Below are 57,671 nucleotides of genomic sequence, written 5' to 3'. Positions count from 1 at the left end.
CTGCAGCCAACTAACCCACTTATTGGACCAAATAAAAATGAGTTAGGATCCCGCTTTCCGGATATGAGCCAGGTGTATGATGAAGATTTGGTAAGGGAAGCATTAGTAATTGCCGCTGATCATGCTATTTTGGTACAAACAGGGGTTTATGTAAGTGTGCCGGGGCCTATGCTCGAAACCAAGGCGGAGTATAAATATTTGTCTTTGATAGGGGCCGATGCTGTAGGCATGTCTACCGTGCCCGAAATTATTGCTGCCCGGCATATGGACTTGCCTTGTTTTGCCCTTTCCGTGATTACCGATATGTGTGTGCCGGGAAAAATAAAAAAAGTTGTACTGCTGGATATTTTAGAAGCGGCCGCAAAAGCCGAGCCGCATATGACCCTGCTGATGAAAGAACTTATTAAACGTCAGGGATAACAGTCCCGGTTTTCAAGGAATAAAATTAAAAAGTCCTGCTTCTCAAGAGCAGGACTTTTTAATTTTATTCCTTATTTTTTTTGTATTTTTAAAATTTTGACAGTGCAGATAAACAGTAAAAATGGTAAGTAGAAATAGCCAATACTGAAGATAAAGTTTATTAAATAATTATGAACTTACGTGAAATACAGATGGTTTAGTAAGTAATCACTGCAATAATTTTTGAATTTCATATTTTTTAAAAAAAGAAGTTCTATAAGCCCTAAATTTTGCCTAATGTTTAATTACGGTCAGTTCCTTGTAAAATATTTAATGTTTAGGTAGTTCTCTTACTCTTTTTAGGGGTGGTTTGGGAATTATTTTGGAATTAATATTATGAATTGTCGTATTTATTTAATACTTTGAAACTCCAAAACTGCAAGCACCCGGATTTTAGGTTGAATTGGTTCGAAAAAATGGGAAAATCTAACGAACAGGAAGCATAAAAGTTTTAGGAATTTATACAGAATCAGCCTTTTATTTTTGTAACAATATATAATAATGTCAGAACAAGAGAATTTGGGTTTATACCATCCTTCCTTCGAACATGACTCATGCGGTATCGGTTTTGTCGCTCACCTGAAGGGCCGTAAATCCCATGACATTGTAGAGGAGGCATTACATATGTTAGCCCGGATGGAACACCGGGGTGCATGTGGATGCGAGACTAATACCGGGGATGGTGCCGGTATCCTGATCCAGGTACCTCATGAGTTTTTTGTAGATGAATGCTTGAAGTTGGGTATTAAGTTACCGGCCTATGGCCAGTACGGGGTAGGGTTAGTGTTCTTTCCACAAGACGAGAAGTTACGGGAGGAGTGCCGGGATATTCTGAACCGGAATATTGAGAAGTTAGGCATGCAATTGCTGGGTTACCGCAAGCTGCCTACTTATAATGGTGAAATTGGACCAAGCGCTTTAAACGTGGAGCCCATTATGGAACACGTATTTATTAAGCGTCCGGACCATATTGCCAACCCAGATGAATTTGAGCGTAAGTTATTTGTATTACGTAACTATACCACTCGTTTAGTAAGAGAGTCGGTTGCGTTGCCTAATATTAACGATGCCTTCTACATTGCTACCTTGTCTTACAAAACAATTGTTTACAAAGGTCAGTTTACAACCGCGCAAGTACGTTCTTACTTCCCGGATTTACAGCATAAAAATGTTGTGTCGGCTTTGGCAGTAGTGCATTCGCGCTTCTCTACCAATACCTTCCCTTCTTTCCGGTTAGCCCAGCCATTCCGTTACATTGCCCATAACGGCGAAATCAATACTGTTAAAGGTAACATCAACTGGATTGGTGCAGCAGAAGCTGGTTTCTCTTCTGAATATTTCAGCCGCGAAGAATTAGATATGATTCTGCCGGTTTGCGACCCGACGGCTTCTGACTCGGCTAACTTAGATAACGTAGTAGAATTATTAACCCTGAGTGGTCGTTCGCTGCCGCACGTAATGATGATGCTTATCCCGGAAGCCTGGGATGGCAACACGCATATGAGCGAGAGCAAACGTGCCTTCTACGAATATCATGCCGCTTTAATGGAGCCCTGGGATGGTCCGGCTTCTATTTCCTTTACCGATGGCCGAATAGTAGGTGCTACCTTAGACCGTAATGGTTTACGTCCTTCCCGTTACCTGGTAACCAGCGACGATAAAGTTATTATGGCTTCTGAAGCGGGTGTTATTGAAGTAGATCCGGCTAAGATTGTGAAGAAAGGTCGTCTGCAACCAGGTAAAATGTTTGTAGCTGATCTGGAGCAAGGCCGTATTATTTCTGACGAAGAATTAAAGAATGATATCTGCACCCGTCAGCCTTATGCGGAATGGTTGAAAAATAAAATCAGCATCAAAGATTTACCTGAGCCGCTAGGTACTTTCCATCAGCCAAATGACGAGGCGTTGTTAAAGCACCAGCAAGCGTATGGTTATTCTTCGGAAGACCTGAAAGTAATTATTTCGGAGATGGCGGAAACCGGTAAAGAACCACTTGGTTCTATGGGTACCGATACGCCGCTGGCGATCCTGTCTGACCAGGCGCAGCATTTCTCCAGCTACTTTAAGCAATTATTTGCCCAGGTAACTAACCCGCCAATCGACCCAATCCGGGAGCGGATGGTTATGTCGTTAACCTCTTATGTAGGTGGAGGCTTAAACTTATTGGAAGAAAGTCCGCAGCACTGCCGCATGGTAGAATTACACCAGCCCGTGCTAACGAAACAAGAATTAGAGAAAATCCGGTTCTTAGATCAGGCGCACTTCCAAACCAAAACCATTTACACGTACTTCAAAGCCGACGGACAACCGGGCTCTATGGAGAAAGCGTTAAAACGTATCTGCCAGTATGCAGCAGATGCGGTGGAAGATGGATTCTCTATCATCTTATTATCTGACAGAAGCCTGGATAGCAGCCATGCGCCAATTCCTTCTTTGCTAGCTACTTCGGCGGTACACCACCACCTGATGCGTAAAGGTTTACGCGGTAAAGTAGGTTTGGTAGTAGAGGCCGGCGATGCTTGGGAGGTACACCATTTTGCTACCTTAATTAGCTTTGGTGCTTCTGCCATTAACCCCTATTTAGCTTTCGAAACTATTGCCGACCTGAAAAACAAAGGCGATATTAAATCGGATGCATCCGTAGAAAAGTTATTCTACAACTACGTGAAAGCGATCAACGATGGCTTGTTAAAGGTATTCTCTAAAATGGGTATCTCTACCATGCAATCGTACCAGGGCGCTCAGATTTTCGAAGCCTTAGGTATCAGCAAAAAAGTAATTGATCAGTATTTCACCCGCACAGTATCCCGTATTGGTGGTTTAGATTTAGATGGTATTGCCAAGGAAGCTTTAATTAAGCACAAGCTGGCCTTCCCGGATAAGTTTGTACCAAATCCAAAACTGGAAGTGGGCGGTATTTACCAATGGAAACGTCGGGGTGAGTTTCACTTATTCAACCCGCAAACAATACACTTACTGCAACACGCTACCAAAGCTAATGACTACAGCGTGTTTAAGAAGTACTCTAAACTAATTGATGACCAGAGTGCGAAAGCAGCTACTTTACGGGGATTGCTGCGTTTTAAGCCAAGTACATCAGTTCCGTTAGAAGAAGTAGAACCAATTGAAAGCATCTTCAAACGCTTTGCTACGGGTGCTATGTCGTTCGGATCTATTTCGCACGAAGCGCATACTACTTTAGCCATTGCCATGAACCGGATTGGTGGCAGAAGCAACAGCGGTGAAGGAGGAGAAGATGAAGTTCGTTTTGAGCGCAAGGAAAACGGCGACTGGGAACGTTCTGCTATTAAGCAGGTGGCTTCTGGCCGTTTTGGGGTAACCAGCTATTATTTAGCTAACGCCGACGAACTGCAGATTAAGATGGCCCAGGGCGCGAAACCAGGTGAAGGTGGACAGTTGCCAGGCCATAAAGTAGATGAGTGGATTGGAAAGGTACGTCACTCTACCCCAGGGGTAGGTTTGATTTCGCCGCCACCGCACCACGATATTTATTCTATTGAAGACTTAGCCCAGTTAATATTTGACCTGAAAAACTCTAATCCAAAAGCCCGTATCAACGTGAAGCTGGTATCGGAGGCTGGAGTAGGAACAGTAGCTGCCGGGGTGGCGAAAGCTTTCTCCGATGTGGTTCTGATTTCAGGTTACGATGGAGGTACCGGTGCTTCGCCAATCAGCTCAATTAAGCATGCTGGTTTACCTTGGGAACTTGGTTTAGCAGAGGCACACCAAACGTTAGTACGCAACAAACTGCGTAGCCGGATTACGGTACAAGCCGATGGTCAGATGAAAACTGGTCGTGACTTAGCCATTGCTGCTTTATTAGGTGCTGAAGAATGGGGTGTAGCTACAGCTGCACTGGTAACTACAGGTTGTATTATGATGCGTAAGTGTCATTTAAATACCTGCCCGGTAGGGGTAGCTACTCAAAATAAAGAGTTACGCGCCTTATTTACCGGTAAGCCTGAGCACGTAGTAAACCTGTTTACTTTCTTAGCCCAGGAGTTACGCGAAGTAATGGCAGAGCTTGGCTTCCGGACGGTAAACGAAATGGTTGGTCAGGTAGATCGTTTAGAAATGATTGACAACCTGCCAAACTGGAAACATCAGTCTATTGACCTTTCTGCGGTTCTTCATAAGGAACCAGCCGGACCAGAGGTTGGCATTTACAAGCAAGAAGAGCAAAATCACGCTTTGGAAGCAGTACTGGATCAGGATCTAATTAAAGCTGCGCAACCAGCTCTAACAAATGTGGAGTCAGTATTTGGTGAATATAAAATCACGAACATCGACCGGGCAACTGGTACCATGTTATCAAACGAAATATCGAAGAAATTTAAAGGGGTAGGTTTACCAGCTGGTACCATCCACTATAAATTCAACGGTTCTGCCGGACAAAGCTTTGGCGCGTTTGGTGCACCGGGTATTAAATTTGAACTGGAAGGCGAAGCCAATGACTACTTCGGTAAAGGCTTGTCTGGTGGTCAGTTAATTCTGTACCCGCCAAAAACAGCCACCTTTAAAGCCAGCGAAAACATTATTGTTGGTAACGTAGCATTTTATGGAGCAACTTCCGGTGAAGCTTACATCAGAGGTCAGGCCGGCGAACGCTTCTGCGTACGGAACTCGGGTGCCAAAGCAGTAGTGGAAGGTGTAGGTGACCATGGTTGCGAATACATGACTGGTGGGGTAGCCGTAATTTTAGGTGAAACCGGACGTAACTTTGCTGCTGGTATGAGCGGTGGTATTGCGTACGTGTACAATCCTGGACAATCGTTCCCGCAACGTTGCAACATGGAAATGGTAGAGTTTGATGAGATTGATGCAGACGATAAAGCTGAATTGAAAAGCTTAATCCAGAATCATTTTGATTTTACTGGTAGCGCCGTAGCCGAAGGCATCCTGGGCGACTGGGACAACGCAGTTCAGCATTTCATCAAAGTTATGCCAAGCGATTATAAAGTAGTTCTGCTGAAACGCAGAGAGTTAAAAGAAGTAGGAATCAGTAATTTGGAGGCAGTCGTAAATGGGTAAGCCGACAGGATTTTTGGAATATGGCAGAGAGCTGCCAAAAAAACGTGATCCAAAAACACGGATCAACGATTATAATGAACTCTACGAACCATTTGGGGAAGAGAAGATTCAGACACAGGCCGCCCGTTGTATGGACTGCGGTGTGCCGTTTTGCCACAGTGGTTGTCCGCTAGGTAATATTATACCGGAGTTTAACGACGCCGTGTATGAGAAAGACTGGGAAGAAGCAGCGAGAATTTTATTCTCTACGAATAACTTCCCGGAATTTACCGGCCGTATTTGCCCGGCACCTTGCGAAGCATCTTGTGTACTGGGTATAAACAAACCACCGGTTGCTATTGAAGAAATAGAAAAGAGCATTGCCGAAGCTGCCTTTGAAAAAGGTTACGTACGGGCGAAAACCCCAATTATGCGTACCGGTAAAAAAGTAGCGGTAGTAGGTTCTGGTCCGGCTGGTTTAGCTGCGGCTGCTCAGTTAAACAGTGCCGGTCATTCGGTAACTGTATTTGAGCGCGCTGATAAAATTGGAGGTTTATTACGCTATGGTATTCCGGACTTTAAACTGGAAAAATGGGTAATCGACCGCCGGTTGCAAGTAATGGAAGAAGAAGGTGTGGAATTCAGAACCAATGCAAATGTTGGTGAAAACGTAAAAGTTGCTGATATCCTGCGCTCTTTTGATGCCATTGTGTTAACAGGTGGTTCTACGGTAGCCCGTGATCTGCCAATACCAGGCCGTAACCTGAAAGGGGTACATTTTGCGATGGAGTTCCTGACTCAGCAAAATGGCCGCGTGGCTGGTAAAGGATTTGCTCCGGAAGAAGAACTGTGGGCAACCGATAAGCACGTAGTGGTTATTGGTGGTGGCGATACAGGTTCTGACTGCGTAGGTACTTCTAACCGGCATGGAGCAAAATCCATTATGCAGGTGGAAGTAATGGCAAAGCCGCCGCAAGAACGGGATGCTTCTACACCTTGGCCTAACTGGCCAATGCAGTTGCGTACCTCTACTTCACACGAAGAAGGCTGCGACCGTAACTGGGGCATCTTAACCAAAGAATTTGTTGGCGATGCAGAAGGCCACGTAAAAGCAATTAAAATTGCGGATATGGGCTTTGTAAGCACCAAAGAAGGTGAGCCCGCTAAATTCCAGGAAGTACCAGGTACCGAAAGAGAAGTTCCTTGCGATTTAGCTTTATTAGCGATTGGTTTCGTACATCCGCAACATAAAGGTATGTTAGAAGAACTGGGCGTGGATTTGGACGAGCGTGGAAACGTAAAATCGAATGCCAGCTACCAAACCAGTGTACAAAAGGTATTTGCAGCCGGTGACATGCGCCGCGGTCAATCATTAGTAGTTTGGGCTATTTCGGAAGGACGCGAAGCTGCCCGCAATGTAGACTTGTTCCTGATGGGTGAAACCAAACTGGAAGCGAAGGATGTATCTATGCTAAGCACGACGCATGCTTACGCGTAAGCTTAATTAACCTATAAAAAGCAAAAGGCTCCTGAAATTCAGGAGCCTTTTGCTTTTTATAGGTTTGGCAAATTATCCTGGGGGCAATCTTTTTAAGTTTATACCTTTTCCTTGTTATGGACCATAATCTTGATTTCAAGATTTAATCCTTTAAAATAAATACCCTCCTGTCGTAGGCCAGGTTAGTGAAAACACCCAGGCCGCCCTGCACCGTAGATTTTATCCCGGAAGGTTGGGCAAAGGGATTGGAATTAGCTTCCCGGGCTGCTTCTACGGTATTCAGAAAATCATAGTATTGTTTCTCAATGTGGTACAGCGATACAATAGTGGTGTCATTCTTTTTAAAATCGTAGCCAGAGCCAAAAGCTATAGTAGAACTTTCGTTTAGTTTATCATCGGCGGCATAATCTAATTCGGCCCGGGAGTTAAACCGTCTTTTATGAACACTATACCAATAATAGTTACTGGTTTGTGGAGGATCGGTAAATTTGGTTAGTAAGAAGGCTTCCTGTCGGTCGTTGTAATGAGCTTCAATAGTATCTATGCGCACCGGTGCCTGAACAATGGTGGTACCGGTAAGCTTACGCCCGGTTTTATCGGTAATAACCAGGGTAAGGACCTCGCCAGCCCGGGCCCGCAAAATATTTCGGGAATAGTGGGTGTAATATTTCCGCTGATAGGTATCAAAAAAAGGCCGGTACCGGAGAGTATCGGGGCGGCCACGGAAAGATATAACCACAATGGCATCTCTTACTAAAGAAAGTTGCGGTTCAGCTAAAAAGCTGGTGCTTTCGCTTAACGTTAACTGGTAAGGCATGCCTTGTTCCAGGTAACATTCCACTACCAATTGCGGCTTCAGCTCCGGCAGTACCACGTTAATATCCTTTTCCATATTACTACAGGCACCCAAACCGCCTATAAAAAACAAAGGCAGCAACCTGGTAAAATAGGTAAAACAGAACTGCTTCATCAGAATTTAAAATTATAGGTAATGGCCGGAATAGCCGGAAATAACGAAACCTGCTTTGCCTGAAAACCAGTTGTTACTTCTGTTTCCTCGTCCCGGATTTGCTTAAAATAAATAAAGTAAGGGTTCCGGCGGTTATAAGCATTGTACAAGCTAAAAGTTAAATCAGCTTCGCCGCGTTTTGGCCGTAACCGATACACGATGCCCAGATCCAGCCGGTGATAAGGCGCCTGGCGGTAGCTGTTGCGTTCCGAATAGATCGGAACGTAGCTTTCGCGCTCGCCGGGGTGCCCTTGCAGGATAATGCGGGCTACCGGTACCGAGAAGGCATTGCCGCTGCCATAAACCCAGGTGCCGGTAAAATGCAGGCGTTTGGTTAGTTGGTGCAGGGCTACCAGGGTTACATCGTGGCGGCGGTCGTAGCGGTTCGGGAACCAGCGGCCTTCGTTTATCTCGGCAAACTGGCGATAGGTCCAGGAAAGGGTATAGCCAATCCAGCCGGTGGTGCGGCCTTGTTTTTTCTCCAGATACCATTCGTTGCCGTAGCTGCGGCCCCGGCCAAATAAAAACTCCGCATTTAAGTTGTCGTTGGCAAAGAGCTGGGCGCCGTCTTTAAAATCAATCTGGTTCAGCATCCATTTGTAATAAACTTCATTGGTTAGCAGGTATTGGCCGTTTTGGCTGAGTTTACTGATGCCAAGTGCCACTTGATGCGACCGCTGGGGCCGTACTACGTTGTTAGCCGGGTACCAGATATCAGTGGGTAAAGAAGCGCCCGAATTAGAAACCAGGTGGATGTACTGGTTCATGCGGGTATAACTGGCCTTTAAGGAGGTGTTTTCGGTTAAGGCATAGCGGGCGGCTACGCGCGGCTCCAAACCCATAAAATTGCTGGTGCCAGCTTTAAACCCGGAAAAACGTAAGCCATAATTTAAAGTAAAGCTGGGGCTGGGGGTATACTCGTCGCCGGCATATACGCCATATTCTACCCCCTGGTAAGTAGAGCCGGAACTAAACGAAATGGTATTGTCTTCGGAGCCGGCTTTTAAACGACCTACTTCAAAAGCGTGATGAACGGCTTGTGCTCCAAATTTAAAGCTGTGGTTATTGCCGGGCAGGTAATCCAAATCGGTGCGCAGGCCATAGTCTTTAATATTGGAAGAAATATTAAAACTGAAGTTCTCAATGGTATTGGTAATGTTGTACCGGTAGCCGGAAGCCGATAAGGTAGTATTGAGGAATAACTTAGGCGAAAAATTATGTTGCCAGCGCAGGGCACCGGCTTTATTGCCCCAGTTAAAATCAAAGTTAAAGCCACTGTTCCGGAAACCAATTAAATCGTTGCCCAGGTAGCCGCTCAGGTACACTTTGTCTTTAGCACTTATATCGTAGTGGGCTTTGGCGTTAAAATCGTAAAAATAATAATTGGGTATGGGGTCATACTCCGGGTCTTTGGCATTAGCCTGGTTCATGAGGCGGGTAAATAAATCGACGTAAGTGCGCCGACCGGAAATAATAAAAGAAGATTTCCCTTTTTTAATAGGGCCTTCCAGGGTAAGTCGGGAAGCAATAAGCCCCACGCCGCCACTGGCCGAATATTTTTGGGTATTGCCTTCTTTCAAAGATACATCTACCACCGAGGAAAGCCGGCCACCAAACTGGGCCGGAAAACCGCCTTTGTACAGATCTACACTGCGTACGGCATCCGAATTAAAAACACTGAAGAACCCGAACAAATGCGAGGCATTGTAAATAGTAGCGCCATCCAGCAAAAACAAATTCTGGTCGGGGCCACCGCCCCGTACGTACAAACCCGCCGAGCCTTCGCCACCCGATTGGACCCCCGGCTTTAACTGTAAGGATTTGATAATATCTACTTCCCCAAAAAGCGCAGGCATTAATTTGGCTTCGCGGATGGAGAGCTGCTCTACACTCATTTGCGAGGTTTTTAGTTTTTCCTGCAAACCGCCGGCTTCTATTACTACCTCGTTTAGCTCATGAGAAGTAGCCATTAAATCGAGGTTAAGCTTTAGGTTTTTGGTTACGGTAAGGGTATGGGTTTGCGATTGGTAGCCAACATAAGAAAATTGCAGGGTATAAGTACCCGGCGCAACCGTGAGTTGGTAATATCCAGTATTGCTGGTGTTGGTTCCGGTTTGTAACTCCGGACTGTAAACGGCTACTCCAACTAAGCTTTCTTTGGTTTCCGGATCGCGGACAATGCCGCTAATGGTATATTTTTTCTGAGCAAATGCAGGGCTGGTGCTAAACAAAAATAAAAAGGCCAGGCAGCAAAAGCAGGTAAAAGAAAACAGCCTGAACATTAGAAAAGCAGAAGTAAAAATTTAGGCATTCGGTAATTAATGTTTTAAAGACAACGCCTAAAGGTGCAAAATGTTTTAGAAATAATACCAGTTAAATCAGGAAAAGCTTCTTTAAAAAATTGTTAGGGCTAAAAGAAGCGTTAGCCGGCAGCACCGGTCTTGCCCAATGTATATAAAAAATAGGGGTGCCGGGTAGGCTAAAAGCAAAAGCCGGAGAAAGCTGAATTTTATTCTTCTTTCTCCGGCTGCCAGTTATTACTATAAGAACAAAGCCTTTAATTCCTGATTTTAGCTGTTATTTCGTATACGGTGCCCTGGCCCGGCCGGGAATCTACGCGTAACTGACCTCCCAATACATTTACCCGGTTTTTAATGCTGCTTAAGCCCAGGCCTTTAGAATCGTCAAACTTATTTTTTTCGAAACCAACACCATTGTCCTGGATGCTCAGGTAAATTTTATCCTGTTGCTGAACCAGTTCTATTACTGCTTCGGTGGCCTTGCTGTGCTTTAATATATTATTCAGCAATTCCTGAACAATGCGGTAGAGCGATATTTCTACCAGGTAAGGCAGGCGCTCTTCAAAACCATCAATATCCGAGGTAACTTTTATCTGCGGGTTGGCTATCCGGGTTATTAATTCTTTTATAGCTGTTTTTAAGCCAAAATCCTTTAGTACCGAAGGCGTTAGTTCAAAGGAAATGTTACGGGTAGCGGTAATGGCTTCATCCAGTAGAGTGTTTACCCGCACTTTCAGCGTTTTCTTATCCGCCGGTACATTATCGGCCAGATCGGTAAAGTTTAGCTTGGTGGCGTATAAAATCTGGCCTAAGCCATTGTGCAGGGCTTCCGAAATTCTTTTTCGCTCGGCTTCCTGGGTATGTAAAATGGCGGTTAGTACTTCTCTTTGCTGTTGTACCCGCAGGCGGGTATTTTCTCTTTCGGCCACTTTCTGGTCGTGTACATCCGTAGAGGTCCCAATCCACATGGTTTCCTGGTTTTCGGTCTGGTAAGGAACCATGCGAACCAGGTGCCAGCGGTATACGCCATCGTAACGCCGGATGCGTACTTCAAAAGAGCAGTTGGTTTTATTTTGGGTTGCTTCTGTAAAAGCCTTAAAGCCTGGTTCCAAGTCATCGGGATGAACAGCTTGTTCCCAGGTTAAGTCTGGGCCAGATGATTCCGGAAACCCGGTATATTCATACCATTGTTTGTTATAAGTTTTAACCCGACCATCGGGTAGGCCTGTCCAGGTAATGTGCGGAAAGGCTTCCAGCATGGTTCTAAATTGTTCGCCGCTGGCCCTGATTTCATCCTGCTGCTGTAGCAGTTTTTGTTCGTAGGCTTTTCGTTTGGTAATATCCCGCAAGGTTAGTACAAGGCCGTCTTCTAATTTAAGTGCGGTCAGGTGTATCCAGTTGCCGGCATTATGCTGCTCATCCAACTGATAAATTTCTTTATTCAGCATTTCACCTTCGTCCACTACACGGATAAATTGCTCTAGTAAGCCTTGTTGCAGCAACGCCGGGTAGGCTTTGCTCAGCGGATTTGTTAGTAAAGTCTTTTCGGGTTTCCCCAATAATTCTTCTCCGGCTTTGTTTAATAAGGTACACTCAAAATCAACAATAATATTCAGGTTGTTTCGTACGGCACTTAATGCCATTATGGTAGAAGGAGAGCTATCCAGGATCTTGTCCTGTAATAAATGCAGGCTTTTAAGCTCATGAATGTTAATGAAAATAATAATGGCACCATCTACGCGCTTATCCTGGGTTAGGTAGGGCAGAATGCGGGTTTGGTGCCAAACGCCACTTTTACTCTGGATTTCCCTTTCGATCGGTTTCTTGTACTGAATAGCTTCTTTTATATCTTCTATAAAATTGTCATATTTTAAGTTAATCGAAATTTGAGTAATAGAACGGCCAATATCACTTTCAATTAGGTTTATCTGGTGGGTAGCAGCCGGAGTAAATTTGCGTATCCGTAAATCCAGGTCCAGGAAAACCTGCCCAATATCGGTGCTCCTGAAATAGTTATTCAAGTCATCGTCTAGCTCAATCAGCATTTTTATTTTATACTGATGCTCGGCATTTACCGTATGCAACTCCTCGTTTAGCGATTGCAGTTCTTCATTGGTACTTTGGAGTTCTTCGTTAGAAGAAAGTAGTTCTTCGTTGGTGCTCTGCAGCTCTTCGTTAGCCGTTTCCAAAGCTTCTACTACATTTTGTAAATCTTCTTTGGTGAGTTGCAGTTCCCCTTCCAGCTCACTAACGCGGGTTTCGTAATGCGTGGCATTCCAGAATGTCTGCGTATCGGTTTGGGGTAACTCCAGGCTGTTATCTTCGCTGAATAAAATTAAAAATAGTTTTTGAGGGCTTTTGCTGGCATTAAAATAAGGCCGGATGGTAATATTTATGTGCCGTTGCTGGTCGTTTTCCCGGATAAGCACCCCCCGCGCGGTTAGCCGTTCTTTTTCCTGGTTTACTCTGCGCAACATGGTGCCTAAGTTTAAAGCCAGGTCAGCGGGTACCAGTTTAAAAATATTGAGCGTAAAGGTGCGGTTAGGCAAAGTCAGGTACCGGGTATATTCGCCAAAGCCGTGCACCAGGTCATAGTTTTCGTCTACATATACCGCCGCGTAGCCGTATTCATCCAGAATAGATTCATTCAGAATTTCAGAAAGCTGGTGTTGCAGTTGTTGCCGGGGAATTGGTTCTTTAGTAGGCTCCACGGCTTTTAATTCAGATTTGAAAGTGCGGACATTGGTAGCCCCAAAGTTTTCAACACCCAGGGCCCGCGATTGGGTGGTGGTCTGAAATATTTTCCACTTTTTGTTTACCTCTAAAAAGTTTTTACCATCGCCAATGCTTTCGCTGGAGCCTAAAAATAAATAACCGCTTACCCGTAGGGCATAATGAAACTTGTTAATTACTTTTTTCTGCAACATGGGGCTTAAGTAAATAAGCATGTTGCGGCAGGTTATTAAATCTATATTACTAAAGGGAGCATCGTTTATGATGTTGTGGGGAGCAAAAATTACCATGCGGCGCACCCGTTGCACGATGCGGTATTTGCCTTCTTCTTTTACAAAGTATTTTTTTTTGCGATCAGCTGGTACATCAGCCAAACTTTCTTTTGTGTAAAGAGCTTTACTGGCATAATCCAGGGCGTCGCGGTCTATATCCGAAGCAAATATTTTTACTTCCAGTTCTTTGCCTATTTCATCGAGGTGTTCGCGCACCAGTATAGCCAGGGAATAAGCTTCTTCGCCAGATGAGCACCCGACTACCCAAATGCGCAGTTGGTCGGCAAGTGTTTTCTGGTCTGCCAAAGCAGGTATTACTTCTTTTTCAATTACTTCAAAAGCCTCGGGGTCGCGGAAAAAGTTAGTAACGCCAATTAAAAATTCTTTGCCCAGCAAATCGGCTTCGTCGGTGTGCAGCTGCAGGTAATCTAAATACTCTAGCAGGGAACTGGTATTGCAGGCCGCCATGCGCCGGCTAATGCGCCGGATAATAGTAGGCCGTTTATAATTCCGGAAATCAATGCCGGAACGCTCGCGTACCAGTTCCAGTATCTGCAAAAAGGCCGGATCATTTTCGTTTACCAACGTAGATAAGTGATTGGTCAGGGGTGTAATCTTAACAAAATTAAAAATTTCGTCGGGCATTTCCTGGGGGGGCAAAATATAGTCGGCAAACCCGGAATTAATCGCATGGCGGGGCATGCCATCAAAGCGGGCTGTTTCCGGATCTTGTACCAGCACCAGGCCTTTTGCCTTTTTTAAGGCTTTAATGCCTTCGGCACCATCTACGCCGGTGCCCGATAAAATAATGCCAATAGCTTTAGAGCCTTTTTCCCGGGCCAACGATTTAAAAAAAGTATCGATGGTGCGGGCGGTGGCATTTTCCGGCACGCGGTCGGTAACCTGCAGGTGGTTGCCTTTCAGGGTTATTTGCTTGCCCGCCGGAATTAAGTACACGTTGTTTACTTCCAGGGGCATGTCGTGCGCCACATCCCGAAATCGCAGTGGGGTGTGTTTGCTTAGTAATTCTTTAAGTAAGGTTTTATGCTCCGGCGATAAATGTTGTAGAATTACGTAAGCTACGCTGTCGCGGGGTATGTTTTTAAATAGTTCATCCAGGGCCTGCAAGCCGCCCGCCGCCGCGCCAATACCTACCACATACGGGTCTGGCGAGTTAGCTGGTTCTATAGAATGTTTTGGTTGGTTTTCTGGTTTGTTCTCGTTACTGCTCATGCAAGGCCCGGCGAAATATAAAATGTAATTACAAAGATATTAGGGAATAAATCTAGTTCCTAGGCCGATAGGCTTTACCAGGTTGGGTGGCCACGCTGAAACTTGCATCATTTACCGGAATAAAATAATCCATCTGAATCAGGCGTCGGTTTAGCTGCACTTTATAAGCTAAATATTTTACCTGTTCTGCTATGGACATGGAGGGCGTAATGATTTCCTCGAGGTAATTCAGGTGTTCCAAAACCTCAACCCGCGAAAGGTGCTGTTCTTCCAGTTGAGTATATATATAATCGATGAGCCGTTGCATAAATTTAAATAACGAATATAACAACTTAATCCGGGGTATAAAAAGGTGGTAAAGACCTAAAAAGGCCATGATAAATACTTAAAAAGAAAAGAATTGGCTGTTTTAAAGGCGAAAACCACGCTATTTGCTTTTGTTTCTATTTTTCGGCGGTTGAAGGTCGCCGCTTAGCAGCTGGTGCCGGAAAATAGAATCATGAATCTGACGGGCCTGTTTGTTTACTTCCTGGGCTTTCGCATAAAATAATTCTGCCATTTCGGGTTTCTTTACCTCCTCAAAATGTTTGGCCAAATGATCCAGCAGCATATTGGTTTCTTCCAGCCCGCGCATGGCTTGGGTCATGGTGCTTTCTACGGATTCGGTTACTTCGGACAGCAACGTACTAATGGTATAGGCGTGGCCGGTATGGCACCGGAACCGGATTATATTGCCTTCAATCAGTTTGGTTAAAGCACCATGGCAATCGGGGCAGGTAAAGGGGGTAAGTTCTCCTTTTTCTATTATCCCCATCCGGAAGGCATCATCGTAACGGGCTATTTTAACTTCTATTTCCAGTTTCTCCAGTTCGTTCTGGTGGATCTTTTTCGGCTGGGGCGCGTCCTGATTCGTAAGATTTACGAGTAAACCGGCCAGCTCTTTAAGAGAAACAGCATAATCTACGTCTACAAACTCCAGCACATTAGCAGGCATGGCCGGATATTCCGCATCTTTAGGATCCTGCACAATGGTAGTACCACCTAATTGGTTCACCGTCCATAACCCGGAGGTGCCATCGTCGAGGTATCCCGAAAGTACTACCCCAATTACCCTTGACCCATATACGTAGGCCGCCGATCGGAACAACGCGTCTGCCGAGGGCCGGAACCGGTTTTCTTTTGGGCCCCGTTTTACCAGTACCTTGCCTTCCTCCAGCAGCAAGTGGTGGTCGGGTGGGGCTATATAAATTCTACCGGGTAGTATGGCTTGTCCATCCTGCGGATGTTCTGCCGGTAAGGGGCCGGCCAGGCTCAGCAAGTCGGGTAATAGGCTTTCGGAGTAAGGAGCTATGTGCTGCGCAATAAAAACAGAACCCGGAAAATCTTTTGGCAGCCCCTTTACCAGCTCAATAAGCGCTTTAACACCACCTGCCGATGAGCCAATAACAATAATATCTTTTTTGGTTTTCCCCGGGGTGTTTTCTTCGTGTCCGAACATGCTGGTTGTTGGTTGTACTAAAAATTATATGTACTGTTTACGCGTGCGGCAGCGGGAGGTTAAAAAGGGAAAGCCGGTATCTTGGAGGTATATGTTAAGTCATTAATTCCGGAGCCCAACCAAAATCTGCGGGAGAACCTACCTGGTACTCTTTTCTGCATATGGTTAAAACCTGTTTGATATATATTCTGGCTTATGACTACGCCAACACATCCCATTATTGTTTTGGGAGCCTCCGCCGGTGGGAGGGAAGCTTTGCCGGTAATTCTGGAAAACTTGCCCGAGGGCTTGCCTGCATCCGTTTTTGTGGTGCAGCACCTTTCCAGCGAAACCATGGGGCAGGCCTTTTTAAAACATTTAGCTAAAAACAGTGAATTGCCCTGCAATTTTGCCGTAGATAAAGAACCTATCCGGCCTAACGGGTTTACCTGGCCCTGCCCGACCATCATTTGCTATTAACCGGCGAGGCGGTACGGGTAACCAAAGAGCCCCGGGAAAACACGTTTCGTCCTTCTATTGATACCTTGTTTCGGTGGGCGGCGGCTGATTTTAACTCAGTGGTAATTGGGGTAGTACTTTCGGGTATGCGCGACGATGGAGTAGAGGGGCTAAATGCTATGGGCCGGAGCGGGGGCATTACTGTAGTACAAGACCCCGAAAATGCGCCGTATCCGGAAATGCCCCAGGCAGTGCTGGCTCATATGCCGGTAGGCTATAAGGTATCCCGGCTTGTTGCACAGCAAGTCCTGGTGTACGTGTAGCAACTGCTTTAAGAAGTAAGCATGGTAGCCTGCTGCCGGATGTGGCCCGGAAGCATTTATGGGTAAATAGTAAACCGGATAGACAAAATGTAAATTCCTGCGTAAGCAATTATCTCTTAAAACTAACCCATTATTTATGCAGGTAAGCGGCCATCATATTATTGTTATCGGAACCTCGGCGGGCGGCATGGAAGCGCTTTGCCAGTTATTAGCCCCGTTGCCAGCCAATCTGCCGGCCGCTATTTTTATTGTGCAACACCTTTCTGCCGATTCCAATGCAGATTACCTGGTTAAGCGACTGGCCAGAAGTACGGAATTAGCCTGTGAAATGGCTAGCCACGGCACGCATTTCCGGTACGGTACGGTTTACTTTGCCCCCAGTGATCATCATTTGCTTATTAATGAGCAGCATATTCTGGTAGCAAAAGGCCCTCGCGAAAACCAGTTCCGGCCTTCCATCGATCCGCTTTTCCGTTCGGCAGCTGCTATTCATGGTTCTAAGGTTATTGGGGTAATATTAACCGGTTTTTTAAACGATGGCCTGGTGGGTATGGAATGTGTTTACCGTTGCGGCGGTATTACGGTAGTGCAGGAGCCTAATGATGCGGAGTATCCGGATTTGCCGCGCAATGTGATCCGGAATTTAAAGGTAGATTACACCACACCTGTTGCAAAAATGGGGGCTTTACTGGAGAGCCTGGTGCATCAGCCTGCTGAAGAGCAGCGAAACATTCCGCCCGAAATAATTCTGGAAGCTAAAATAGCCCAACGTGTGATGATAAATAGTGAAACAAGCAGTATTGCTGATATGGATAATCTAGGCAAACGAGCGCCTTATTCCTGCCCCGATTGTGGTGGGAGCCTTTGGGAAATAAATAAAGAAGAAAAAGGCATTACGCGTTTCCGGTGCCATTCCGGCCACGCCTACACCGATCTGTCATTACTATCGGGCATGAATTCGGCGCTGGAGGAAACCTTGTGGGTGGCCATGCGCACCCTGGAAGAACGCCGCAACATGCTTATTAATTTGGCGACTCAGGATACTAACCGGGGCAACAAAAAGTGGGCAGATGTACAGCGCGAACGGGCCGAAGAAATGAAAGTACACATTGAGCGCATTCGGTATATCCTGGAGGCGGCCACTATTTCGGATGCTGAGCACCACCGGGAAGCCGGCTAAAACAAGGGCGTTAGGGTAATTAAAGGGGTAATTTTACCTGGTATTTGCTTGGGTGATAGTCTTTTTGCCCTTGTTTTTTCCCGGACTGAAATGCTGACAATAAACCCTCTTTTTTATTTCGGGCTCTTTAGTTAAACGCCTACCCCAAAACTTAAAATATACTAACTCCCGCTGGCAGTTAAGGCAGGTATGCCCGGGAGGTTAAAAGGAGGCAAAAGTAGCCTGGCTTAAGCTGCCTACTACTTTTTAAAAATATTGTAAATCAGGGTCCTCGGTTTTCCTTTTAAAAAAATTCATTCTTCTAAAGCAATTGCGCGTATATTGGCCTGACTGGATCTGGCTTTTCTGGCAAAGATTTTGGTAAAGGCTAAGAAAAAGATTTACGCATGAAAAAATATTTTCTACTACTAACGTTTTGTTTTTTCTGTTTAGCTGCCTCTGCACAAAAGTACCGTACGGCAGCCGGTATCAGAATCGGTAAAAATGATTTTGGCGGTACCATTCAGCAAAAAATAATGGAAAGAAATACCCTGGAAGGTATCGTATTGGCCGGTACCCGCGAGGTATCCGGTACTGCTTTGTTTGAGCATCACTTCCCGATAATGGGGAAGGGGTTTAACTGGTACCTGGGGGCGGGTGCCCACGTGGGGCATCTAAAAGATGCCGGTGGTTTTTACGGTGGCGATGTGATACTGGGTACCGAAATGAAATTGCCTATATTCCCTATTTTATTGTCGCTGGACGTGAAACCGGCTTTTCATGTAAACCACGAAGACTGGGGGAGAATAAGTGGTGGCTTCTCGATACGCTACATCCTGGTAAAAGAAAAGCGGGAAAAGAGAGGTTTATTTGGCATTTTTGACCGGAGTGATAACAAGTCTAAAAAGAATAAAAATAAGGCAAAAGAAGAGCCTAAAAAGGGAAACATATTTGGGTTCTAGTCTGTGGGCGGTTTAAAACTTTACGCTTTCGCCTCCGTTCAATAAGCTACCATAATGTAAACGGACTTTATTTTTTTGTAGCATATGCAACCAGAACAATCTATAGAAAGCTTATTGGATACTACCCAAAAGAAGCTGTCTTTTTTTCAGAACTTAATATTAATAGCTGCTGCCGATGGCCGCCTGGATGAACAGGAAAGCAAGCTATTACTGGAATACGGTAACCGCTTGGGCCTAAGAGCCGAAGACGTAATGCCCATAGCCGATAATTTAAGTGTACTAAGTTTTATTATTCCGGAGGATGGTTTACAGAAAACCATGGAGCTGCAAACCCTGGTGCAATTTATGCTGGAAGACGGCCACCTGCACGACCGCGAGTATGTATTATGTCAGGAATATGCTCACCGTATTGGTTATGGGAAAGAGATTCTGGATGATATGATCAAGCAATTATCAGGCGGACGAATTAACCGGAGAGCCTCTTAAGTTATTCTGTAAAAAAAAGAACCTGCTTAGGCAGGCTCTTTTTTTACAGATTCCTCACAAACAAAACTAACAAATTAACCATTGTTATTCCTTTTCAGGTAATCTTCTCCAAACGCCCCTGTTCAGAAAAGAAGTAAAAAATTAAGTAAAAGCATTTTGCCTGGCTTGGGCGTAAATTTTCCTTTTATTTTGCCAGGTGGTTCTTTCGTATTTTTCTTTATTGACAGTAAAGTCAGTATTTACCAAGTCGGTTCAGCTCCCAGTTTTCCGTACAGCTATTTTTCTGGGTTATAATTTAAAAGCTTTCGAAATCCGTTTAAAATCTAAGCAATTGTATCCTGATTTCTTAAGTAGATGCTGCCTTTAATAGTAAGCTTTACAAAAAGTTTCTCTTCGCGGCTATTAGCCTCAATCCAGCCCTGCTTAAGCAGGTAACGGGCAAATTCTGCCAGCTGCGCCCACTCTTTAGACTCTAAGCCTGGTATTTCAGACAAATCATGATACTTCTCTGGCTCGCTGTTTAGCGTATTAAGAATAACCTGAGTTAGTGCGTGTACTTCTTTTGGGGCCACTTGTTGAATTCCGGACATGTTAATGGCTGCATTAAACGAATTTCTGGTTTCGTAACGAAAATAAGTGCGTAAATAGCCCCGTTCTGCCAGTTCTAAGCCAATTAGCTGGCTCTCTGTTTTCAATCCTAAAGTATTTAAGAAGCTGGAGATATCCCACATGCTTCCCGGAGATTCCTGGTCTTTGTAATAAAGCCAAGCTAGGGTTTGGTTCAGAATTTCAGATGTATTCATAGCTATAGCGGATTTCACTGGCATAAACGTACTATTAAATAAGCCATGAATAAAGGAAATTTGCGGGTGCTGCGTAACATAGGTTTTATTGTTATAAATAGATATTAAATTTGTTTAATATATTGATAATCAATAATTATGTAAATGTTTATTATGCGCAGTTTTGGGTGTTTTGTAACAAATTTATTATAATGATTTAATTTTTTTTGCTGGAAGCGTAGCCGGTAAAAAAAAATACCCCCTGAAGAACTTAGTCTCCAGGGGGTATTCTAAAGCTGAATAGCAGGTATTATAAAGAGCTGTATAGCCAGGCTTCCAGCAACTGTTTCTGTTTTTCTGTTGCTTGCGGATCGGGGCGTAATACATGGGTGCTTTCCACGGCTACTTTCATCAGGTTTCCTTCTAATTTAAGGGTAATGGGCTTGCCGTTATTGTCGCGCCGCTGTACCGTTACCTGTAGTTTATCACCAACATTCCCATTTGTTACATACTGGCTGATTAATTGATTCATGTTAACGGAAGTAGCTTCCTGGCCATTTACAGCCATGATCACATCACCTTGCTGGTAACCCATTTTTTTACCGAATTCGTTCATGTTACTGGTGCCGGCAATAAGTACCCGTCCATCTTTGTTTACAGCTGTTTCTACCTTGCCAAAGGTGTTAATCTGTTCGGTTAGTTTAGGCGCGTAAGTAATACCTACGGTGTTAAAAATATCGGTATAAGGTAAAGGCGTTGGTCCTTCTACATATTTCCGGAAGAAATCTCTTATTTCCGGGTAAGTAAGCGCTGTAATCTTATCAAAGAGTTCTTCGTCTTTAAAAGACCTGTCTTTGCCGTAGGTTTTAGCTAAGTCGGTCATTAAATTAAGCACACCGTATTTGCCGTTTGATAACTCACGCAGCCTGATATCCAGGGCCATGCCTATCAGCGCGCCTTTCTGGTATACGTTACCATATTGGGCAGCATGGTCATCTAAAGCTCCTTTACTCATTACGGTAAACGGCAATTCGTCTTTGTACTGTTTAGAGAAAGCAATGTAGCCCTTCAGTTTTGTTAAATACTGCTCCGGGGTAATTAGCTTCTGGTTTACCTGTACATGCGAGGCAAAGTATTCGGTTACGCCTTCGTAAAGCCACAAGTGCTTCGACATTTTAGGCCGGATGTAATCAAAATCGCCAATTTCTTCTGAATGAATACTTAATGGCGTTACCACATGAAAGAATTCGTGCGCCGCAATGCTTCTGATCTGGTTGGCAATTTGTTCCGGCTCCAGCGGGGGGAAATAATAAACGGATGAATAAGAGTGCTCCAGGGCTCCATAAGCGCCAGAGGAATTAAAAACATCGTCTACATAAACTAAAAAAGCGTACTTATCTACAGGAAGTTTACCGCCTAAATAGTTTTTCTGCGCTTCTAATGTTTCCCGGATATTTTGCTGTATGGTAGTCGCTCGTACCGCTTTATTAGGCGAGTAAACAGAAATCAGAATATCGGCCCCCCCAATTTTTAACATGGCTGTATCAGGTTCGCTGTACATCAACGGAGAGTCCACTACGGTCATGTACGATTCTACCCGGTAGGTATCGGTAGAAGGAGTAGACTTAACTGCTTTTAGCGGCGTGGAACCGTAAAATTGTTCGGGTTTGGTAATGGTAATTTCGTAAGGTACCCGTTTCATGCCATCGAAGTAGCCAATAAAGCCGTGCGGGTTTATAAGAAAATTCTTGTTTTCTTCAATGTTGGTACCGGCCGGTTCAAAAACAATATCGGCTTTCTTGGTATTGCCAAAGGTGTCGTCCACCCAATAAGTTATCTGGTCTAAAGCCGATGCATTTTTAATTTTCCACCGGTTTTGGTCGAGCTGTTGTACGGATAAGGTGCGGCCTTTTTTATCGTAGGCCCGGAACTCGGTAACGAATTTTCCGAAATCGTAAATAGCATAGGTGCCCGGTACCATTTTGGGCAGGTTATAAATTATTTCTTTTTGTTTAATAGCTGGTACTTTTAAAGTAACCGGAATCCGGTCTTCTTTCACCTGGGTTAGGTCTAAAGAAAACTGGTAGGTCTGTTGTTTAGCCAGTTCGGGTTCTTCATTGGCAAAAGCAGCCATTTGTAACAGGAAACAGGCATAAAACAAAAGTAATTTCTTCATATAGTGGATAATCGGGTTTAGGGTATAACACTCAGGTAAGGGTAATCAGTTCGGTGATGGCTAATATTGTACCAATTTGTTTAAGCAGGGAATTACATAAGCCATTTAATATTGTAATAGGTATAGTTAAGCCTTTGGTAGCAGCACTGGAAAGTTTGCAATATAGTAAATAGGCTTATTTCTATATTAAAATTATTCTGACCGGAGCGATTTAACCGGATTGGCCCCGGCTGCTTTGGCCGCCTGCATCCCTACCGTAAGCATCGTAAGCAAAATAGCGAAAGTACCGGCTAACATAAAAATCCACCAATGGATGGTAACCCGGTAGGCGAAGCCCTGGAGCCAGCGGTGCATGCTGTACCAGGCAATAGGGCAAGCCAGTACAATAGCTACTAATACAAGCCAGGCAAAATCTTTGGATAGTAAAATAATGATATCTGCCACCGAGCCTCCTAAAACTTTCCGGATGCCGATTTCCCGGGTTCGTTGTTCGGCCGTAAAGGCCGTTAAGCCAAATAAGCCGAGGCAGGCAATAATAATGGTGAGTCCGGCAAAGTAACCAAATATGGTTAGCATTTTTTCCTCTGTGCGGTACTGTTTATCAAAATACTGGTCCAGGAAAAAATACTCCATGGGGTGCCGGGTATCAAATGCTTTCCATTTTTGCTCTATAAAGTTAAGCGTCCGGGATAAATTATTGGTATTAACTTTAATAAGTAAATAACCCGGAAGTTTGGGAGCCAAGGCTATTACCAAAGGTTCAATAGGCGTGTGTAACGAGGTATAATGAAAATCTTTTACCACGCCTACTACCCGGGCATCGTAATCTATTAACTGGACTTTTTTACCTATGGGGTTTTGCCAGCCCATGGCCTTTGCCAGCGTTTGGTTTACCAGTACACTTTTTGTCAGGTCAGTTGGCAAGTCCAGGGAGAAATTTCTTCCCTGCATTACCTGAATGTTCAATAAGTCCAGAAAATCATAATCTACAAACATGACCGGGTTTGTTTTTTCTTCCTGTTTGCCATTTTGCTCCAGCAGCATAATAATGCGGGAGCTTATATCGCCGGGTATATTAACCGTGGTGGCTACTTTCTCAACGTTGGGGTTGCGTAAGAGCGCTGTTTTTATTTCTGGAATCTGCCGGAGCAACAGCGTATCGCCTACCGGAATTTCCAGCGCTATTAGCTGGTTTTTATTAAACCCTAATTCAGCTTGTTTTATGTATTGCAACTGGCTGAAAACAATTATAGTCCCTATTATTAATATAATGGAGATGGTAAATTGCGTAACTACTAAAGCTTTTCGTAATAAAGTATTGCTGCTTAACGGCGATTTATCTTTTTTAAGAACATCAACTGGTTTAAACCTGGAGAGGAAAAAGGCCGGATAGCTGCCGGCTGCTAAACCAACAAATAAAATAATTCCGGCTAAAGCCAACAGAAAAGAGCCCTGTTTGAAATAAGTAAAAGAGAAATTCTTTTCGGTAAGGGAGTTAAAATAAGGCAGGGAAATTTCTACCAGGGCCAGGGCCAGTAAAATGGCAAAAAATGCAATAAATACCGATTCGCCGATGAATTGTTTTATTAATTGGGAGCGGGTGGCACCTACCACCTTGCGTAAACCTACCTCGCGCCCCCGCTTGGCAGAACGGGCCGTAGCCAGGTTCATGTAGTTGATACAGGCTATTAGTAAAATGAAAATGGCTACCAAACTAAAAATATACACATAGGCTTTATTGCCGGGAGGCGTTATGCTAAATTTCCAATCGGGGTTTAAATGAATATCCTGGATAGGTTGCAGGTGGAAGGTTTCCTGAGCGGTCAGTGCATTTTCTTTAATCCAGGGAGCAACGGTATGCTGGCTTAGTGCGGCTAACTTTTGCTCTAAAACAGGCAGTTGATCTTTGTCTGATAACAATACGTAGGTGTACCAATTTAAGCTCAGCCAGTTAGTTTCTAATACTTTAGCTTGAGTACTGCTGTCCTGGGGCAACTGTACTAGTGTATTTACTGAAAGCAGGGCATTTATTTTGAGGTGCGAATGTTTTGGATCCTGAAATATACCGGTAATGTGGTAGCGGTTACGGGTAAACTGAATGGTTTGTCCCATGGCCTCCTCGGCACCCCCAAAGTATTTTTTGGCCAGCTCTTCTGAAATAACAATAGTTTGCGGGGCAATAAGGGCGGTAGAGAAATTTCCCTTAATAAGTTCATAAGTAAATACCTCGAAAAAGCGGCTGTCTGTAAAGAACATATAGTCTTCGTTAAAAGACTTTTCCCCAATCCAGATGGTCTGTTTGGTAATAGGCATTAATTGCGTTACGACTTCTGCTTCAGGGTACTTTCCCGCTATCGTTTTTCCTAAAATATAGGGCGAGCGGGCAAATTTATCATCCTGCCCCTGCATTTTTACATTGGTAACTACCCTTGCAATCCGGTCAACATTTTGGAAGTCGCGCTCATAGGTTAATTCATCCTCGATGTACAGAAAAATAAGGATACACGCCGAAATGCCCGTTGCCAGCCCAATGATATTAATGGCAGAATAAATTTTATTACGCACCAGGTTGCGCCAGGCAATTGTGAAATAGTTTTTTAACATGCGTGCTTTTATACCTTTTCCGCATTTAGTAATAGGTGAGCCTGTAAGCAGACTAGCCTGAATGCTTAAAATGGTTATTCTCCTCCTAATATACTTGATTGCCACAAAAGAAAGAAATGGCCACTCCGGCTACCCCTTATATTCCTCTTTTTTTTAAAAAATATGCTGGACCTGTATCAGAAAACGAGCTGCCATAGATTACTAGGAGGCTCTAAAAGGTTGGAGGAGGTGATAAAGCAGCAATTTTACCTATCCAGTTATTAATTAAGTTTAATTTTTAATGCAGCCATAGCGTTCTGTTTTTTTGATAACTGGCACTGGTAAAAAGCATTCAATAAGCTAGTTTGGATAAAAACCTTTGTAAAAGCAACCGCAAATAAGTAATATTAAAACATAATCTGTTCTTTTAGTAAAAGTACCAGGTACATTCCCTGAAGCCTGATTTTTCATGAGCCCAAAATCTGATTGCCGCATTTTAATTGTAGATGACGAAGAAGATATTTTAACTGCCGGCCGAATTTTTCTGAAGCAGCATTTCAACTACGTACGTACCGAGCCTATCCCGAGTAAAATTCCCCAGCACCTGGAAATAGATACTTTTGATGTGATTTTGCTGGATATGAATTATACGGCCGGCGCAACTAACAGTAAAGAAGGTTTTGATTGGCTGGCCCGGATTCTGGAAATAGACCCGGCAGCGGTGGTGATTATGATAACCGCCTACGGAGATGTAGAGTTAGCGGTAAGGGCCCTGAAAGAAGGAGCTACTGATTTTGTATTAAAACCCTGGCAAAACGAAAAGCTGCTGGCTACTTTACATGCCGCCTCCCGCTTGCGGAAGTCTACGCTGGAGGTTAAAAAGCTTGTAGATAAGCAAAAGCAATTGAACCAGGCCCTGAATACCCATTACGGCGATTTTATTGGTTTATCGGCCCCCATGCAAAAAGTGTATCAGACCATAGAAAAGGTAGGCGCCACCGATGCCAATGTGTTGATTTTAGGGGAAAACGGTACAGGAAAAGAGCTGGCGGCGCGCGCCCTGCACCAGAAATCTAAAAGAGCTCAGGAAGCTTTTATAACCGTTGATTTAGGGGCTGTAAGTGAATCTTTATTTGAAAGTGAATTATTTGGGCATGCTAAAGGCTCTTTTACCGATGCCCGCGAGGATCGCGCCGGCCGTTTTGAAATTGCCTCCGGAGGCACGCTCTTTTTAGATGAAATTGGGAACCTGACCCTGCCTCTACAAGCGAAATTATTAACCGCCTTGCAAAGCCGGCAGATTACGCGCCTGGGAACTAACCAGCCCAAGCCCATTGATATCCGGCTTATTTCTGCTACCAATATGCCTTTATACGAAATGGTAGAGCAGGGGCGGTTCCGGCAAGATTTGTTGTACCGCATTAACACAGTGGAAATACAGCTGCCGCCGCTGCGTGAGCGAAAAGAAGATATTCCTTTGCTGGCGAACCATTTTCTGCGGTTGTATCGCCGCAAGTATCAGAAGCCTAACCTGGGCATAGATAAACAAACTCTGAAGAAGCTAAACGAATACCATTGGCCGGGAAATATCCGGGAGCTGGATCATGCGGTTGAGCGGGCTGTTATTATGAGCGAGCAAAATACCTTACAACTGGCAGATTTTAGTTTTGCCCCGGCAACTACCAAACCGCTTAACCTGGAAACAGATTTAACCCTGGAAGCCCTGGAGCGAATGATGGTAGAAAAAATGCTGAGTAAGCATGCCGGCAATATTACCCATGCGGCCCGCGAGCTAGGTATTACCAGGACCGCTCTTTACCGACGCATAGAAAAATATGGTTTATAATAAGTTTCGGTGGCGGGTTTTAGGGCGTTTAGTCTTGCTCTTAGCTACAATGGGCTTGTTTGGTTATGTGCTGCTTTATAAACAGCTCTATATATCTGCCTTTTGTTTGTTGTTATTGGTAGCTGGTCAGGTAATAGAACTGTTCCGGTTTCTGGAAAAAACAAACCGGGAGCTGGCTCGCTTTTTTGCTGCGGTACGTCATGCTGATTTTACCCAGCGTTTTGATCCGGTATATACAAAAGGATTATTTGCTGACTTACACCTGGAGATGAATAGTGTGTTGGAGACTTTTCAGAAGATTAAAGCCGATAAAGAAGCAAACCATTTTTACCTGCAAAACCTGGTTGAACACCTGCGCATTGGTATTTTAGCTTTAGATGAAACCGGCGAAATAAATTTAATTAACCAGGCCGCTAAAGATTTGCTACAAATTCAGTTTCTGAAAAATATTTATGCTTTAACCCGTTTAAGTCCGGAGTTGGTACGCGTAGTAGAGGGCTTGGAACAGGAAGAAAGCCGGGTAATAAATTTTAATCGCAAAGACGATCAGTTATTGCTGATGGTAAAATTAAGTTCTTTCCGGTTGCAGGGACAACTGCTTAAAATTGTATCGTTTCAGAATATACGTTCCGAAATGGAAGGACAGGAACTGGATGCCTGGCAAAAGCTTACGCGGGTGCTTTCGCACGAAATAATGAACTCCATCACCCCGGTAATTTCGCTTGCTTCCAGTATAAATAATCTGGTAGAAACTGAACTGGTGCTTAAACCACAGGTACCGGAGGTAGATGAGGAAGCTTTAAATGATATAAGAATGGGCTTGCAAACTATAGAAAAGCGGAGCCAGAGCCTGCTTCAGTTTGTAGACCGGTACCGCAAACTCACCCGTATTCCGCGCCCGCGCATCCAGGAAATTGATTTTAAAAATTTACTGCAGGGGGTGTATACCTTAGTAGAAAAAGAATGTAGCGAATGTGGCATAAAATTATCCTTACAGGTGCCTACCAGGGCCTTACCAGTACAAATTGATCCGGAACTAATTGAGCAGGTAATCATTAACTTAATTAAAAATGCTATGGAGTCTTGCCAGGGAGTACTAGCCCCCCAGGTAAAGTTGCTGGCTTATACCGATGATGCAGATTATGACCGGGTAAAACTGGAAGTGCAGGATAACGGGAAAGGTATTCCGGAAGAGATTTTAGATCAAATTTTTGTGCCATTTTATACCTCTAAGAAAAATGGTTCTGGCATTGGCTTAAGTTTGTCCCGGCAAATTATGCGGCTCCACAAAGGGAACATACGGGTGGCCCATGCTGCGCCAGGACATACCGTTTTTACTTTATCCTTTTAAGTCGCAAATTGCTTTAGTACCTGGTTAAGCTGCTGAGGTGGTACTACCCCCGACTGCCGCCAGACTATTTTGCCATGGTGAAAAAGAATAAGAGTAGGTATACCCTGAATGCGGTATTGCTGGGCTACCGGCTGGTTTTTATCTACATCTATTTTAATAACTTTAACTTTTCCGGCATTATCGGCAGCCACCTGTTGTAAAATTGGAGCCATGGTTTTACAGGGGCCACACCAATCGGCATAAAAATCTACTAAAACCGGCATACCAGGGCTATTAATTAGTTCTGAAAATGATTTTTTTGCCATAATAACTCCTCTTTAATTCTTCCTTTTTAAAGTATTTACCCTCCATTTATCGGAAACCAGCAAAATTAGTTTCTACTATAAAGGCTGTTATCATAAAGGTTAATCTACTAATTATTAAAAATACTGATTACCCTTAAGGATTTATACGTAAAAATATTTGACGTTAAATTTGAATTTAATTTATAAGCTTTATATCTTTTAAAAGTTTTTATAAAATTTTATACGATGGGGCGCTTTCTTTTACTCTTTATTTTTTTAGTAGAGGCCGTGATTAAGTTAATGGGTACTAATCAGGCCAATGGTAATGCTATCAGTAAAAATGCGGAAACCGTTATTTACCTGGTACGGCATGCAGAAAAAGTTACCAGCAACCCGAATGATGAAAACCCAGGTTTAACGGAGGCAGGCATGGAAAGAGCCGAAGACCTGAAACAGTATTTAAGAGATGTAGAGGTAGATGCTTTTTTTTCTACTCCTTATAAACGTAATCAGTTAACAATAAAACCTACTGCCGCTGGTAAACCTATCCAGTTTTACGAGCCGCATGATTACACCGGCCTGCGCGACCGGATTTTAAAAGATTTCCAGGGAAAAACAGTCCTGATAGTTGGCCATTCCAATAGTTTGTTGCCAATTGTGGAAGCTTTTGGCGCTAAAAAACCAGTAGCTTTAATTGGGGAAAACGATTATGATAATATATTTAAACTGGAGGTATCCGCCCGTGGAAAAGTAAGGGTGCAGCCCAAGAAATATGGCAAACTTAATGTCTGAGGATTTTGGTAATGGTTTACAAATAGCTGCTCCAGAGCAGCTATTTTTTTAGGCTATTTAGTAAAGAACTGATTGGAACTTATGTAGCTGATTTATCAGTTTACAATATGAGATTCAGACTTTTCAAAATCAACTATCAGATAATGTTTAAAAGAAGTTTTTTAGCCTCCTGGATACTGGCGCTACTGGTGGTAGTGGGAGTAAGTTGTCGTGAAGAAGAGGTAGCAGCGGCGCAGCCCGAAGTAGAAAAAGACTATTTTGTTTCGGCAAAATTAATAACCGAATTGCCCCAGAGCATTTTGGTTGCTATGGCCGATAGGCAAGGTTTTCCACAAATCAAAAATGATATCAAATATGATGTTCAGGTTTATAATGTAACCTATTTAACTACTTATAAAGGTAAGGAGATTGAAGCCTCCGGGTTATTATGTGTACCTAAGAATGCAAAAGAGGCCCTGCCTATTTTGTCTGGCCAGCATGGAACCACTTTTACGCAGGCAGGTGCACCCACTAATTTTCCGGCTGTTTTTTCCGGATTCGAGCTTTTTGCTTCGGCGGGTTATTTAACCTTAATTCCGGATTATATTGGTTATGGAGTTTCTAAACAAATCTTTCATCCGTATTATGACCAAAAGCATTCGGCATTAGCTGTAGTAGACTTTATAAAAGCGGCTAAATCGTATGCCAAAAAGAATAGCCTTACTTTAAATGATAAATTATTTCTGACCGGTTATTCCGAAGGGGGATATGTAACCATGGCCGCCCAGAAAGAAATAGAAACTAATTCGGCTCATAAACTTAAGGTTACGGCTTCGGCAGCAGGAGCAGGTGGTTTTGATTTAACCGGAATGTTAGGTGAAATTTCAGAAAGCAAGCCTTATTCTAATCCGAATTACCTGGCGTTTATTCTGCAGTCGTATAATAAAACGTATGATTGGAACCGCCCTATGAGTGATTTCTTTCAGGAACCTTATGCCACTAATATTCCTGGTTTGTTTAATGGAATAAATAGTGCCGGAACTATTAACAGGGCCCTGACCAGCGATCCGACTAAATTATTTAGCCCAACGTTTTATGCAAATTTGCAGAAAAGTGATGGTGAATTAGCTTTGAAAAAAGCACTCGTTGCGAATTCTATTTATACAAATTGGGTACCAGCCACCCCAACTAAAATTTATCAGGGAACCGCTGATCAGTCGGTATTTTTTGAAAATTCTAAAACAACCTATGATAAATTAAAAGCTGCTGGCGCCAAAGATTTGGAATTTATAACCATACAAGGAGGTACCCACAGCAGTAGTGTTGAACCAATGATGCTATCTGTTATTCCCTGGTTCCGATCTTTAAAATAAAGAACTAAGCTTACATAAAAAAAAGGCTGCTTTACTTAAGCAGCCTTTTTTTTATGTAAATAGGGTTAACTAATTACTTTTAGTTGCCGCACAATAAACAGGCAAAGGATGGTAGCTACGGTGGCAATAATGCCAATAGTACCAAAGTGGAGAAGCGGGCCTGTGCTGGATTTTTGAATGATCAGGCCGGAAAGAAAGGCAGATAGCCCGGCGGCCATTTGTTGTACTGAAGAATTAAAACTCATGAAGCTACCTCTTAAATTAGGGGATACGCTTGAGGTAATTAGGGACATAGCAGGTACAAACCGGGCCCCGAAACCAATAAAGAAAGTAGTAGTTACCATCAATACCAAATAATGGGGTGCTGGTTGTAAATGAGTAATAGCTAAAATAGGAATAATAGAAAATAAGGCCGTATAAATAAAAATACGTTGTTTGCCATAACGATCGGAGAGCCGACCAGCTAGCTGAGAGGTCACAACGGTAGCTAAACCTCCAAATAAATACATAAAGGCCAATTCACTTTCGGCAAATCCTACGTTGGCTACTAGGTAAGGACTTACAAAAGGTACTACGGTAAAGCCGGCCAGGGTTAAGGCCACCATCAGGGTCATGGCCCACAGCAGGTTTTTATTTCGGAGTATTTCCCCCACTACCGCCAATGGGTTAGTTTTAACGGCATTGGTTAAATGACCCCGCAAGGCTGGTAATAAAAAGTAAGCACCAATTAAAACCAATAAGCTCATAGCAGCCAAAGCGTAAAATGGTGCATGCCAGTCTACTTTGCTGGCCAGGTACAAGCCTACTGGTACTCCGGCTATAGAGGCAACCGAAAACGCTGCCATTACCTTACCGGTGGCTGCTCCACGCCGGTTTTCCGGAATGGCATCCCCAATAATAGCAAATACTAATGCCCCGATTACCCCGCCAAAAGCACCGGCTATAATTCTTGCCACTAATAGCAGTTCGTAAGTGGGAGCTATGGCACAACAAAAAGTGCCAAATATAAAGCCAGCGTATAAGGCCAAAAGGGCGTTTTTTCGATCGAACTTATCTATAAACAAGGTGCTGATAAACCCCGAGATAGCAGCACTGAATGTGTAGGCCGACACCATAAACCCAAATTCTTTCGGGTTAATCTGAAACACCCGCATCAGCTGGGGGCCTAAAGGCATCATAATGACAAAGTCAATAATATGCGTAAACTGAATGGTTGCAAGCAAAAAAAGTAACCAGCCTTCCCGTATCTGAGCTTTGGGTACCAAAGTTTCCTCGGGGTTGGAGGTAAGAAAAGTGTTATCAGGAGTAGTTGACATAAAATACTTAAAAAATAGAATTAGCCTGTATTTGCCCGGGCCAAAGTAAGTAACGTATAAACGAGCTGCTGTATACGTTAGAAAACAAAAATAAGGAGTAACCCACCAGTATAACCTTACTTAAATATATGCAGGATGCCACAGCAGCGGAAAGACATATCAGTTTGTGAGCTTTGTAATAGGGAAGTAAGTTTTGTTACCAAACATCATTTGTTGCCCAAACAAGAAGGAGGCAAACATACAGAAACAGTAGGTTTGTGCCAGCCCTGCCACAGTACTATTCATCTTACCTTTTCTAATCAGGAGCTGGCCCGCAGTTTCAGAACCATTCAGGATTTACAAAAAGCGGAAGCCCTGCAAAAGTACCTGAACTGGATAAAGAATAAAAACATAGATAAAATTAAAAACCGAAGAAGTGGGCGCAGGTAGTTTTGCCGTGGTACGTACCAGTATTTAGCTACCTTTAAACCAGAATTGACCTATATGCCTCGCAAATACATACCCTTTACCGCAGTAAAAAAGCAAAAAGCAATTATTGTAGATAGTATGCACCCGAATGGGCTGGTACTATCGCATTGGCGGGGAGCGCGTACGCCGGATGACTTACGGGGGGATACCAGTGCCGACATTGTTTTTAATGCCTTGCATCAAAATGTAGCAGGCTTAGAAGAAGAAGCCGTTACGGCCAATCATTTTGATATTGATGGCTTTGTAGGGGTGTGGGCGCTTTTAAATCAGGAGGTAGCCCTGCAAAACGAACAGCTACTCCGCCAAATGGCCTTGATTGGTGATTTCAGGGAACTGGATTTACAGGTTCCCGAAGCGGATAAAGCTTTAAAATTAGTTTGCTGGATTAATGCAAAGGAAAAGGAACTGTTTTATCCGCCATTTGGAGCCGAGGAACAAGAAGAAAATGAGGTAATGGCCTCGGTGCCTAAATTTAACTATTTTTTACAGGAGTTTGCTGCGGTTTTAAACGATACTGATGCCTTTAAATCAGTCTGGGAGCAGGAATATAAGGAAGTAATGGCGGGCTATAAACTTATTAATCAACCGGAAGTTAGCATACAAAAATATCCGGAGATTGGGTTAGTAATCATTAATTTACCCGAACCCGTACATTATTATGCGCTCTTTAGCAAAACCCGAGGTTTTGATATGGTATTAGCTATATACAATGGGCAGCGTTACGAACTAGAATACAAGTATACCACCTGGATCGATCTGGCATCGCGGTCAACTTTACCCCGACTTCCGCTGAAGCCCTTAATTAAGCAGTTAAATAACGTGGAGAAATCCGGCTATTCCTGGACCGGAGAACACATAACAGATACTGGGCCTATTTTGCGATTAGCAGGAAATACATTAAACAAACGGGAGCGGTATGCAAACCCTACCGAGCGGCCCATTTATGCTTCAACCATTACTCCGGATAATTTAAAATCCATCATTACGCAGTATTTCCAAATCAGCTACTCGGATATTCAACCTAAAAAATACTGGAATTGGGAAGAAATAAAAGCTTTTAGCAGAGAGTAAGTCTGGCAGGTATTGAAAGTAAAGTATTTAGGAGAAAACAATACCCGCTGGAAAGAACTGGATTATATCTTTTTAGTATATTGAAGAGCTAATATGTTTCATGTGCATCTAGCAAATGAGGGGCATTGAAGCAGGAAGAAAAAGTAGCAAATAGAAGATTCAGTAAATATATTTTTATACAAATATCACGGTAAACCCTATGAAAACATTCTCTCAAATTGTAAAAATATTCTTCAATTTTTTCTTTCCGGTTTACTTTATCCTGGTACTTCCGTTCCAAATTTGGGCAAATATAAATGGCCTTCAACCTGATCGGCCGGGGATTTTGCTTCAATCTGTGATGTTTCTTTTCGCTGTTGGTATTTTTAGCTACCGCTTAGTTAAACTTATAAAAAGCCAAAAATACTAAGAATCTTTCCTTTCAAGTCAGTTAAAGCAAGTGAAAGCTTTTGTTTATCCTATAGGAACTATGCTTTTTAGAAAAAAAAGCATTTGCTATTCATTTAGGCTTTCTTTCCGGGCAGAACATAACAAATTTATAATATTGAGACGTATAATAAATTTGTAAATAGGCTGCTAATAGGAGCAGAACCAAAGCCACTTTTATATGAACAAGATTTTATGCCCGACTGACTTTTCGAAAGCCGCTACCAAAGCAGTTGAATTTGCAGCCATTATTGCTCAAAAGTCAGGGGCGCCTCTAACCGTTTTCCATGCGCTGCACTTGCCCAAAATAGGAACCACTGATGCCGCTTTTGCTGCAACGGAAGCTTCCGGCGAGCAACGTCGTCAGGCAATTGATAAATTGAATGCTTTGTGCCGGCACCTTTCCGAAACCCACGGCCACCAGCTAAAAGTCGATTATTTGGTGCAGGAAAATCTACTGGGCGATGCAGTTGAAGAACTTACTGAGGAAGGTGGTTACACTTTGGTAGTAGTTGGGTCTACGGGAGGAGGGAATACCCTGGAAGAAATATTGGTGGGCAGTAATACGGAATTAATTATTCAAAATGTTAAGTGTCCGGTGCTCTCCATTCCGGTTAATGCTGTGCCCGCTGAATTTAATAAAATTGTTTATGCTTCTGACTATAACGAAGAAGATACTGAGGCCTTAAGCTATCTGTTAGGATTTGCCCGATTATTTGATGCCTCGGTAGAAATAGTACACGTGAGTTCAACTGAAAGTAGTTCCAGTGAATCGAAAGCTAACCTGTTCCGGCAAGACTTACGTACTGCCCTGCCCGAATATGATTTAGGATTTCACGAGGTAGTGCACCCGGATGAGGTGGTAGGAATGAAAGATTATTTAACCCGCAAAGAAGCAGATTTACTGGTGATACTAAAGAAAAGAAAAGGTTTCTTTAGTAATTTATTTACTCAAAGTTTTTCAGAGCAGCTTACGTACCAAAGTAAATTACCTATTCTTTTTATTCATGCGTAATAAAAAGGTAGTAGTAACAACTTTGGTTTATATGATTCTCTTTTATTTATTTGGCATTACTAACTGAATGTTATTACTACAAAAATATGCGTAATAATTCTATTATTTTTCTAGTCTTCGTGGTGCTGGCAGGTTTATTTACTGCTTTGGGTACCTGTACCAGAGGGCCGGAAAGTTCACAACAGGCATCAACCGAAACCACAAGAGAAGCAACTACGGAACCCGGAAGTGAGGCACCAGTAGGAAATATCCAAAAAGTAACCGGTGCCCAGGAACATTTACTTTTAGGGAATCCCAGCTATGCCACCGCAGATATTAGCAACCATAATAATTACCTGTTGGAAAGGCCTCAGTACGTACTTTCTTATAGCCGGGATCGGGGCACACCTAATTGGGTAAGCTGGCACGTAAACAAAGACTGGATAGGCGGCGCTGACCGTCAGGATAATTTTCGGGCAGACCCTTCCTTGCCGGCTGATTGGTACCGGGCCTCGCCTAGGAGCTATACCAATACAGGCTTTGACCGTGGCCATAATTGCCCTTCCGCCGATCGTACCCGCACAGAAGAAGATAACGCTGCCACTTTTCTGATGACTAACATAATCCCCCAGGCTCCGGTGAATAACCGCGAAACATGGGGCAATATGGAAGAGTATACCCGCTCGCTGGTAGATGCGGGAAACGAAGTTTATGTAATAATGGGAAGCTATGGCAAAGGTGGCAAAGGCGCTACTGGTTCGGTTGAAACAATAGATAATGGCAGAATAACGGTGCCGGCTTACATTTGGAAAGTATTGGTAATATTACCAGAAGGAGATAATGATTTAAACCGCATAACAATCGATACGCGGGTTATAGCCGTAAAAACTGCCAATGCCAATACCATTAGTCCTAGCTGGGGCCGTTACCGCACTACGGTAGATGAAATTGAGAGCGAAACCGGCTATGATCTACTTTCGAATGTACCTAAAGCCATTCAGGATGTGCTGGAAGCCAAAAGAGATGCCGGACCAACCCGTAAAGAATAATGCTTTTGCTTAATTGCTAAAACTGCTCTTTTATTTATGCCTGATGAAATTCTTTTACCTGATGCTATTATAAATAAGCTACAAGAGCTTGCTGATGGATTATATTACATAAGTGAAAGTGATTATCCTTTAGAAGTAATCCAGCTAAAGACGGACGAAGCAGAGTGTCCTTCAGACGAAGCTATTATAAATTTAGCGGGTAAATCTGCAGCTAGCGTAGAAAAGGACAACTTAAACCATTTCTTCCGGAATATGGTGCAGGAAGAAATGGTAGGGGAGGAGGAAGCAAACCGGTTCCGGGAGCTGGTTAATTTTCTGGAACAGCACTTGCAGGATATAAACGTTTATAAAGTTGGTGAAACCGAAATACAAGCTTTTGTATTAGGCAAATTGGCACCGGGAGCGTTTGCCGGATTAAAAACCACGGTAGTGCAAACCTGAAACTTTTCTAAGCAAAGCTGTCCGTAACATGACCAGCCACCCGTAACTTACTGGTACCACCGGCCATTTTTTGTACCTGAATTTGCGTGCTGATGCGTTCTTTCAGTGCTTCCACGTGTGAAATAACCCCAATAGTTTTGCCGCTGGCCTGTAAGTTTTCCAGGGCCGAAATAGCCGTATCCAGCGTCTCTGCGTCTAAGGTGCCAAATCCTTCATCTATAAATAAAGAGTTAATCTGAGCTTGTCGGCCAGCTAAATCCGATAAACCTAAGGCCAAGGCCAAACTAACCAGGAAGCTTTCTCCGCCGGATAAAGTAGTCATAGGGCGTACGGCATCTGCCTGGTAAGTATCCACTATTTGTAAATCCAGATCCTGTTCCGGGCTTTTAAGTATGCGGTACCGTTGGTTAATTTTTAGTAGGTGGTGGTTAGCCAGCACCACCAAACGGGCTAAGGTTAGTCCCTGGGCAAATTTGCTGAACTTTTTGCCATCCGCCGATCCAATTAAAGTGGCTAGTTTATCCCAGCGGATAAATTCCTTCTGTTGCACTTCTATTTGTTCGGCAATGGCCTGGTGCTTTGCTTTTAATTCTTCGTCCCGTTGTAAGATTTGTTCCAGTCGTCCGATTTCCCGGTTAAGAGAAGTTAGCGCCGCCTCCTGTTTTTGTAGTTGGTCCTGCAAATATTCAGGTTCTTCCGAAGTCAGGTTTTTACTTAATTCCTGTTTTATTTCGGCTTCCGTAGATTTTAACAAACTGGTACAGGAGGCAATATTATTTTCCAGTTGTTGTTGCTTGCTCGCTATTTGCCGGGCGTCTTCCTCCGATAAAAACAGTTGAACCAGCGCCTCAATGGAATTAATACCTTCTTGCTGAATTTGCGTTTGCAGTTGGTGTTTAAGCTTTTCGTATTCTTGTTTTAGCTTTTCTAAGTCGCGGTTTTGGGCTGCCTGTTGCTCCAGGCTAACCCGCAGCTGTTCTTGTTTTTGTTGTAACTCGGCCCGCAGCTCTTCTACTAAATTTGTTTTCTGATTTACAGTTTCCTGTAATCGGGTACGCTCCGATGTTGGTTCTTTGGTACCAAATAGCTCAAAACGTTCCTGCTCTATAGCTTTTAAGCTATCTCTTTTTCTTTCTGACTCCGCTTCCTGGAATTTTAAAGCCGTCTTCTTCTCAATTAGTATGTCTTTCAGGTTACGTAAATCTGTTTCGGTTTGCGTCAAGGAATGCTGTAGCTCCCGTTGTTTTTCCGTTCCTTTGGTATACCGGTGCGCTCTTTTAGCTAATTCGGTGGTTAGTTCAGCTCCTTTTTTATAATCAAAGGTTAAGTTAAAGCGGGACAAGAATGAGCTGGCTTCTTCCGAAATATTAGCCTCCTGTTCCTGCAAATCATCCAGCGCTTCCTGCACCCGAAACCCGTTATTACCTACATCTTTTAGTTTTTCTTCTGTTTGGGTTAACAGGCTTTCTGTTTTTGCCAACTCTTCCCGTTGGGTAAATACAGTTGTTTCCAGGTGCTTTAATTGCGTCTCAAAATGGCGTATCTGGGCAATGGTACGCTGGGTTGCTTCTAAATCCTGTTGCTTCTTTTGCAGCACAGCTTCAATAACTGTTCGTTTCTCAATATCCAGAAACTTAGGTAAACGGGTATTATTTTCCTGGAAGTTTTGTAGCAGGGAAGCTATATCGGTTTTAAGCTGACTTACCTGTTCTTCTTCGGCTTTGATTTGGGCTTCCAATTTGGCCATCAACGTTGCTTGTTGGTTTACCTGGGTACCAAAGCTGGTTACATAATCCTGATAAGCATTTCGTTTCTCCTCAGCTTCGGTAACCTGGTTTTTTACCTGGTGCACCACAAACGGGTGATGTTCTGAACCACAAAGCGGACAAGGCTGGCCCGGTTGTAATATCTCCCGGTCAGTCTCGTACTTCTGAATACGCATTTGTAACTCTACCAAAGCCTGTAAATTTTTTAAATGCGTTTCGGCCTGGGTTTGTTGCTCCTGGAATTGCTTTAACTGTTCCTGGCCAGCTATCAGGTTTTTGGTATTGGTTTCCCTTTGCGTAGTTAAAAGCTGTAGCCTTTCTTGCCTTTGGTGGTACTGGGCCGCCAGTTGGGCTTGTTGCCCGCAGATATTTATCAGCGAAGGCAATGTATTAGCAGTAGCTTCTAATTCGGTTAAGGTTTGTCCTGCCAGGCTTGCCTTTAACTGAACCTGAATTTCCTGCTTTTGCTTTTCCGAATTGGTTAAAGAACTATTTATGTGAGAAATTTCTTCCTGGAACATTTTTACGGTGCGCTGTCCTGAAAGCTGGGTTTGGGTGAGTTGTTCTTTTTCGGCTGTTAACTTTCCTTTTTCAGAAGTTATTTTTTGCAGGTCGGTTAAATAACGTTCATAAATTGGTAATTCTTTCTCTAAACAAGCTTCGTTTTCGTGTTCCTGGAGCCAGTTCTGTACCGCAATAACCTGCTTATTTAAATCAGCTAGTGCTGTTTCTTTTTCCTGTGTAACTTTTTCGGCCTGGTTTACTTCTTCGGCCAGTTTTGTTTGGACTGCTATAACTTGTTTTAAGTGATCCTGATTATATTGAATGTGCGCATCCAGCTGAATAACTTTCTCCAGTACCGGCTGAATAGCGCTTAAGTTATTAGTAGCTTCTTCGGCCTGAATCTGTAAGGCCGCTAACTTCTCCCGGACTGTTTTAACCTGACTTTCCTGTTCCGGTAACTGCTGACTTAATGCCTCTAAGGAAACTGAAATAGTTGTGCAATAATCCTGTGTTGTAGTTATAGCAGTTAAGTTGGGTTTATAAACTAATGCCTGTTGGTGCTTTTGCAACCGGTCCAGGGCCGGACGTTGTTCTTCCTGCAAAGCCGTTTGTTCCTGCAATTGCGTGGCCACTTCCTGTTTTTTCGTTTCCAGTTTTTGCAGGTTGCGGAGCCAATTTAGTTTATTATCCAAATCCTGCCTGGTTTGCCGGATGGTGTTTTCTTCGGTATGTAGTTCCTGTAACCTGGTGCGGTAATCTGTTTGTTCGCCGGGAGAGAGTAATACGACATCGTTTAACTTAGCCCGCAGGTTTTCCAATTCTTTTTTTTCGGCTTTGGCTTTATCAAAAGCCCATACCGATATTTGAGAATAAATACCTGTATCCGTTATTTTTTCTAGTAATTCACTGCGTTCGCTTTCACTGGCCTTTAAAAAGCGGGTAAAATCGCCCTGCGACAGCATAACCGACCGCAAGAATTGGTTGTAATCCAGGCCCGTCAGTTCTACTATGCGGCTCTTGGTTTCCGTAAGTTTAGATTCCAGAATTACATTGGTAGCTACCTCGCTCAACTCCATTTTTACATCCTGCAGTTTGCCATCGGCTTTGCCCCGGCTCCGGCGCAGCGACCATTTGGCGCGGTAGGCTTTCTCTTTTATCTCAAACTCTACTTCCGCAAAACACTCCGAAGTATGGCGGGTCATTATTTCAAAGGCATCACGGTCGTGGCGATGTACTTTGCCGTAAAGGGCCACGGTAATAGCATCCAGAATGGTGGTTTTGCCGGCACCGGTAGGTCCCGTTATAGCAAATAAACCAGACTCCAGAAAAGGGCTTTTATCGAAACGAATTTCGTGGTTGCCTTTTAATGAATTAAGATTTAAAAAACGGATACCTAATATTTTCATGTACGCCTGTGGGTTATTTTTAATAAAAGTAGAAAGGAGTTGCTACTTCTTGCTCTAATAAGCTTGCATTAAAACACGGGCAAAGGATGCTATAGAGAACCTGCCCGCTTACCTATAAACAAAAATAATAGTTTAATTTCCTTTTGCCTTACCTGTGGCTCAATTTAAACTGAATTAGATTTTGTTCTGGATAAAAACAGCAAATTTTTAAGAACTGCTCGGTTTTGTACCCAGTGAATTTTTTGATAAGATTTGTGGAATTAGGATAATCAAAAGCAGCCAGTTATCTTTCTTAACCGGCTGCTTTTGATTTTAATTAAGTTTAGCGTTTATCTCTGAACGAACTTAGGTGCATAAACAGTGTCTGGTATTTTTCCAATTAATTAATAAATACCTTCTGGCAGGGGAGTAAATTTGTTGTAATCAACTATTTGGGTTAGGCGAATTCTTAAGTGCCCTCCTGCTGGTGCATTAATTCCATCAACTCATCAAAAGCCAATAATAGATCATCATAATTGTCCTCCGTTGGAAAGGTAGATTCGCACTTCTTCCGGAAAACCTCTTTTGGAAGAAGCTCGTGGAGGCTTTGCATTTCCGGTAATTGCGTATCTAAAGTTTGCTGGGCAATTAACCGGGTTTGCCGGGAGAAAATTATTTGCAGGTGGTTTTTATCCTGTAAAAAACCGGCTAACTGATTTTCCAGGTCATGAATAAAGTTTTCAGTTTCTACCTGAATTTCCGCCCAGGCGGGGTAAGTATGGGTGCCGTTATCAAAGGTAGTTAGGTGTGTCCGTATCTTGTCCAAATCGCCTTTAAAACGAATTAACTTCCGGCAGACCGGTACTTCTATTTCTTCCAGTTGCTTTAACTGGCCTTCTTCAAAATCCAGGATCAGGATTATTTTTCTGTCTTCTACTTCACTAAAGCTTAAAGGGATTGGCGAACCGGAATAACGAATGTGCTGGAACCCGTTTACTTTTTGTGGGCGGTGCAAATGACCTAGCGCTACATAATCAAATTCAAGCGGGAATTGGTCGCCACAAATTTGCCCCAGGTTACCTACGTGAATTTCTTTTTCACTATCGGAGGCAGAACCTCCGGCCGCGAACAAATGACCGGTAGCTAAAACTGGAATTTGCTGTTGCTTGTAAGGTTGAATGTGTTGCACCAGCTCTTCATAATGGGCACAAATGCCCCGCTTTAAACGGGCTTCCTGTTCTTCGTAAGTTTCGCCGGGCACTGATAAACGGATGTCTTTATCCCGTAAAAAAGGAACCGCACAAACTACCAGCTGCACCTGACCAGTTTTATCGGTAATAGGAATTATTTCTTCCTGAATAGTGGCTGTAGCGCCGCCCACTACATGCACATTAAAATAACGCAGGAGTTCTTTGGGAGCATTTAAGGTGGAAACCGAATCGTGGTTGCCGCCAATTATTACAATATCGCGGCAGCAGGTTTGCCGCATGTGCCACAAAAAATCATAATACTGTTTAAGGGCGGTATTGGAAGGAGAGCCGGTATCAAAAATGTCCCCGGCAATGACAAGTAATTCAATTTGCTGCTCCTGAATGGTTTGCACCAGCCAGTCTAAAAAGTGCTGGTGTTCATCGGTGCGTTCGCATTGTTCCAACCGTTTTCCCAGGTGCCAATCAGAAGTATGTAATACGCGCATCTTTTCTCTTTCTTGTTTCAGTGTTTGAAGTTAACAGTTTTGAGTTGAAAATTATTCAAAACTGATTAACCTTTTCAGTGCTTTGCAGGCTCATTTTAGGTTTTAAGTTTTTCCAGTGACTTAAAGAATTGGTGCAGGTATTTGAAATATACTACTTAAAAGCTCTCTTTTCAGGTTCAGGTATATAGACTTCTAGCTCCGGGTAGTGGCGCAGGTACGCTTTATATTGCCTGGATTATAAAGTAATATAATAATCAAAGAGGAAGGATAATTTAACTCATGGATTTTCCAGGAAAGAATTTAGAAAGCGGGACCTATTAAAGGCAGGCGTTTTTATATCCAGCACTATGATTTCTGGAGTGCGATTAGAGGATAGAAGGTTTTGAAAGCTATAAAAACAAAAAAACGCCAGAGGAATAAGTCTGGCGTTTTTTGTTTGTGAATCCTTATTTTAATTTACGCTTTGCAGCCAGGTAGTAGCTTTGTCGTACGAGTCAAAAAGTTTCATTTCAAACTTATTGCCAATCCGTCTATGGGCATCCTCGGCTGATAACTTGCCATAACGGCCATGGGACACAATAAAGGCCAGGTATTTGAGGCCGGCTTCCAGCATGCGGGGTGTCCAATTCGTTTGCACCCAATCATTAGCTTTATCCCAAGGTCCCACCAGTTCCCGGTTATCGTTTAAAAATTTACTGCAACCTGTTTCTTTCAAAGCTTCCAGCATGGCTTCGCCTCCGGCTTTTACTGTTTCTACTGATTGTAAACCTATCCAGTTTACGTAAACCCAGCCTTCGTGCGATTTGTATTCTATTGTTATAAACTCACCACCATCCAACTTCCTTAAAACTTTCTTCATACGATTAAAATATTGTAAGCTGCCTGGCAGGCAAGGCGATTATAATTAGAAATAAGCCTTGATTATAAAATGATTCCAGCCGCTAATGTTTCGTTGGTAAACTCATCTACCAGAATTAAACTACCAGTTGCGGTATTTTTCCGGTATTCATCAAAGAACAACGGTACAGTGGTGCGAATAGCAATACGGGCAATATCGTTCAGGCCAATAGTAAGGTCGTCTTCGATTTTATGCAGGGTATTGATATTCATTTTATAGCGGATTTCTTTTACCAGGCATTTCGCTTCGCGGGTAGTGTGGCGAACGATGTATTTTTTGCCTTTAACCAACGGTTTTTCATTCATCCAGCAAATCATTACTTCTAAATCCTGGCTTACCTGTGGTTGATTGTTAGGCTTTACAATCATATCGCCACGGCTGATGTCTATCTCATCTTCCAGCGTCATGGTAACTGACATGGGCGAGAAAGCTTCTTCTACCGCGCCATCAAAGGTTTCGATGGAAGCAATTTTGCTGTTGAATCCGGAAGGCAAAACAGTGATTTCATCACCTGGTTTAAATACTCCACCTTCTACCCGGCCGGCATAACCCCGGAAATCGTGATATTCAGTAGTTTGTGGCCGCGATACATATTGTACCGGGAAGCGGGCATCTATCAGGTTCAGGTCGCTGCCAATATGGATAGATTCCAAAGTATACAGCAGGGTAGGGCCCTGGTACCAAGCCATCTTCTCTGATTTATTAACGATATTATCGCCTTGTAAAGCACTTACCGGAATATAGCGAACATCCGGAATATCTAAACGGGAAATAAAATCTTCGTAATCAGCTTTAATTTTATTGTATACTTCCTCACTGTAATCAACCAGGTCCATTTTGTTTATACACAAAATAACGTGGTCTATTTTAAGCAAAGAGGCAATAAACGTATGGCGGCAGGTTTGTTCAATAACTCCTTTACGGGCATCTATCAAAACAATGGCCAGGTTAGCGGTAGAGGCTCCGGTAACCATGTTCCGGGTATATTGAATATGACCCGGGGTATCGGCCATAATAAATTTCCGGTTTGGCGTAGCAAAATACCGATAAGCCACATCAATGGTGATACCTTGTTCCCGCTCGGCGCGTAAGCCATCGGTTAACAAAGCCAGGTTTACGTGCTCTTCGCCGCGCATCTGGCTCGTTTTTTCTATATTCTGCAGCTGATCTTCAAAAATGGTTTTGGTATCGTAAAGCAGGCGGCCAATTAAGGTACTTTTGCCATCGTCTACGCTTCCGCAGGTAATAAAACGGAGCAAGTCAGCTTCTTTCTTTTGTTCTTTTATGTCCATTATAGTTAGCTAGCAGCGTTTTGCCTTTAGCTTCAATTTTGTTTAACAAATACTTTTAATAATTGGGTCAGCGCTAAAAGCAATGAACCATCAAACAGGTAGGGGCTTAGAAATAACCTTGTTTTTTCCGGTCTTCCATGGCCGCCTCAGAACGCTGGTCGTCGGCACGGGCAGCACGCTCCGTTACCCGGGCAGCAGCTACTTCCGCAATAATATCTTCCAGGTTACTGGCCGGTGATTCTACCGCACCCGTACAGCTCATATCACCAACGGTTCTAAAGCGCACGGTTCTTTCTTCGTATTCCTCGCCCTTTAATAAAGTAATGTATTCTGATTTGGCCAAAAGTACGCCCTGACGGTTTACTATTTCGCGTTGGTGCGAGAAATAAATAGAAGGTAATTCTAAATTTTCTTCGGCAATGTATTGCCAGATGTCTAACTCTGTCCAGTTACTTAGCGGGAATACCCGGAAATGTTCGCCCGGATTTTTACGGCCATTGTATAAATGCCATAATTCTGGTCGCTGATTTTTCGGATCCCACTGACTAAATTCATCGCGGTGAGAGAAGAAACGCTCTTTGGCACGGGCTTTTTCTTCGTCGCGACGTGCCCCTCCAAAGGCCACATCAAATTTAAATTCTTCCACCGCGCTTAGCAATGTAACGGTTTGTAAACCATTGCGGCTTGGGTTAGGCCCTTTTTCTTCTTCAGCTAAACCCTGATCGATGGAGTCTTGAACGGTACGCACAATTAAGCGGGCGCCAATTTTATTTACCAGGTAATCCCGGAACTCCAGGGTCTCCGGGAAGTTGTGCCCGGTGTCCACGTGAAGCATAGGGAATGGCAATTTAGCTGGCCAGAAAGCCTTACGGGCTAAATGCGCCATTACAATAGAATCTTTTCCTCCGGAGAATAATAAAACCGGTTTTTCAAACTGAGCAACGGCTTCCCGAATTACGAAAATGGATTCGGCCTCTAGTTGCTTCAGATAACTTAATTTATAAGAATGAGACATTTTTTATTTAGTCTATAGCCTTGGTCGATATTCCAGGACTTATTATTTCTGATTAACGATTTACTATTTTAAAATATTCAAATTAATGCAACTGCCACCTCAATTGTTAGGTTTGATGCGAGGCAGCAATGTATTGATAAGTTTATGTAAACTGGTAGAATAATCTTCCTGGTCGGTACGAATTTCTAAATCCGGATTAGCAGGTGCCTCAAAAGGAGCATCTAACCCGGTAAAGTTTTTGATTTCGCCATTCAAAGCTTTTTTGTACAAGCCTTTTACATCGCGCTGGGCGCATACTTCAAAAGGGGCATTTACATACACCTCAAAAAAGTCTGCTTCTCCAATAATATTACGGGCAATTTGGCGCACCTCTTCGGTTGGACTGATTAAGGAGCAAATAGTTACCATACCAGCCTGTAAAAATAATTTTGCTGTTTCCGCCGACCGGCGAATGTTTTCTAACCGATCCGCTTCAGAAAATCCTAAGTTATTATTAATGCCACTGCGCAGGTTGTCGCCATCCAGCAGTTCTGTTAAAAAACCTTGGGCGTGTAGTTCCCGCTCCAGGCCTTTGGCCAAGGTACTTTTCCCCGAACCAGATAATCCGGCCATCCAAACCACTATTGCCCGTTGTTTAAGTAAGGTTTCCTTATCCTGGCGGGTCAGGGTTTGGTCAAAAATGGGATAAATATTTTCAGCCATTTGTAGGGTTAAAGTTTTGGAGGCCAAAATTACGAGGTTATGTTTAATTATTTAAAAATTATTTAAATAAGTTTGATTATTAATGAAAAAAGCTTCAAAAGCTGCTCCTGATTAATTGTTATTCCATAAAACTAAGCAGGAATATTCTGAGTTTATGAAATGGATATATTGTAATGACTTGTTTAGGAACTGCGGCAAGTAAAAGGAGGAACCATGGACTTAAATATTAAGTAATTTAAAGAACGGCTGAAGGAAGAAATAGAAAGGGGTAATCCGGACCCGGGGGCGTTTATTTACCAGGAGATAAGGCTGGCCGAAGAGATGAAGAACAGGTTTGTAGCCACTATGACCAAAGAAAATCAAGATTTTACAGTAGATGCGGTTAGTAGTGTGGATATTTATGTATTTCATTTGCAGGCCATAGAAAAAGAAATGGGTTTAAGTAATTTGCCTTTAGACCAGAAGGTAGCCACCAATGATGAGGCTGTGCGGGCAAAATTTTCTCAGGCCTTAGATAAATTACACCGCTTGGATCCGGAGCATTACCCGGAAGAAGGACCTGAAAAATAAAAGGCTTTTGCGTTACCGGTTGGCTTTGGTTAAAAATATTTGAAATGTGCCAGACTTTGCGCATCCTTTCTAACTTTGCCGCTTAATCAGATTTTTATGCTGTCCCAAATAAATATTGAGCAACTGTTGAAAATTGCATTAGAGGCTGGTGAGGCTATTTTAACGGTATATAATCATCCGGAAGAGGCTTTACAGGTGAAATTGAAAACCGACGAATCGCCGTTAACCTTAGCAGATGAAGCTTCCCATAAAGTAATTGAAATAGGGTTACAAAAGTTAACCCCCGAAATACCCATTTTATCGGAAGAAGGAGCAAGTATTGCTTACGAAGAGCGGAAAAATTGGGAATATTTTTGGTGTGTAGACCCCTTGGACGGAACAAAGGAGTTTATAAAGCGCAATGGTGAGTTCACCGTAAACATTGCACTTATTCATAATGAACGTCCGGTATTAGGCGTAATTTATGTGCCGGTGCAACAAACCCTGTATTGGGGCGGCGAAAACATAGGAAGTTTTAAACGCACCCCGGATGGTACTACCATACAGCTTCAGGTAAATGCCGAAGCTACTGAATGGGTGTCTGTGGGGAGTCGTTCACATGCCTCACCGGAAGAAGAGATTGTTTTGGCGCAATACCCGATTGTTTCCAGTATTACAGCCGGCAGTTCACTTAAATTTTGTTTAATAGCCGAAGGAAAGGCACATATTTATTATCGGCAAGGGCCTACTATGGAGTGGGATACAGCTTCTGGTCAGGCCATTGTAGCCAATAGTGGCGGCGTGATGACGATGCCAAATGGGGAACCATTCCGGTATAATAAACCTTCTTTACTAAACGGCGGATTTTTATGTAAAGTCCGTTAAGGCAACGCTTTTAAATAATTGCCGTTATTGTTTTTATATCTTATGAATAGTATATAAATTTGTGCCGTTCAGAAAGAAAATTAATATGCAAGAACAACCTAAAAACGCTCGGACCTTCTATAAAGCAACTTGTTGCTGTTGTATGGGTGCGTTTAGCGCGGAAAGGTTTGCTATTAGCTAATTTTGGTATCATTTTGCATTGATATAAAAAAATAAAAAGCCTTTTCGTTTTTCGGAAAGGCTTTTTATTTTTTTAATTAAACACTTAACCAACCGGAATAGTAGGAAATGGCTTTGGAGAATTTAGACCGGGCAGAAATAAACCGTTACCAGCGACACCTGGTCATTCCGGAAATTGGAATGGGAGGCCAGCAAAAGCTAAAAGCAGCTAAAGTACTGGTAGTTGGAGCAGGTGGTTTAGGTAGTCCGGTATTGTTGTATCTGGCGGCTGCCGGAATAGGTACCTTAGGTATTGCAGACGGCGATACGGTATCGGAAAGTAATTTACAGCGGCAAATCTTGTTTACCACGGCGGATGTGGGTAAATCTAAAGCGTTTTTAGCAGAGCAGCGGCTTTTAGCTTTAAACCCTTTTACCCGAATTGTAGTGTTGAATGAGGCAGTAACAAAGGAAAACGTGCTGGAAGTAATAGCGCCCTATGATATAATTGTAGATGCGACCGATAATTTTCTGACCCGTTACCTGCTGAATGATGCCTGTGTACTGGCTGGAAAGCCTTTGGTTTATGGCAGCATTTACCGGTTTGAAGGGCAGGTAAGTGTTTTTAATGCCATAGCCAAAGAAGGAGACCGCAGTCCGCATTACCGCGACTTATATCCGGTGCCGGGAGCATCACCAAATTGTGCTGAAAGTGGCGTAATTGGTGTTTTGCCGGGTATTGTGGGCTCCATGCAGGCCAATGAAGTTATTAAGCTGGTAACCGGAGTGGGTGAAACGTTAGCCGGAAGATTATTGCTATACGATGCATTAACAGCGGAAAGCAGGATAATCCGGTACCGGAAAAATCCCAAAGTTGCAGCCATAACCGAATTAAAAGTAGAGGCAGATGCTTCTTGTTTAGTAGATGAAAAAGTAAACGATGAAAAGAATATGAAAGAAATAACCGTTGAACAGCTAAAAGAATTACGCGACAGTGGCGCCGATTTTCAGTTAATAGATGTGCGGGAACCGCACGAATTTGAAATTGCCAACTTAGGTGGCGAGCTAATTCCATTAGGCCAGGTTGATGTTCAGAAAGATAAAATTTCTAAAGATAAGCAGGTAGTTATTCATTGTAGAAGTGGTGCCCGTAGTGGTAATGCCGTTACTTTCTTAGAGCAGAAATATGGTTATAATAACCTGTACAACTTGAAAGGTGGTATCCTGGCCTGGTCTGATCAGATAGATCCAACTGTGCCTAAATACTAAGAAATATTGGCAGTTTGGTGTATGCCAGCTTGTAAGGAAATTGAAAAGGAGTTAAACCTATCCAGTTTCCCGGAACAAGATAATTTTGTATAATAAATTTATTGAACATCCAATTCCGTTGAAGGGAATCTTAAAGGAGAAGAATTATGAGTCAGTTTGATAGTTTGGTAGAGGAGATAAAAAAGGACTTAGACGGCTACAAAGACCGTGGTCTTAAAGTATTTGCTTCGTCTTCGCTGCAAACCAATAGTATGCCTTTGTTGCATATTATAAGCCGGGTAGCCCCCGATGTGCCGGTTTATTTTTTAAATACTGGTTACCATTTCCCGGAAACCTTAAGTTTCCGGAAGCAGGTGCAGGATTTACTAGGCCTGAATATTACCGATTTGTACTCAGCAGTGCCGCGTAATCAGCAAAAAGATGCCGCCGGGCGCTTGTTGTTTACCTCCGATCCGGACTACTGCTGCTACCTAAATAAAATACAACCGTTAGAGCCTATTTTGGCAAGTAACGATGTTTGGATAAGCGGGGTGCGGGGCGACCAGAGTAAAGTGCGGGCTGCTATGAAGCGGGAAGAAAAAGCACCTAACGGCGTAATCCGGTTTCACCCCATGTTAAACTGGACCAGTAAAATGGTGTACGATTACATTCGGGAATTTAAATTGCCTAAACATCCGCTGGAAAGCGAAGGTTATTTAAGTATTGGCTGCGAACCTTGTACCCGTAAAATAGATGTGAACGCTCTTCTGGACGATCGCAGTGGCCGCTGGGCCGGCATGAACAAAACCGAATGTGGGTTACACACCCAACTCATCCAAAAATAAAAAATGAAAATATTAGTAACAGGCGGTGCCGGTTATATCGGCACCGAACTTATTCAACAGCTTCTTGAAAACCCGGAAGTAGAAGAGGTCATTATTTACGATAACCTGATCCGGAAAAATTTTAACTTATTTATTGGGCATCGCAAATTAGCTGATAACCGCGTACGGTTTGTGATGGGCGATATTTTAGATTCTTATAAACTCCGTAAAGTAGTGGCTAAGGTAGATGTAGTATACCACCTGGCAGCAAAAGTTTTAACTACTTTTTCCAACGACGATCCGCATTTATTTGAGCAGGTAAACCATTGGGGCACGGCTGAATTAAGCTATGCTTTGGAGGGAAGCAGTGTGCAAAAATTAGTTTATGTAAGCTCTACTTCTGTTTATGGAGCGAATGAGGAACAAATAGAGGAAAATACGGAGCCGCAGCCGCGTACCTATTATGGTATTTCGAAGTTTAACGGCGAAAAAATGATGTTGCGTTTAACTGATCGGATGAAAGTATATAATATCCGGTGTGGCAATGTGTATGGGTATAGCCGCAGCCTACGGTTCGATGCTGTAATTAACAAATTTATGTTTGATGCCCACTACAACAACCGGATAACGGTGCAAGGAAACGGTAAGCAGCAGCGGGCTTTTGTACATATAGATAAAGTAAGCCAGGATTTAGCCAATATCATTAAACATGATAATCTGGAATCGGGTACGTTTAATTTAGTGGATAAAAACTTAAGTGTACTGGAAGTAGCTGATGCGTTGAAAGGTATTTATCCGGACTTGGAAATGCTGTATATTCTGCAGGACCGGAAGTCAAGAACTTTATTTGTTAATCCACAAAGTAAGTTAAATGAAATAAGTACGTATGTACCCACAACACTGGAGGAGGAGCTAAAGAACTTTAGTCGTCATTTCTCTTTTGTACCATCCGGGTATTACAAATAAAATTTAAAGGTTTTTTAAGCCAAAATTGTATGGCTTGCTTAATTCCGAAGGAGTTTAATTAACTAAATAAAGGTTAATTAAATACCTTCGGAATTTTCTTTTTAGTGGGGCTGGTATTAGCTGGAATTACCTCATAAGTGTTATGGGTAACTTATATTTTGGGAAAAATACGTATTTAATATGATTTAAGTATTTTTACTTATATCTTTTAATAAAGTACGTGTTTATCTGTAATTTTTATAAAATATAGGGAAAAACATCAAAAATTATTCAATGAAGTGAATTATTCCTCTATCTTTGTTGTAAGCTATATGACTGAGAGTAAGGCTACAACAGCTACAACAAATTTTCGGTTTTTACAGTATAAAAGTTATTCTAGTTCTTATAAATAATAAACCAAAACTAAATTTATATGTACGTTAATAGTGTAGAAAAAACCGGAGTAAAAACTGAGAAAGCAAAGAAATTCTTATTTGAAGAAGCGGACATGGTTACTATGCCTTACAAGGAAAGTTGGAACGAAGGTTATTCACACAATAATAAATTTTTGTACATTAATTTAACTGCACCAGTAGAGCCGAAGAAAGCCAGCTGGATGGCATCTGTTAACTAATTAAAGTAATACATATAAAAAGAGAAGCCTGATGCTACCACATCAGGCTTCTCTTTTTATATGTATTAGCTGAAAGTTTATTATAATAGTTTTTCATCTAAGGCTTTCTTTACCAGTTCTACGGCATTTTTAACCCTTAAGCGCTTCATCATGTTGGCGCGGTGATTATCTATGGTTCGTACGCTTAATTCAAGCTTTTCTGCAATTTCCCGGCTGTTTAACCCATCTATAACAAAATTAAGAATAGCTTTTTCCTGCCTGGAAAGCTTAGCTTTTTTAATAATTGGTTTGTCGGGTTTGTTTACTTTATGCAGATAGGAAGTGATGATAATATTTGAAACGGAAGGGCTGAAGTATTTTTCGCCATTGGCTACCGTTCGTAAAGCGCGCAACATTTCGTCGCGGGTGCTGTCTTTTAATAAGTAGCCATAAGCCCCGGCTTCTACTGATTTTAATATATAGTCTTCGTTGTTGTGCATAGATAGCATTAAAGCCTTTGTTTGCTTGTATTGTTTGCTTATCTGGGCAGTCGCTTCCAGGCCGTTCATAACAGGCATGGCAATGTCTATCATAAGTACATCCGGAGAGAGTTCTTGTACCATGGCAATGGCTTCAGCGCCATTTTGCGCTTCTCCCACAATTTCTACATCTGTCAGGCCTTCCAGTAAAGACCTGATACCATTGCGTACTATAAAATGATCGTCGGCAAGTAATACTTTAATTTTGTTCATATTATAATTATAGGAGTGGTGCTTTTACATTTATCTGGGTACCTTTTCCGGCTTTGGAGTTTATTTCTATTTCGCCGTTTATCATAGAAACTCTTTCTTTCATATTGCTGATGCCGTGGGCTAATCCTGTTTTCTTGGGTTGGGCGGCTAGCCTTTCCTGTTTAAACCCTTTGCCATTGTCGGCTATGGTTAAGTGCAGGTATTTTTTCTTGCTCCATAATTCCACCGTAATGTCCTTGGCGCCCGCATATTTAACTGCATTATGCAAAGCCTCCTGGCTTACCCGGTACAACCCGATTTCGGTGTTTTTAAGTAAGCGTTTACCGTTCCAGTTGGTGTTAAAAGTGACATTTACATTGGCATTAGCTGCTACCTGGGCGGTTAGTAGTTTTAAGGCAGAAGAAATCCCGAAATCACTTAAGACCGCTGGCATGAGGTTAAAGGAAATTGTGCGGGCTTCCGAAATTGTTTGGGAAATTAAATCTTGAAGGCCTGCCATGTTGTTACGGGCTGTTTCTGAATCATTCAGGTTGTCGCCAATTCTTTCAATACCAAATTTTAGTGCGGTTAGCATTTGGCCCAGCCCATCGTGTATTTCGCGCGCTACGCGTTTTCTTTCCTCTTCCTGCCCCTCAATTAAATAAGCAGCTCTTAATTTCTGCTCATTCATTTGTTGCAAATACTTTTGGTTCGTGGCTTCCAGTAAGGCTTCCCGGGTTTCCTCTAAAGACTTATTGGCCTGAACCAGTTCCTCGTTTATTTTTTGCGTTCTCCTTTCCGAGTTTATTAATAAGCCAATCGTGTATTGGATTTGATTTACGGCTGGTCGGAAAATAAAAAGTCCTTCTAATAGTAAGATGCCTAAGGTGCAAAACAATAAGATATATTCTATGTTCTGGGAGTAATTCACCCGATTGGTAGCCTCTATATCATATTGCGATACAATTTGGTCCATGCCTTTCAAAAAGAGTCTTTCATTGCTTAAAATAAATTGGCTTTCTTTTGAAAAAGCTGGTAAGGCTTTTAGCTTTTCTGCTTTGTAAGAACTGCTTATAAATCGGGCATTCGTGTAAATAGCCTGAAAGAGTGGATCTATTTGAGTCAGCATGTTGCTTATAGCGGCGCTATTATGTACTGGGGTTTGTACATAGGCTAAATAACCGTCCTTTAACCCGTCATGATTTTTCTTCCATAAATCCAGTGCTTCTGTTAAATCGGCTACATATATAGAGGCTTGGGTGCTATCAGGGTGATTTTGCAGCAGAAGTACTGTTTTAGATATTTTTTGGCTGAGCATCCGTTGCCGGCCGGCAATGTTTACTACCCGGGAGTCATTCTGTTGTCTTCTTAAGGAACGCTGTACCAGTAATTGCCCACCTATAGTTAATAAAGCAACAGCGGTAAGGGCTAGTAAATAAAGCCAGGTAATTTTTTTAGCAATATGTGGATTGGCAACCTGGGACATAGTTAATTGAATTGAAGTAGTAGGGTGAGAATTACCAGATTTTGTTTTACTCTATAGATAAATACTTGAAATTCCTTTTGCCTTGGTGTTTATTATATGGTAAAGCTTAGTTGAGTTAATTAAAGGTGTTCCCGATTTAAATAAGCATATATACTTAATTGAGTAAATTTTTAAAATGAAAGGATTAGGCTCTTTTATTGCGTTTTTCTTCTTGCTCCTGCCCTTAAGTTAAACTTTATGTAAAGGTGAATTTTTAAGGCTTTTTCCTAAGGTATTGATTTTAATAGTAATAGGCGTAAATCCTGGTGAAATTGTAATTAAGAAGTATTTAATAAATATATTAAAAATTTGATTAATTTTTAATACTACCTTCAAAAATATGAGTATTTTGGTTAAAAACATAAATTTTATAAAAATTTACTTTAAAATTTAGGTGATAAATATAAAAATAAGTAATATTACTCAAGATAAGGTTTAAAAATATACCTACCTGCTCAAGATTAAGAGTATTTACAAAATTTAAGTATTCTAATGGGAGGGGGCTTGTTGATTTTAGACTCTTTAAAATAAAAATGCCCTGAAAGATCGGCCAATCCTTCAGGGCAGGAAAAAAGTGTTCAGTTCAAATTATTTCTAACCTAAACCATTTCAAATTTATGAAAAAAAAGTTACGCAGCCAACTTATTGGCGGGCTAGTGCTCGGATTTCTGTTCTGTGGTACAGCACATGCGCAATTTTCTGTTTCCGGTCAGCTTCGTACCCGGTCTGAGCTTCGCGACGGGCAGGGTACATTGTCTCCAAAAGGAGCAGAATCTGCTTTTTTTACCTCTCAACGCACCCGTTTAGGCTTTGGCTATGGCGGGTATCGTTTTAAATTGTTTACTGCTATTCAGGATGTGCGGGTTTGGGGACAGGATGCTTCTAGTATTAATAGAATAACACTGGATGCAAATGATGGTTTAATGGTGCATGAAGCCTGGGGTGAAGTGGCTCTTTTAGATACGAGTTCTACGGTTGATAATTTTTCCTTAAAAGTTGGTCGGCAGGAATTGGTGTATGATGATTCGAGATTGCTGGGTAATCTGGATTGGTTGCAGCAAGGACGCCGGCATGACCTGGCTTTATTAAAGCTGGAAAATAATGGTTGGATAGGTCATTTGGGAATAGCTTATAACCAAAACCAGGAACGTAAAATCGGGACGGTATATAATGGTGTGCCAACCGGTTATATAGCTGGTACCAACGGTATTGGGGCATTGTATAAAACTATGCAGTTTTTGTATGCTGGTCGTAAATTAAAAACCGGTAATGTTTCCTTTTTAGCTTTAAAAGATGATTTTAATAAATACCGCCTGGTAAGTGGAGCTCGGGTGTCAGATCCGGGTGTTTGGAGCAGGGTTACTACGGGGACTTATCTAACAGTGTCGCCGTTAAAGAAATTAAACTTTACGGGTAGTGCTTATATCCAGCGCGGAAAAGATAAAGATGGTGCCAAGTTAGCAGCTCATTTGGTATCAGCCGCAGCTATGTATGCTGTTACTCCATTATTAAGTGTTGGTCCTGGTATAGATTACACTTCCGGAAACAACCCGGTAAATACCGATGGGGTAAATCGCCGGTTTGATCCATTGTATGGTACGCCCCATAAATTCTGGGGGTTGATGGATTACTTTTATGTAGCTGACGGTTTTGGCAGAAGTGGATTGGTTAATTACTACTTAAAGTCCCGGTACAAGCTAAAAGACAATGTTGTTTTATCATTAGATGCGCATCAGTTTAGAGCTTCTAATAATATAGTAAACAGCGAGGGCACCACCCTGGATCGTAATTTTGGAACCGAGTTGGATTTGGTTTTGAGTGCTAACCTAACAAAGGTGGTAAATATTGAAGCTGGCTATGCTACTATGTTTGCTACTTCTTCCCTGGCTTCGGTAGGAGTGAAAAATGTGTCTAATCCTGATCTGCAGGCAAACTGGGCTTATTTAATGATTAATATCAAACCCAACTTCCTTTCTAAATAATTTATCCCCTGAAATTCTTGCTTTAGCATGTCTGTAAAAGATAATGCCTGGTGCAACACGTCTAAAATTTTCAGAAAGTAAAATCCAAATTGTTATAAAAAATGAAACCAATTAATGCAATCCTTTCTTTTTGGTTCGCGCTGCTGTTAGCAGTCGTGAGCTCCGCTACGCTTTCGTCCTGCGGTTCTAAAAGTGCCGCTGCTGAAAATGCTTCAGCCCCGGAAACCGCTGAAGCGCCGGTTACTGGTAAAAAAATAACCTTAGGTATTATTCCGCTAACCGATTGTGCGCCTCTGGTAATTGCGCACGAAAAAGGCTTGTTTAAAAAGTACGGAGTAGATGTACAGATTTCCAAAGAAGCTTCCTGGGCTAATGTGCGCGATAAAATATTAACCGGTGAATTGGATGGGGCGCATTGTTTATTCGGAATGCCATTCTCGGTTTACACTGGTGTGAGTGGTAAGGCAGGTTCTGAAATGAAAATTGCCATGATTCTGAACAATAACGGACAGGCTATTACATTGTCTAATGATTTTGCCAGCAAAGTTGGTTTTCAGAAACTGGATGGAATAGCTGCTGCGGTAAATCAGATGCAGGCTAAAAAAGAATTAACCTTTGCCATGACTTACCCGGGTGGTACCCATGATATCTGGTTGCGGTATTGGTTAGCGGCGGCTAAAGTAGATCAGAACAAAGTGAAAATTATTACTATTCCGCCGCCACAAATGGTAGCTAACATGAAGGTAGGTAACATGGATGGCTTTTGCGTTGGCGAACCCTGGAACCAGGTAGCAGTTAAGCAAGGCATTGGTTTTACGCATTTAGCAACCCAGGATATCTGGAAAAACCATCCGGAAAAAGCGCTGGTGGTTAACAAGCAATTCAGCGAAAGCCGCCGCGAAGATCTTAAAAAAGTAATGAAAGCAATTATGGAGGCGTCTATCTGGTTAGATGACCTAAAAAACCGAACCGAGGCTGCTGAAATTATTGGTAGAGCCTCTTACGTAAATGCGCCGGCAAAGGAAATTGAAACTCGCCTAATGGGAGATTATGACCTTGGAGCTAACCTGGGTAAGCATACTTATAAAAATGATTATATGGTGTTTCATAATAAAGGTGCTGTAAACTATCCGCGTAAGGCTCATGGTATTTGGTACATGAATCAGTACGTGCGCTTTGGGTACTTAAAAGAAGTGCCAGATTATAAAACCATTGCTGATAAGTTAATAATACAGGACTTATATGCAGAAGTAGCTAAAGAAATGGGAGTTGCTGTTCCGGAAGATGATATGAAGCCATTTACCATTGATTTAGATAAAGTCACTTTTGATCCGAATAATCCGGCGGGGCCTATGGCTCAAAAATAAGTAGTAGTTGAAGTTGTTGTAAAACTAAATAATCCTGACACAGGCTTGAGCTTGTGTCAGGAACAAAATAAAAATTAAAGATATGAGTATGCAAACTAGTTCTCCAGTATTACCATTAGAGTCTTCTGCTGATCTTGAAAACAAATTCCTGGTTAAGCCTATTCTTAATAAAATAGCAGGTTCAGCTAAGTCGGCAGCTTTTACCCTGGGTGGTTTCACTATTTTGTTAGGGGTTTGGTATGTTATCAGTAAACTTACGGCCGGTGCCTTGCCGGGTCCTTTTGCTACCCTATCGGTGCTTTGGGAAATGTTTCGCGATCCTTTCTACGATTACGGCCCGAACGATAAAGGTATTGCTTTGCAGCTCTTTAGTTCTTTAGGGAAGGTGTTTATAGGCTTTGGGTTAGGTTCGTTGGTAGCTATTCCAATCGGAATTTTAATGGGCGCAAATACTTTCTGCAATAAATTATTCTATCCGATAGTACAAATTCTGAAACCGGTATCACCGTTGGCCTGGTTTCCTATTGGTTTAACTATTTTTCAGTCAGCTGGTACGGCTACCATATTCATAATTTTTATTACTTCTCTCTGGTCTACGCTTATAAACACAGCTTTTGGAGTAGGTACTATTCCTGCCGATCATAAAAATGTAGCCAAAGCTTTTGGTTTTTCAACTTGGAAATACATAACAAAAATTCTAATTCCATACAGTTTGCCGCACATTATTACGGGTTTGCGCTTAAGTATAAGTGTGGCCTGGTTAGTAATTGTAGCCGGCGAAATGCTTTCGGGCGGCCAGGGTATTGGCTTTTTTGTATGGGATAGCTGGAATGCTTTGAGTCTGGAAAAAGTAATTTCTGCTATTCTGATTATTGGTATGGTTGGGCTGTTATTAGATAAGTTATTCTCCTTGTTAGAAAAGAAGTTTTCTTATAATAATTAACCAAGTTATAAGCTTGGCCCTGAGGTAAATACAGGTCCTGTGGAGGTTAAAAGTGTTTTATAGTAATTACAGTTTAATTCAGAATAATATGTATTTAGATATAAATAATTTGGAAATTTCTTTCTCTACGCCAAAGGGTAGGTTTACGGCAGTAAAGAATGTAAATCTGCAGATTGAAAAAGGAGAGATTGTTTCGATTATCGGTCATTCGGGCTGTGGGAAATCTACCATTATGAATGCGGTTGGAGGAATGCTTGCGCCGTCTAAAGGAACGGTTACGGTAAATGGTGTTCCGGTAAAAGGGCCGGGC

43 protein-coding genes and 1 pseudogene (2 of these 44 only partly in view) are annotated in these 57,671 nt (G+C 42.6%); 26 read left to right on the top strand and 18 right to left on the bottom strand.

The annotated features are described in order from the left end of the window. The 3 genes from ADHAQ_RS0112490 to ADHAQ_RS0112480 all read left to right on the top strand — a co-directional run. On the top strand, positions 1-420 hold the 3' portion of the coding sequence (locus tag ADHAQ_RS0112490; RefSeq protein WP_026463222.1) for a purine-nucleoside phosphorylase. It extends 396 nt beyond the left edge of the window; only the last 420 of its 816 coding nucleotides appear in the window; its start codon lies off the left edge, out of view; its stop codon occupies positions 418-420. Between the two features lie 540 nt (positions 421-960). Then, positions 961-5,511, top strand: a complete 4,551-nt coding sequence (gene gltB / locus ADHAQ_RS0112485) for a glutamate synthase large subunit (protein WP_026463221.1) — start codon at positions 961-963, stop codon at positions 5,509-5,511. Continuing rightward, positions 5,504-6,988 carry a glutamate synthase subunit beta gene (locus ADHAQ_RS0112480; RefSeq protein WP_026463220.1) on the top strand — a complete coding sequence of 495 codons (1,485 nt, stop codon included), beginning with the start codon at positions 5,504-5,506 and terminating at the stop codon, positions 6,986-6,988. The genes gltB and ADHAQ_RS0112480 overlap by 8 nt, the downstream gene beginning before the upstream one ends. Positions 6,989-7,130: 142 nt before the next feature. Here the strand turns inward: ADHAQ_RS0112480 and ADHAQ_RS0112475 are convergent, their stop codons facing one another. From ADHAQ_RS0112475 to ADHAQ_RS0112455, 5 genes are all read right to left on the bottom strand, one after another. Further along, entirely contained in the window at positions 7,131-7,880 is a 750-nt protein-coding gene (locus ADHAQ_RS0112475; RefSeq protein WP_169727997.1) for a DUF4249 domain-containing protein, read from the bottom strand. Between the two features lie 77 nt (positions 7,881-7,957). Next, entirely contained in the window at positions 7,958-10,228 is a 2,271-nt protein-coding gene (locus ADHAQ_RS0112470; RefSeq protein WP_245590605.1) for a TonB-dependent receptor, read from the bottom strand. Positions 10,229-10,554: 326 nt separating this feature from the next. After that, complete coding sequence (locus ADHAQ_RS27260) at positions 10,555-14,535, bottom strand: CheR family methyltransferase (RefSeq protein ID WP_051359891.1); 3,981 nt, start codon at positions 14,533-14,535, stop codon at positions 10,555-10,557. Positions 14,536-14,587: 52 nt separating this feature from the next. Then, the gene (locus tag ADHAQ_RS0112460) at positions 14,588-14,842 is read right to left on the bottom strand and encodes a hypothetical protein (protein ID WP_157433406.1); all 255 of its coding nucleotides are present in this window, start codon (positions 14,840-14,842) and stop codon (positions 14,588-14,590) included. 120 nt (positions 14,843-14,962) lie between these two features. Next, a complete protein-coding gene (locus ADHAQ_RS0112455; RefSeq protein WP_051359890.1) occupies positions 14,963-16,033 on the bottom strand; it encodes a chemotaxis protein CheB in 1,071 nt (356 codons plus the stop codon). A gap of 195 nt (positions 16,034-16,228) precedes the next feature. On the opposite strand from ADHAQ_RS0112455, the pseudogene ADHAQ_RS28960 reads away from it, so the two are divergent. From ADHAQ_RS28960 to ADHAQ_RS0112430, 4 genes and pseudogenes are all read left to right on the top strand, one after another. Then, positions 16,229-16,794, top strand: a pseudogene (locus tag ADHAQ_RS28960) (chemotaxis protein CheB). A 136-nt stretch (positions 16,795-16,930) separates the two neighbouring features. After that, positions 16,931-17,974 (top strand): chemotaxis protein CheB, encoded by a 1,044-nt coding sequence (locus tag ADHAQ_RS0112440; RefSeq protein WP_026463213.1) that lies wholly within the window; start codon positions 16,931-16,933, stop codon positions 17,972-17,974. Between the two features lie 386 nt (positions 17,975-18,360). Further along, positions 18,361-18,915: a hypothetical protein gene (locus ADHAQ_RS25530; RefSeq protein WP_051359889.1), complete on the top strand. Its 555-nt coding sequence runs from the start codon at positions 18,361-18,363 to the stop codon at positions 18,913-18,915. 84 nt (positions 18,916-18,999) lie between these two features. Beyond that, positions 19,000-19,401, top strand: a complete 402-nt coding sequence (locus ADHAQ_RS0112430; protein WP_026463212.1) for a hypothetical protein — start codon at positions 19,000-19,002, stop codon at positions 19,399-19,401. Positions 19,402-19,724: 323 nt separating this feature from the next. Here the strand turns inward: ADHAQ_RS0112430 and ADHAQ_RS0112420 are convergent, their stop codons facing one another. The 3 genes from ADHAQ_RS0112420 to ADHAQ_RS0112410 form a co-directional block, all read right to left on the bottom strand. Next, positions 19,725-20,204 carry a hypothetical protein gene (locus tag ADHAQ_RS0112420; protein ID WP_026463211.1) on the bottom strand — a complete coding sequence of 160 codons (480 nt, stop codon included), beginning with the start codon at positions 20,202-20,204 and terminating at the stop codon, positions 19,725-19,727. Between the two features lie 289 nt (positions 20,205-20,493). Beyond that, entirely contained in the window at positions 20,494-22,359 is a 1,866-nt protein-coding gene (locus ADHAQ_RS0112415; RefSeq protein WP_026463210.1) for a M61 family metallopeptidase, read from the bottom strand. A gap of 192 nt (positions 22,360-22,551) precedes the next feature. Further along, positions 22,552-24,963, bottom strand: a complete 2,412-nt coding sequence (locus ADHAQ_RS0112410) for an ABC transporter permease (protein WP_026463209.1) — start codon at positions 24,961-24,963, stop codon at positions 22,552-22,554. 448 nt (positions 24,964-25,411) lie between these two features. Between ADHAQ_RS0112410 and ADHAQ_RS0112395 the strand changes: the two genes are divergently transcribed. Together ADHAQ_RS0112395 and ADHAQ_RS0112390 are read left to right on the top strand one after the other, a co-directional pair. Further along, positions 25,412-26,788 (top strand): sigma-54-dependent transcriptional regulator, encoded by a 1,377-nt coding sequence (locus ADHAQ_RS0112395; protein ID WP_026463208.1) that lies wholly within the window; start codon positions 25,412-25,414, stop codon positions 26,786-26,788. After that, on the top strand, positions 26,778-28,139 hold the full coding sequence (locus ADHAQ_RS0112390; RefSeq protein WP_026463207.1) for a sensor histidine kinase: 1,362 nt from the start codon (positions 26,778-26,780) through the stop codon (positions 28,137-28,139). Before ADHAQ_RS0112395 ends, ADHAQ_RS0112390 begins: the two co-directional genes overlap by 11 nt. On the opposite strand, the gene trxA is transcribed toward ADHAQ_RS0112390, so the two are convergent. Continuing rightward, the gene (trxA, locus tag ADHAQ_RS0112385) at positions 28,136-28,444 is read right to left on the bottom strand and encodes a thioredoxin (protein WP_026463206.1); all 309 of its coding nucleotides are present in this window, start codon (positions 28,442-28,444) and stop codon (positions 28,136-28,138) included. The two genes, ADHAQ_RS0112390 and trxA, sit on opposite strands and share 4 nt — an antisense overlap. Positions 28,445-28,669: 225 nt before the next feature. Between trxA and ADHAQ_RS25525 the strand changes: the two genes are divergently transcribed. Together ADHAQ_RS25525 and ADHAQ_RS0112375 are read left to right on the top strand one after the other, a co-directional pair. Beyond that, positions 28,670-29,215: a histidine phosphatase family protein gene (locus ADHAQ_RS25525; protein WP_051359888.1), complete on the top strand. Its 546-nt coding sequence runs from the start codon at positions 28,670-28,672 to the stop codon at positions 29,213-29,215. A gap of 143 nt (positions 29,216-29,358) precedes the next feature. Then, positions 29,359-30,567, top strand: a complete 1,209-nt coding sequence (locus tag ADHAQ_RS0112375) for an alpha/beta hydrolase family protein (RefSeq protein WP_051359887.1) — start codon at positions 29,359-29,361, stop codon at positions 30,565-30,567. 65 nt (positions 30,568-30,632) lie between these two features. Here ADHAQ_RS0112375 and ADHAQ_RS0112370 read toward each other — a convergent pair whose 3' ends face one another. Beyond that, positions 30,633-31,883, bottom strand: coding sequence for an MFS transporter (locus ADHAQ_RS0112370; protein WP_051359886.1), 1,251 nt, complete (start codon positions 31,881-31,883; stop codon positions 30,633-30,635). Between the two features lie 135 nt (positions 31,884-32,018). Between ADHAQ_RS0112370 and ADHAQ_RS0112365 the strand changes: the two genes are divergently transcribed. The 5 genes from ADHAQ_RS0112365 (at position 32,019) to ADHAQ_RS0112340 (ending at position 36,332) form a co-directional block, all read left to right on the top strand. Continuing rightward, positions 32,019-32,312, top strand: coding sequence for an HNH endonuclease family protein (locus tag ADHAQ_RS0112365; RefSeq protein ID WP_026463203.1), 294 nt, complete (start codon positions 32,019-32,021; stop codon positions 32,310-32,312). A gap of 54 nt (positions 32,313-32,366) precedes the next feature. After that, on the top strand, positions 32,367-33,422 hold the full coding sequence (locus ADHAQ_RS0112360) for a DUF6687 family protein (RefSeq protein WP_026463202.1): 1,056 nt from the start codon (positions 32,367-32,369) through the stop codon (positions 33,420-33,422). A 607-nt stretch (positions 33,423-34,029) separates the two neighbouring features. Beyond that, entirely contained in the window at positions 34,030-34,863 is an 834-nt protein-coding gene (locus ADHAQ_RS0112350; RefSeq protein ID WP_026463200.1) for a universal stress protein, read from the top strand. An 86-nt stretch (positions 34,864-34,949) separates the two neighbouring features. Then, on the top strand, positions 34,950-35,891 hold the full coding sequence (locus tag ADHAQ_RS25520; protein ID WP_051359885.1) for a DNA/RNA non-specific endonuclease: 942 nt from the start codon (positions 34,950-34,952) through the stop codon (positions 35,889-35,891). A 36-nt stretch (positions 35,892-35,927) separates the two neighbouring features. Further along, positions 35,928-36,332 carry a nuclease A inhibitor family protein gene (locus tag ADHAQ_RS0112340; RefSeq protein WP_051359884.1) on the top strand — a complete coding sequence of 135 codons (405 nt, stop codon included), beginning with the start codon at positions 35,928-35,930 and terminating at the stop codon, positions 36,330-36,332. 7 nt (positions 36,333-36,339) lie between these two features. Here the strand turns inward: ADHAQ_RS0112340 and ADHAQ_RS0112335 are convergent, their stop codons facing one another. The 6 genes from ADHAQ_RS0112335 to cysC form a co-directional block, all read right to left on the bottom strand. Further along, positions 36,340-40,008, bottom strand: coding sequence for an AAA family ATPase (locus ADHAQ_RS0112335; RefSeq protein WP_026463198.1), 3,669 nt, complete (start codon positions 40,006-40,008; stop codon positions 36,340-36,342). Between the two features lie 448 nt (positions 40,009-40,456). Then, complete coding sequence (locus tag ADHAQ_RS0112330; RefSeq protein WP_026463197.1) at positions 40,457-41,683, bottom strand: exonuclease SbcCD subunit D C-terminal domain-containing protein; 1,227 nt, start codon at positions 41,681-41,683, stop codon at positions 40,457-40,459. Positions 41,684-42,134: 451 nt separating this feature from the next. After that, a complete protein-coding gene (locus tag ADHAQ_RS0112325; protein ID WP_026463196.1) occupies positions 42,135-42,542 on the bottom strand; it encodes a hypothetical protein in 408 nt (135 codons plus the stop codon). Between the two features lie 62 nt (positions 42,543-42,604). Continuing rightward, positions 42,605-43,873 (bottom strand): sulfate adenylyltransferase subunit CysN, encoded by a 1,269-nt coding sequence (cysN, locus tag ADHAQ_RS0112320; RefSeq protein WP_026463195.1) that lies wholly within the window; start codon positions 43,871-43,873, stop codon positions 42,605-42,607. Between the two features lie 106 nt (positions 43,874-43,979). Then, positions 43,980-44,888 carry a sulfate adenylyltransferase subunit CysD gene (cysD, locus tag ADHAQ_RS0112315; protein WP_026463194.1) on the bottom strand — a complete coding sequence of 303 codons (909 nt, stop codon included), beginning with the start codon at positions 44,886-44,888 and terminating at the stop codon, positions 43,980-43,982. Between the two features lie 99 nt (positions 44,889-44,987). After that, the gene (gene cysC, locus ADHAQ_RS0112310) at positions 44,988-45,590 is read right to left on the bottom strand and encodes an adenylyl-sulfate kinase (RefSeq protein ID WP_026463193.1); all 603 of its coding nucleotides are present in this window, start codon (positions 45,588-45,590) and stop codon (positions 44,988-44,990) included. A 321-nt stretch (positions 45,591-45,911) separates the two neighbouring features. Here cysC and ADHAQ_RS0112305 point away from each other — a divergent pair, with 321 nt between their 5' ends. The 6 genes from ADHAQ_RS0112305 (at position 45,912) to ADHAQ_RS0112280 (ending at position 50,834) form a co-directional block, all read left to right on the top strand. Then, positions 45,912-46,160, top strand: coding sequence for a hypothetical protein (locus ADHAQ_RS0112305; protein WP_026463192.1), 249 nt, complete (start codon positions 45,912-45,914; stop codon positions 46,158-46,160). Positions 46,161-46,256: 96 nt separating this feature from the next. Next, positions 46,257-47,024 (top strand): 3'(2'),5'-bisphosphate nucleotidase CysQ, encoded by a 768-nt coding sequence (gene cysQ, locus ADHAQ_RS0112300; RefSeq protein WP_026463191.1) that lies wholly within the window; start codon positions 46,257-46,259, stop codon positions 47,022-47,024. Between the two features lie 288 nt (positions 47,025-47,312). Then, on the top strand, positions 47,313-48,452 hold the full coding sequence (moeB, locus tag ADHAQ_RS0112295; protein WP_026463190.1) for a molybdopterin-synthase adenylyltransferase MoeB: 1,140 nt from the start codon (positions 47,313-47,315) through the stop codon (positions 48,450-48,452). A 146-nt stretch (positions 48,453-48,598) separates the two neighbouring features. Next, the gene (locus tag ADHAQ_RS0112290; protein WP_026463189.1) at positions 48,599-49,276 is read left to right on the top strand and encodes a phosphoadenylyl-sulfate reductase; all 678 of its coding nucleotides are present in this window, start codon (positions 48,599-48,601) and stop codon (positions 49,274-49,276) included. Positions 49,277-49,279: 3 nt separating this feature from the next. Next, a complete protein-coding gene (locus ADHAQ_RS0112285; RefSeq protein WP_026463188.1) occupies positions 49,280-50,221 on the top strand; it encodes an NAD-dependent epimerase/dehydratase family protein in 942 nt (313 codons plus the stop codon). A 412-nt stretch (positions 50,222-50,633) separates the two neighbouring features. Further along, positions 50,634-50,834, top strand: coding sequence for a hypothetical protein (locus ADHAQ_RS0112280; protein WP_026463187.1), 201 nt, complete (start codon positions 50,634-50,636; stop codon positions 50,832-50,834). Between the two features lie 80 nt (positions 50,835-50,914). Here the strand turns inward: ADHAQ_RS0112280 and ADHAQ_RS0112275 are convergent, their stop codons facing one another. After that, positions 50,915-51,565 (bottom strand): response regulator transcription factor, encoded by a 651-nt coding sequence (locus ADHAQ_RS0112275; RefSeq protein WP_026463186.1) that lies wholly within the window; start codon positions 51,563-51,565, stop codon positions 50,915-50,917. 7 nt (positions 51,566-51,572) lie between these two features. Beyond that, entirely contained in the window at positions 51,573-53,030 is a 1,458-nt protein-coding gene (locus ADHAQ_RS25515; protein ID WP_034256793.1) for an ATP-binding protein, read from the bottom strand. A 656-nt stretch (positions 53,031-53,686) separates the two neighbouring features. On the opposite strand from ADHAQ_RS25515, the gene ADHAQ_RS0112260 reads away from it, so the two are divergent. The 4 genes from ADHAQ_RS0112260 to ADHAQ_RS25505 all read left to right on the top strand — a co-directional run. Continuing rightward, on the top strand, positions 53,687-55,051 hold the full coding sequence (locus tag ADHAQ_RS0112260) for an alginate export family protein (protein WP_051359883.1): 1,365 nt from the start codon (positions 53,687-53,689) through the stop codon (positions 55,049-55,051). A 101-nt stretch (positions 55,052-55,152) separates the two neighbouring features. After that, the gene (locus ADHAQ_RS0112255; protein WP_034256792.1) at positions 55,153-56,418 is read left to right on the top strand and encodes a CmpA/NrtA family ABC transporter substrate-binding protein; all 1,266 of its coding nucleotides are present in this window, start codon (positions 55,153-55,155) and stop codon (positions 56,416-56,418) included. A gap of 82 nt (positions 56,419-56,500) precedes the next feature. Beyond that, on the top strand, positions 56,501-57,361 hold the full coding sequence (gene ntrB, locus ADHAQ_RS25510) for a nitrate ABC transporter permease (RefSeq protein WP_084523835.1): 861 nt from the start codon (positions 56,501-56,503) through the stop codon (positions 57,359-57,361). Positions 57,362-57,449: 88 nt separating this feature from the next. Further along, positions 57,450-57,671: the start of an ABC transporter ATP-binding protein gene (locus ADHAQ_RS25505; RefSeq protein WP_051359882.1), read on the top strand. Its footprint extends 600 nt past the window's final position; the window shows 222 of its 822 coding nt (coding positions 1-222); the start codon lies at positions 57,450-57,452; its stop codon lies beyond the right edge, outside the window.

This window comes from Adhaeribacter aquaticus DSM 16391, from assembly GCF_000473365.1.
Taxonomy (GTDB): Bacteria; Bacteroidota; Bacteroidia; order Cytophagales; family Hymenobacteraceae; genus Adhaeribacter; species Adhaeribacter aquaticus.
This window is presented reverse-complemented; position numbering and strand designations above follow the sequence as displayed.

Excerpts from the sequence above, each read along its gene's own strand:
- gltB (WP_026463221.1), top strand. The coding sequence starts at position 961 with ATGTCAGAACAAGAGAATTTGGGTTTATACCATCCTTCCTTCGAACAT.
- ADHAQ_RS0112480 (WP_026463220.1), top strand. The coding sequence starts at position 5,504 with ATGGGTAAGCCGACAGGATTTTTGGAATATGGCAGAGAGCTGCCAAAA.
- ADHAQ_RS0112475 (WP_169727997.1), bottom strand. The coding sequence starts at position 7,880 with ATGGAAAAGGATATTAACGTGGTACTGCCGGAGCTGAAGCCGCAATTG.
- ADHAQ_RS27260 (WP_051359891.1), bottom strand. The coding sequence starts at position 14,535 with ATGAGCAGTAACGAGAACAAACCAGAAAACCAACCAAAACATTCTATA.
- ADHAQ_RS0112460 (WP_157433406.1), bottom strand. The coding sequence starts at position 14,842 with ATGCAACGGCTCATCGATTATATATATACTCAACTGGAAGAACAGCAC.
- ADHAQ_RS0112455 (WP_051359890.1), bottom strand. The coding sequence starts at position 16,033 with ATGTTCGGACACGAAGAAAACACCCCGGGGAAAACCAAAAAAGATATT.
- ADHAQ_RS0112440 (WP_026463213.1), top strand. The coding sequence starts at position 16,931 with ATGCAGGTAAGCGGCCATCATATTATTGTTATCGGAACCTCGGCGGGC.
- ADHAQ_RS25530 (WP_051359889.1), top strand. The coding sequence starts at position 18,361 with ATGAAAAAATATTTTCTACTACTAACGTTTTGTTTTTTCTGTTTAGCT.
- ADHAQ_RS0112430 (WP_026463212.1), top strand. The coding sequence starts at position 19,000 with ATGCAACCAGAACAATCTATAGAAAGCTTATTGGATACTACCCAAAAG.
- ADHAQ_RS0112420 (WP_026463211.1), bottom strand. The coding sequence starts at position 20,204 with ATGAATACATCTGAAATTCTGAACCAAACCCTAGCTTGGCTTTATTAC.
- ADHAQ_RS0112415 (WP_026463210.1), bottom strand. The coding sequence starts at position 22,359 with ATGAAGAAATTACTTTTGTTTTATGCCTGTTTCCTGTTACAAATGGCT.
- ADHAQ_RS0112410 (WP_026463209.1), bottom strand. The coding sequence starts at position 24,963 with ATGTTAAAAAACTATTTCACAATTGCCTGGCGCAACCTGGTGCGTAAT.
- ADHAQ_RS0112395 (WP_026463208.1), top strand. The coding sequence starts at position 25,412 with ATGAGCCCAAAATCTGATTGCCGCATTTTAATTGTAGATGACGAAGAA.
- ADHAQ_RS0112390 (WP_026463207.1), top strand. The coding sequence starts at position 26,778 with ATGGTTTATAATAAGTTTCGGTGGCGGGTTTTAGGGCGTTTAGTCTTG.
- trxA (WP_026463206.1), bottom strand. The coding sequence starts at position 28,444 with ATGGCAAAAAAATCATTTTCAGAACTAATTAATAGCCCTGGTATGCCG.
- ADHAQ_RS25525 (WP_051359888.1), top strand. The coding sequence starts at position 28,670 with ATGGGGCGCTTTCTTTTACTCTTTATTTTTTTAGTAGAGGCCGTGATT.
- ADHAQ_RS0112375 (WP_051359887.1), top strand. The coding sequence starts at position 29,359 with ATGTTTAAAAGAAGTTTTTTAGCCTCCTGGATACTGGCGCTACTGGTG.
- ADHAQ_RS0112370 (WP_051359886.1), bottom strand. The coding sequence starts at position 31,883 with ATGTCAACTACTCCTGATAACACTTTTCTTACCTCCAACCCCGAGGAA.
- ADHAQ_RS0112365 (WP_026463203.1), top strand. The coding sequence starts at position 32,019 with ATGCCACAGCAGCGGAAAGACATATCAGTTTGTGAGCTTTGTAATAGG.
- ADHAQ_RS0112360 (WP_026463202.1), top strand. The coding sequence starts at position 32,367 with ATGCCTCGCAAATACATACCCTTTACCGCAGTAAAAAAGCAAAAAGCA.
- ADHAQ_RS0112350 (WP_026463200.1), top strand. The coding sequence starts at position 34,030 with ATGAACAAGATTTTATGCCCGACTGACTTTTCGAAAGCCGCTACCAAA.
- ADHAQ_RS25520 (WP_051359885.1), top strand. The coding sequence starts at position 34,950 with ATGCGTAATAATTCTATTATTTTTCTAGTCTTCGTGGTGCTGGCAGGT.
- ADHAQ_RS0112340 (WP_051359884.1), top strand. The coding sequence starts at position 35,928 with ATGCCTGATGAAATTCTTTTACCTGATGCTATTATAAATAAGCTACAA.
- ADHAQ_RS0112335 (WP_026463198.1), bottom strand. The coding sequence starts at position 40,008 with ATGAAAATATTAGGTATCCGTTTTTTAAATCTTAATTCATTAAAAGGC.
- ADHAQ_RS0112330 (WP_026463197.1), bottom strand. The coding sequence starts at position 41,683 with ATGCGCGTATTACATACTTCTGATTGGCACCTGGGAAAACGGTTGGAA.
- ADHAQ_RS0112325 (WP_026463196.1), bottom strand. The coding sequence starts at position 42,542 with ATGAAGAAAGTTTTAAGGAAGTTGGATGGTGGTGAGTTTATAACAATA.
- cysN (WP_026463195.1), bottom strand. The coding sequence starts at position 43,873 with ATGGACATAAAAGAACAAAAGAAAGAAGCTGACTTGCTCCGTTTTATT.
- cysD (WP_026463194.1), bottom strand. The coding sequence starts at position 44,888 with ATGTCTCATTCTTATAAATTAAGTTATCTGAAGCAACTAGAGGCCGAA.
- cysC (WP_026463193.1), bottom strand. The coding sequence starts at position 45,590 with ATGGCTGAAAATATTTATCCCATTTTTGACCAAACCCTGACCCGCCAG.
- ADHAQ_RS0112305 (WP_026463192.1), top strand. The coding sequence starts at position 45,912 with ATGAAGAACAGGTTTGTAGCCACTATGACCAAAGAAAATCAAGATTTT.
- cysQ (WP_026463191.1), top strand. The coding sequence starts at position 46,257 with ATGCTGTCCCAAATAAATATTGAGCAACTGTTGAAAATTGCATTAGAG.
- moeB (WP_026463190.1), top strand. The coding sequence starts at position 47,313 with ATGGCTTTGGAGAATTTAGACCGGGCAGAAATAAACCGTTACCAGCGA.
- ADHAQ_RS0112290 (WP_026463189.1), top strand. The coding sequence starts at position 48,599 with ATGAGTCAGTTTGATAGTTTGGTAGAGGAGATAAAAAAGGACTTAGAC.
- ADHAQ_RS0112285 (WP_026463188.1), top strand. The coding sequence starts at position 49,280 with ATGAAAATATTAGTAACAGGCGGTGCCGGTTATATCGGCACCGAACTT.
- ADHAQ_RS0112280 (WP_026463187.1), top strand. The coding sequence starts at position 50,634 with ATGTACGTTAATAGTGTAGAAAAAACCGGAGTAAAAACTGAGAAAGCA.
- ADHAQ_RS0112275 (WP_026463186.1), bottom strand. The coding sequence starts at position 51,565 with ATGAACAAAATTAAAGTATTACTTGCCGACGATCATTTTATAGTACGC.
- ADHAQ_RS25515 (WP_034256793.1), bottom strand. The coding sequence starts at position 53,030 with ATGTCCCAGGTTGCCAATCCACATATTGCTAAAAAAATTACCTGGCTT.
- ADHAQ_RS0112260 (WP_051359883.1), top strand. The coding sequence starts at position 53,687 with ATGAAAAAAAAGTTACGCAGCCAACTTATTGGCGGGCTAGTGCTCGGA.
- ADHAQ_RS0112255 (WP_034256792.1), top strand. The coding sequence starts at position 55,153 with ATGAAACCAATTAATGCAATCCTTTCTTTTTGGTTCGCGCTGCTGTTA.
- ntrB (WP_084523835.1), top strand. The coding sequence starts at position 56,501 with ATGAGTATGCAAACTAGTTCTCCAGTATTACCATTAGAGTCTTCTGCT.